Below are 55014 nucleotides of genomic sequence, written 5' to 3' on the forward strand. Positions count from 1 at the left end.
TTCCTGGCGTGGCCGACTCGCGCGTTCGCTGCGCGGTGAGCTCGCGTACATCCGCACCAGCTGGCACGGGCTGGCCACCAAGGACTCCCACCAACGGCTGCAGGCCCGCCAGATCGGCAAAGCCACCCTGGCGGCCGTGCTGGCCTGGTTCCTGGCCAGCCGGCTGCTGCCGCACGAGAGCATCTGGATCGCCCCCGCCACGGCCGTGATCATGGTGCACGCCACGGTGTACCAGACCCTGACCAACGGGTTACGCCGGGTCGTCGCCGTTGCCGCCGGCGTCATCCTGGCCGGCAGCATCGGCTCCCTGATCGGTCTGACCGCGCTCAGCCTCGTCCTGGTCATCCCACCCGCGCTGCTGGCCGCGCGCTGGCGCCGGATGGGCAAATACGGCTCCGACGTGGCCGCCACCGCCGTCCTCATGCTCTCCTTCGGAGCCGCCTCTCAGGAGCGCTACCTGCTGGCCTACATCATCGCCACCGCCATGGGCGCGGTGTGCGGGGCCGCCATCAACACCTTGCTGTGGCCGCCGCTGTACCACCGCCGCCCCGACGCGGCCTTCCGGCGCCTGGCCGAGCAGGGTGCCGCGCTGCTCGAAGACGTGGCCGACGGGCTGCGCCAAGGCTGGGACCTGTCCGGCCTGGCCGAGTGGCAGGCCCAGGCCACCCGGTTGACGGAGCGCCTGGCCGCCGCCGAGGCCGCCGTGGCGGCCGGCGCCGAGAGCCGTCGCTACAACCTGCGCCGCCTCACCGCGCCACCCGGCCGCGACCACGCACCGCACCTGCGGACCATGGCCGCGGTCAGCACCCACATCGGCGCCGTCATCCAGGCGCTGGCCCACCTCGACAACCGCCACACCCCGCCGTCCAGCTCGGCTGACGTCAGCGACGCGTTCGCCCGCGACTACGCCGACCTGCTGGACCGGCTCGCCGACATCCTGGCCCTTCAGGTCCGGCACGCCGACGACCCCGACTCCATCCGGGACCAGCTGGCCCGCGCGCAAGCCCGGGCCATCGGGATCCACGAGGAGATGAGCGCCGAGATCCAGGCCGGTCAGGTCGACCACCCTGAGGGCTGGGCCGTCAGCGGCAGCCTGCTCACCGACGCCCACCGCATCATGATCCTCCTGGCCGACGGACACGACCCCACCATGGTCGCGCCTGCCAAGGGTCCTCACTGACAACCACGGCCGCAAGGGTCAGTGGCGTTCCTGACGCGGCAGCACCACCTCGGCCGTGATCAGCTGGAGGGCGGCGGCGGCCGGGATGGCCAGCAGCGCGCCCACCACGCCGAGCAGCGCACCACCGATCAGCGCGGCGACGATGGTGGTGGCAGGGGGTACGTCGACGGAGGACTTCATCACTCGCGGCGCGATCAGGTAGTTCTCGATCTGCTGGTAGACGACGAAGAACACCAGCGTGGCGATGGCCACCGGAAACGACACGAACAGTGACACCAAGATGGCGATGGTCGCCCCGATCCCGGCGCCGATCAGCGGTATCAGGTCGGTGACCGCCACGATGATGGACAATGCCAGCGCGTAGGGCACGCCGGCGATCGACAGGAACATGAACGAGGTCACGCCGGCGATCAGGGAGATGAGCAGGTTCCCGGCCACGTACCCGCCGACGCTTTTGAAGATCTGGTCGCCCAGCATCTGTACACGCGGCCGCCGGCTCCTGGGGACCAGCCGGTACCCGACCCGGATCATGGAGGGCAGCGCGGCGAGAAAGTACAGCGTCAAGATCAGTCCCGTGATGGCGGAGAAGACCGCGCTGACCACGACGCTGGCCGCGCCGAGCAGCCCGCCGAACAACTGCTGTCCGACCTGGCCGCCGGTGAGGTAGGCCTGCGCCTGCTCCAGCAGGCCGAAGCGCTGATCGAGCTCGCGCACCTGCGGGTTGTTCTGCAGTTGGCTGATGTAGGTGGGTAACTGTTCGACGAACTGGCCGCTCTGCTGGGACACGGCGGGCACGACCGCGATGACGAAGACCGCGAAGAACGCGATCACCGCGACGAACACCAGGGTGATCGCCAGCCAGCGCGGCAGGCGCCGCTCTTCCAGCCATTCCACCATGGGGTTGAGCCCCACGGCGAGGAACAGCGACGTCACGATCAAGATCAGTATCGAGACGGCGGCGGTCAGCGCCTGGACCAGCAGCCAGGCGGCCAGTACGCCGAGCGCGGCGGTGAAGCCGAAGAGGAAGGGGTTGCTGCCGAAGGGGCGGCCGGGGCGGCCGAACGGTAACGGCGAGGGTTTCTCTCGAACGGCCCGGGCATCGCCCGGGGCCTGCGCGGTGGGGTGATCAGAGGGTTCCGGCACGGGGGCTCCTCTGCCCGGGAGGATCGCTTCGTACCGCGCCGGGGGTCACAGCTTGCCCACCGCTGAGCGTGCTGTGGCGAACGTGTGTGGCCGCTACGTCATCAGCGGTCGAACCAGCGGGTCGCCGAAGGCGTGAGCAGCATGATGACGAGCACCAGCGGTACGAGCGCGGCCGAAACCAGCGTGGGCCAGCCGAGACCGCCGTCGATCGCGTTCGCGAGGAGGGAACCACCGGCCGAGACCACTTCGACGGCGATGACACCCCAGCGCACGAGCTTACGTCGCGAGGACCAGCGGGAGAGCAGCCAGCACATGAGCGCTGTGATCACGGCGCTGTAGAGGAGCAGCAGGAGGAACGGCCAGCTGAAGCCGAAAGCGAGGGTGCCGATCACGATGGCGAGCCCCACGAGGCTGAAGGCCACATCGAGGGTCATGACGAACCTGGCGGCTCGCATGAACGCCGGCATAGGCTCGACCTGGACCGCATCTGTCACATGATCAGGGTAGCCCTCTCGACGCCGGGACGCGATCACTCCCAGGTCACGGAGGCCGGGTCCAGGCCATGGGCAGCCGCGCTCGCGAAGATCACGTCGCGCAGCCAGACGGCCAGCCCCGGCTCGAGGGTGTCGTAATACTCCGCGAAACGCGGATCCTCAGCGTGCATCCGCCCGATGCACACCTGCATCGCGCGCGTACAGTCGTAGTGCTGTGAGATCGACGCGCGGTGCCGCTCGGCGAGCGTGTTCGCCTCGTCGGTGCCGGGCGCGACCCCGGTGCGCTTCGCGGCGGCGAGGTCGGCCGTCAGCGCGTCCGCCTCTGCCGTCACCCGCTTCCAGTCCTGCGGTGTCTTGTCGGCGGCTCGCTCGAGGTACTGGGCCCATTGCGCGCTCTCGCCCCAGCGCTCCGCCGCCTCCTCGGTCCAGGCGGGCCGCCAGTGGCTGCCGAAGATCTCGACCTGCTCTTGCGGAGTCAGCCGCATCCCTGAGTCGGCGGCCTCCGTCACGCGATCGACCGCGCGGACCATCGCCTGGAGGCGGGCGATGCGCTCGACCAGAAGTGACCGCTGCCGGCGTAGGTGCTCGCGCGCGTCGGTGGCCGGGTCGTCGAGTACCCGGCCGATTTCGGCGAGAGAGCAGCCGAGCTCCTTGTAGACGAGCACCCGGTGGATCCTGGTGATGTCCTCGGTCGAGTACACCCGGTATCCGGCCCAGGTGCGGCCGCTCGGGCGTACGAGGCCGACGTCGTCCCAGTGGTGCAGCGTTCGTACGGAGATCCCGACGAGCGCGGCCGCGCGACCGACGGTGAGGCCGTCGGTCCCGGCGGAGTCAGCGTCCCCTCCGTCGATGGCGGGTCCGGGTTCGCGGATGTCCCTCGTCATGAGCCCAGTCTCTCTCACCTTGAGACTCGCTCTGGGATCGCGGGCTCGCCGCGGCTCGGTCACCACAGAAGTTGTCCTACCCCCGGCGTATATACCCTCGGGGTATAGTGACGCCTCATGAGCGTACCCCTTGCCTTGCTCGGCCTGCTGGAACGGGAGCCGAGTCATGGATACGACCTGAAACGCGACTACGACACCTTCTTCGGCCGCGGTAAGCCCCTGCCCTTCGGCCAGGTCTATTCCACGCTCGGCCGGCTGGCCAGAGACGGCAAGGTCACCGCCGGGCCGAGCGAGCCGGGCGACGGGCCCGACCGTAAGCGCTATGCCATCACCCCGGTGGGCACGGGCGAGGTCGCGGAGTGGCTGACCGAGCCGGTGGCGGCCGAGCCGTACCTGCAGACCGTGCTGTTCACCAAGGTCGTGCTGGCCCTGATGCTGGGACGCGACGCGGCGGGCTACCTCGACGCCCAGCGGGCGACGCATCTGCGGCGCATGCGGGAGCTGACCGAGATCAAGCGCGCCGGCAACCTGGTCGACGCGCTGCTGGCCGATCATGGGCTGTTCCGTCTCGAGGCCGACCTGCGGTGGATCGACGTCACCCAGGCCCGGCTGGACGCGCTGACGGCGGCGGTGCGCGAGCGATGATCGTCAACCCTGTGCTGCGGGCCGAGGGGATCAGCCGCTCCTTCGGCAACACGCCCGCGCTGCGCGAGGCCGGCCTGTCGGTGAGCGCGGGTGAGGTCCTGGCCGTCATGGGACCCAGCGGTTCCGGCAAGTCGACGCTGCTGCACTGCCTGGCCGGGATCTTCACCCCGGACAGCGGCGAGGTGTGGTTCGACGGGCGGCGGCTGGACACGCTGAGCGACGGCCGCCGCAGCGAGTTACGGCGCACCGCCTTCGGCTTCGTCTTCCAGTTCGGCCAGCTCGTGCCGGAGCTGACCGTGGCCGACAACGTGGCGCTGCCGCTGCTGCTCGGCCGTACCCGGCGCCGTCGGGCCTACGCGCGGGCCGCCTCCTGGCTGGAGCGGCTGGAGCTGGCAGAGCTGGGCGGCCGGCGCACGGGGGAGCTGTCCGGCGGGCAGACGCAGCGGGTGGCCATCGCCAGAGCACTGGTGACCGGGCCGCGGGTCGTCTTCGCCGACGAGCCGACCGGCGCGCTCGACTCTCTCACCGGCGAGCACGTGATGGAGCTGCTGGTGGGCCTGGCCCGCCAGGAGGGCACCACCGTGATCGTGGTGACCCACGACGCCCGGGTGGCCGCCTGCGCCGACCGGGAGGTCGTCGTCCGCGACGGCCGGGTCACCGACCCGTACGCCAGCGGGATCGTCCGATGATCAGGCTGGGCCTGCGGCTGTCGCTGAGCAGCGGCAGGGAGGCGGTGGCCAGGCTGGCGCTGATCGTCGCCGGGGTGGCGGCCGGCGTCGCGGTGCTACTGGGCACGCTGTCGCTCTTCAACGCCTTCCAGGCCACCAACGACCGCCTGTGCTGGGAGTGCACGCGCGGCGCGGCACCCAACGGCTGGGCCCTGGAGGCCACCGCCGACGGCGCGCTGTGGAACCTGCACGAGGACTACTACGCCGGCCAGATGATCACGAGGCTGGACGCCGCCGCGCTCGGCACCCGGGCGCCGGTCATCCCCGGCCTGTCCCGCATGCCCGCTCCCGGCCAGTACTACGCCTCGCCCGCGCTGGCCAGGCTGCTGGACTCGGCGCCGCGCGAGCAACTCGCCGATCGCTTCCCCGGCACCCGTGCCGGGCTGATCGGCCAGGCCGGACTGTCCGGGCCCGACGAGCTGGCCATCGTGGTGGGGCGGACACCGGGGCAGGTCGCCGCCATGCCCGGCGCCACGCAGGTCGACACAGTCGCCACCGAACCCGCGACCGACGGCAACGCCGACATCTACCGGTTCGGCTTCGGTGTCGGCGCCATCGCGCTGATCGTCCCGCTGCTGGCGCTCGTGGGCAGCGCCACTCGGCTGGCGGCCGCCCGCCGTGAGACCCGTCTGGCGGCGATCCGGCTGGTGGGCGCCACCTCCCGGCAGATCAACGTGCTGGCCGCGGTGGACGCCGCGCTGGGCGCGCTGCTCGGCGCGCTGGCCGGCCTGGCGCTCTTCCAGGTGGTGCGGCCCGCCCTGGCCGGGGTGCGGATCACCGGCGTCCGCTTCTTCCCCGAGCTGATCGCCCCACGTCCTTGGCAGTACGCGGCCGTGCTCGCCTGCGTGCCGGTCGCCGCGGCGGGCGCCGCCCTGTGGTCGCTGCGCCGGGTGCGGATCTCACCTCTCGGTGTGGCCAGGAAGGGCGCGGCGCCTGCGCCCAGGGCGTGGCGGGTGATCCCGATGCTGGCCGGGCTGGCGCTGTTCGCGGGCCCGGTGTTCCGCGGCGGCAACGACCCCGATGCCGTGCTGGCCGTGGCGGGGCTCGCCCTGATCATGGTCGGGCTGATCCTGGCCGGCCCCTGGCTGACGATGCGGGCCGCTCGCCTGGCCGCCCGGCGGACCCGGAGCGCGGCGACGCTGCTGGCCGCGCAGCGGATGGTCGCCGACCCCAAGGCCGCCTTCCGCGCGGTGAGCGGGCTCGTGCTGGCGGTGTTCGTCGGTACGGCGATCGCCGGCATCGTTCCCGCGGTGCTGTCCGGGCAGCAGGCCGTGGCCGGGGGAGCGCTGAACCACGTACTGCGCGCCCAGTTCGCCCGGCCCGGCACCGCGGGGCTGTCCCAGCAGACCCAGGAGGACCTGCTCGCCCGGCTGCGCGGCTTCCCGGGCGTGGACGTACTGCCGATCTACGCCATCGCGGAGCAGCCGACCGGCCCGCCGCCCGCGGACGGCCAACCGCCCGCGAGAACCGCCGTCGAATGCGCGAGCCTGGCCCGCTTCCCCGCGCTCGGGCGGTGCCCGGCGGCCACGCACGCCGTGGCGGGAGCCTTCTACCGCGTGGTCAACGTCGACAACCCGCTCACCGTCGACAAGATCCTGCCTCTCGCGGGAGCCGGCAGCCGATCCGTCTCCACCACCACCGGCCTCGACATGGAGTCGATCCTGATCGCCACGGCCGACCCGGTGGCGGTGGAGCGGATCCGCACGCTGCTGGCCGAGCACACCGCCGAGGCCCCGATGACCTTCGCCGAGGTCGCCCAGGTCAGAGCGACCCTGTACACCCAGGGCCAGAACATCGCGCTGGCCGTCGTCGCCCTGACCCTCATCGTCGGCGGCTGCAGCCTCGTGGTCGCGGTCGGCGGCGGGCTGGTCGAACGCAGGCAGCCGTTCACCCTGCTGCGGCTGGCCGGCACCCCCACCCGCACCCTGGCCGGAGTGGTGCTGCTGGAGTCCGCGCTGCCGCTCGTCCTGGCCGCCGTGCTCGCCGCCGGCGCCGGTTTCGGCGTGGCCGAGCCGCTCATCGACCAGCTCGCGATGAAGAAGGCCGCCCTGGCGCTGCCCGGCCCCGTCTACTTCGCGACCGTCGGCGGCGGCCTGACCGCCTCCCTGCTGGTGATCCTCGCCGGCCTGCCACTGCTCAGGCGCCTGACCGCGCCCGACAACGCCCGCTTCGAATAGGAGCCACATGAAGCTCATACCGCGACCGGCCGTGCTGGTCGCGCTGTTCGCGCTGGTCGTGCTCGCTTCCGCCGTGGTGGTGCGCGCGACCGCGCCGTCCGCCGCCGACGAGCGCTACTCCGCCACGATCCGGCGCACCGAGTACGGCATCCCGCACATCTCTGCCAAAGATTACGGCGGCCTCGGGTTTGGGTACGGCTACGCCTTCGCACAGGACAACCTGTGCGTGCTGGCCTCGTGGGTGGTGACCATGCGGGGCGAGCGGTCCCGCTACTTCGGCGCCACGGCCATGTCCGACGACCCGGTCCGCCCGGTCACCAACCTGTCCAGCGACGTCTACAACAAGAGCGTCACGGGCTCCGGCGTCGTGGGGCGGCTGCTGGCCCGGCCCGCGCCGGTGGGGCCGGGCGCCGAGGTGCGCCGCCTGGTCGACGGCTACGTCGCGGGATACAACCGCTATCTGGCCGACACCGGTGTGACGAACCTGCCCGATCCCACCTGCCGGGGCAAGGCCTGGGTCGGTCCCATCACCGCCACCGACATCTGGAACAACCTGCTCGACCTCAACCGCATGATGGGCAGCTCCGGGCTCAAGGACGCCATCACCGGGGTGCGCGGGCCCGAGGCCGACGGTCCGGACAGGAAACCGGCCGCGGGCAGCAACGGCTGGGCGCTGGGCCGTCAGGCGACGCGCGACGGTCACGGCATGCTGCTGGCCGACCCGCACTTCCCGTGGAACGGGATCCGCCGCTTCTACCAGGTGCAGCTCACCATCCCCGGCGTGCTCGACGTCTCCGGCGGCAGCCTGTACGGCACCCCGGTCGTCCAGATCGGACACAACGCGAGCGTGGCCTGGACCCACACCGTCTCCCACGCCCAGCGCCTCACCCTCTACCAGCTGAGGCTCGCGGGTGACCGGAGCAGTTACCTGGTGGACGGCCACGCGGAGCCGGTGGGCCGCCAGGAGGTGGAGGTCATCCTGCGGGACGGTACCACCAGCGGCCACACGATCTACACCTCGCGCTACGGCCCGGTGCTCGCCGTCGGCCAGACCGACAAGGTCGCGTACGCGCTGGCCGACGTCAGCGCCGCCAACCTGCGCGCGGCCGACGAGTGGCTGGCGATGGGCAGGGCGAGGAACCTCACCGAGCTACGCGCGGCCCAGACCACCTACCAGGGCATGGCGTTCGTCCACACGCTGGCCGCCGACGTCGGCGGGACCGCCTACTTCGCCGACGCCTCGGTGGTCCCGCACGTCACCGACGCCAAAGCGCGCCGCTGCGCCAAGCCCTCGCCCATCCCGGGCCTGGAGGCATACGTCCTGGACGGCTCGACCACCGCGTGCCTGTGGGGCAAGGACGGCGACGCCGTGGTGCCCGGCATCTTCGGACCGGGCGAGCAGCCCAGGCTGACCCGCGCCGACTACGTGGCCAACTCCAACAACACCTTCTGGATGACGAACCCGTCGGCGCCCCTGACCGGCTACGCGCAGGCCTGGGGTCAGGCGCGCACCGAGCTGGAGCCGCGTCCCCGGGTCAGCCTGGACATGATCGCCCAGCGGCGGTCCGGCGCCGACGGCCTCGGCGAGCCCGGCTTCACCCTGAAGACGCTGCAGGCCACCGCGTACGGCAAGCGCAACTACACCTTCGAGCTCATGCGTACGGACCTGCTCCGGCTGTGCCGTGCCAACCCCGAGCCGACCACCTCCGAGGGTAAGCGGGTGAACGTACGCGAGGCCTGCCGGACGCTGGCCGACTGGGACGGGCGCGCCACCCTGGACGGCAAGGGGGCCATCCTGTGGCGGGAGTTCTTCACCCGGCTCGGGCGTCCCACCAAGCCGGGAGAGCCCGTGTTCAGCCCCTGGCGGGTGCCGTTCGATCCCGCGCGGCCGCTGACCACCCCTCGGGGGCTCAAGGGCGACGATCCGACGGTTCGGCAGGCCCTGGCCGACGCCGTGTTCTTCTTCCAGGCCAACCGCCTCCCCCTGACGCTGACTCCGGGCCAGGCGCAGCGCTACGCCTCGATCCCGCTTCCCGGCTGCACCGAGGGGGAGGGCTGCTTCGACAGGGTGCGCATGCGCGGTCCGCTCGGCGCCGACGGGCGCTACCCGGAGGTGGACACCGGCTCCAGCTTCATGATGGCCGTCGAGCTCACCCCTGAGGGGCCGCGTACCCGTACCGTCCTGACCTACTCCCTGTCCGCCAACCCCGCCTCGCCCCACCACACCGACCAGACGGTCCTGTTCTCGCGCGGTCAGTGGGTCACCGAGCGCTTCACCGAAGCCGAGATCGCCACCGCACCGCAGCTGAGAACCGCTACGGTGCGCGGGTGACGGAACGCGTCAAGCGGGGCCGAGTCAGCCGTCGAGGCGCACGGTGACGGTGACGCGGCCCGCTTCGTCACGCCGGGCGACCGCGTGCCCGGTGCGGTCGGCGCCGTCCAGGTCCAGCGATATCGGGCCGCCCTCGTCCAGGAAGTTGCGCCACCACTTCTTGGCGTCCGGCATCTGCACGCCGATGGTGACGACGTCGTCCGCCCGCCGGTAGGCGACGGGCGTGCTGAAGACACGTCCTGAGCGGCGTCCCGTGTAGGTGACGATCGTGAGGTGTTTGCGCACCAGCCGGCCCCAGCGAGGAGAGGAGCGCAGCGCGCTCGCGCAGGCGTTGACTCGGGTGACCGCTCGCTTCGGCAGGGGTCCTGTGTAGGGCACGAATCCTCCATCCCGGTAACTGGAGGGGTATCTCCAGTTACCGGTCACCGTAGCACGGTAAGTGGAGTACCCCATCCGGTTGCCGCGAAAGGGACCTATCGTCCCCGACGCAGCCCGCGCAGGAAGTTCCACAGCGCGGAGCGGGGCGTTACTTGCCCGGTGGCGACCTCACCCGCCGCGGATGGCTGCGCGTCCACGGAAGCCGGGGTGGCCGGGCGGACGTGCGTGCTGGCGAGTTCGTACTGGACGGGCAGGGACCGCAGCGCTCGCATGAAGGGGGAGGGGCGCCAGGGCAGCTGGTCGGGCGGCAGCGCCAGCTTCATCTTGGAGAACCGGTTGAAGAGCCGGCGTACGGCGATCGTGGTGATCTGGGTCGCGAGCCGCTGGCCCAGGCAGCTGTGCGGTCCCGCGCCCCAGGCGAGGTGGGCGCGGGTGCTGCGGATGGCCTGCCGATCGATCGCCCCGGCGAATCGCGGGTCGGCGTGCGCGCCCGCGACGGAGAGCATGACCGGGTCCCCGGCGGCGATCGTGTAGTTGCCCAGCTTCACGTCCGTCATCGGGAACCGGAAGGTCAGGTTGGCCATCGGCGGATTGAGCAGGGCGACCCGATTGACCGTCTCGTCGATCGACCCCGCCGACAGGCTCTCCCGGACATCCGGATTGGAGATGACCTCGACGACCACGTTGCAGACGAGGCTGGCGGTGAAGTCCAGCAGGCCGGGCAGCATGAGGAGCTCGCGGGCCAGCTCGTCCAGCGTGAAGTCCGGCTTCGCCTCGATCATGTAGGAGGGCAGGTCGTCCCCGGGATGGTCGCGCTTGCTCGCCGCGAGCTCCGTCATGGCGGCGTACAGCCGCTCGAACGCCGCGGGCGCGTCCGGCCCGGCGTCGATCATCCGCCAGAGGTCCATCACGACGTCCTCGCCGCGTGAGGCGGTGAAGCCGAGCATGCGGTTGGCGACCATCAGAGGGAGTGGCCGCGCGTACTGCGCCGCCAGGTCCGCCCATCCCGTGGAGCCGCCTTCCGCCAGCGTGTCGAGGAGGTCGTCGGCGTAGCGCACGATCGAACGTTCCAACTGCTGCGCCTGGATGTGGCTGGGGTTCTGGAAGGGCGCGAGCGCGCTGGTCCACGCGCCCCGCAACTCGCGCTGCGCCGTGCCCTCCTGGAACGCCGAGCTGTTGACCTGGAAGACGGGCAGCAGCGGCCAGTCCGCCGGTAGCCGCCCCTCGATGTTGGCCTGCCACCTGTCGACGTGCTTGCTCCAGATGCCGCCCGTGTTCTGCAGGACGCGCAGCACTTCCTCATAGCCCAGGACGAACCAGACCGGCACCCCGAGGAGGTCGACCGGGGCGACCGGTCCGTACGTGGCGCGCAGGCGTTCGTGCACCAGGGCGGGATCGGCGTCGTATTCCCTGGTCAGCAGCGGTTCTATGGGCGTCGACGATGGTGTTTGGGCAGGCTGCTGGGGCCACGGGCCATGGGTCACGGGGACGAACTACCTCTCTGGTCGCTCCCGTCGCCACGTTGGTGCAGATGTAACAGCACGAGTGATGCGCTCTGGGAGCTTTCTGCCGATTCACACAAGAGGTCAGTAAGCATCACCTATCCCGCTGGTCATGGCAAGAGTCCATCCTGATGACCCGCTCCGGGGGCACCAGCTCCTTACTGCCTCCTTAGAGCTAGTAATCTAAAGTGCTAGGAGTCTAGATAAATGGAGTGATCGTGATCGAGTTCCATCTGGACGGCCGGTCCGGGGTCTCGCCCTACCTGCAGCTGGTGCAGCAGGTGCGGCACGCGCTGCGGCTGGGCCTGCTGCAAGAGGGGGACCAGCTGCCGACGGTCAAGGAGGTGGTGGCACGGCTGGCGATCAACCCCAACACGGTGCTCAAGGCCTACCGGGAGCTCGAGCACGAGGGCCTGGCGGCGGCCAGGCCGGGGGTCGGGACGTTCGTGACGAAGACGCTGACCGACGCCTCACTGGCCGCGCACGGCCGGCTGCGCCAGGACCTGCGGCGCTGGCTGGCCAAGGCCCGCCTGGCCGGCCTCGACGACGAAAGCATCGAGGCCCTGTTCATGACCACCTTTCGGACCGCCGCTCAGGAGGACATAGCGTGACCGAGCGAAGCGAGGGCACCAATATGCACAGCACTCAAGTCATGAGAGCTCCGAAGGAGCTCTCATGACTTCTGTCCTGCAGGCCCAGGGACTGGGCAAGAAGTACGGCAAGCGCTGGGCGCTGCGCGAGTGCACCATCGACATCCCGGCGGGCCAGGTCGTCGGACTGGTGGGCCCCAACGGAGCCGGCAAGACGACGCTGCTGAAGCTGGCAGGCGGCCAGCTCGAACCGACGGCGGGCGGCATCACCGTGCTTGGTGGCCGGCCCGCGGGCACGCCCGCGCAGCTGGCCAGGGTCGGGTTCGTCGCCCAGGACACCCCCGTCTACGCGGGACTGACCGTCGCCGATCACCTGCGGTTAGGGGCACGGCTCAACCCCCGCTGGAACGACGGCATGGCCCAGGAACGCATCGCACAACTCGGCCTCGCCCCCGCCCACCGGGCGGGCAAGCTGTCGGGCGGCCAGCGCGCCCAGCTCGCCCTCACCCTGGGCCTGGCCAAGCGGCCCGAGCTGCTGATCCTGGACGAGCCCGTGGCCTCGCTCGACCCGCTGGCCCGCCGCGAGTTCCTGCAGCACCTGATGGAGGCCATCGTCGAGCACGAGTTCAGCGTGGTGCTCTCCTCCCACCTGGTCTCCGACCTGGAACGGGTCTGCGACTTCCTGATCGTCCTGGTCGACTCCCGCGTGCAGGTGGCGGGAGAGGTGGACAAGCTGCTGGCCACCCATTATCGGCTCTCCGGCCCTCGCCGCGATCCCGATCGGCTGCCCGCCGACCAGCAGGTGGTCTCCGCGCGCCACACCGACCGGCAGAGCACGTTCATCATCCGTACCGACGCCCCGATCCACGACCCCGCCTGGACGGTCACCCAGCTCAGCCTTGAGGACCTCGTCCTCGCCTACATGGACAAGCGCACCGCCGAGAACCGAGTCGCCCTGGAGGTGCGGCGATGATCTGGCTGACCTGGCGCCAGCTGCGCGGCTCGGCCGCGATGATGGCCGCCCTGCTCGTCATCCTCGCCACCGCCCTGGCTCTGACCGGCCCAGACCTGGCCGACGACTACTCCACCGGTATCGCCGCTTGCACTCAGGACGGCACCTGCGGTCGCTTCTACGACCGGTTCTTCGGCGAGTACGACACGCCCTTCATGGCCGTCAGCCTCATCGTGCTGCTCCTTCCCGCTGTGGTCGGGCTCTTCTGGGGAGCACCGTTGATCGCCCGCGAGCTGGAGACCGGCACGCACCTGCTGGTGTGGAACCAGAGCATCACCCGCGGCCGCTGGCTGGCGATCAAGCTCGGGTTCACCGGCCTGGTCGCCATGGCCGCCGCCTGTCTGTGCGGCCTCGCGGTGACCTGGTGGTCCGATCCCCTGGACAAGTCGGCCCCGGGCGACTTGGCCTTGATGGCTCCTCTGGTGTTCGGCGCGCGCGGTATCGCCCCGATGGGGTACGCGGCGTTCGCCTTCGTCCTGGGCGTGACCATGGGCACGCTGGTGCGTCGCACCCTGCCCGCCATGGCCCTCACCCTGACCGTCTTCGCCGCGATCCAGCTCGCCATGCCGCTGCTGGTCCGGCCCCACCTGATGACCCCGGTCACCTCGACCTTCGAGCTCAGCGAGACGAACGTGGACGGCATCGGCATAAGCCGTGACCAAGGCGGACGTGTGGAGATTCGGCTGAATGCGGCTGTTCCCGGCCACGCGGGCGCCTGGGTCCTGTCCAGCGGTCTCGTCGATCCGTCCGGACGTCCGACTGCCGGCCCCGAGCCCGGAATCGGGATCGTCAAGATCTCGACGACGTCGGGACCCTGCGCACCGTCGTCGTCGGCAGGGATGGGCGCGTGCCCGACGGAGATCAACCGGCTCGGCTACCGGCAGAAGGCGACCTACCAGCCCCTTGAGCGCTTCTGGCCCTTCCAATGGATCGAGACCGGCATCTACGCCCTGCTCACCCTGGGCCTCACCTGGCTGTCCTTCTGGTGGATCCGCAGGCGCCTGTCATGACCGCCGTCAAGATCGCGGTCGCCGGGCTCGCCCTCCTGCTGGCGGCGGCCTGCACCGCACCGACACCACCGCGCAGCCAGGCGAGCACGGCAGCCAGTACGGTCTGCGCGAAGCCCCAAGAACCCCCCGGGGCGGAGACGGCCACCACGATCGACGTCATCGAGCAGGCCTACTACTGCATCCTCGGAAACTATTACAGCGGCGCCACCCTCGACGCCCGTGCGCTGCTGACCGCCGGATTCCTCGCCCTGATCCAGGAGCTCAACCGCAACGGCCGCGACCTGCCCGAGGCCACCATGCCCGCGCTGACCGGCGACCGCAAAGCCGACTGGACCGCCTTCGAGACCGCCTACCGCAAGATCACCGACCAGGCCCCCGACCTCCGCGACAAGCTGGCGATCGTCACCCTGGAGGCCGTCGTGGCCGCCCTCGGCGACAACCACGCCCGCTGGACGCACGACGTCAAGCGGCCGCCCGACTACTACGACGGCGACGGCTACGGCCTGGGTCTGCAGGCGAACGTCGAACGCTCGCAGGTGGACGGCAACCCCGGCAGCGCCCTTCCCCCGCTGTTCGTCACCACCGTGCTCGGCGGCGCGGCACAGGCCGCCGGACTGCGGCCTGGCGACATCATCGAATCGATCAACGGGTCGGCGCCCTTCATCGACGGGACGGCCAGCCCAGCGATCGCCGCGCTCTACGCGCAATACCCCGAAGCGCGCCCGGTCCGGCTGCGGCTCCTGCGCCAGAGCACCGGCCGTCGCTGGAGCGTGACGCTCAAGCCCGGCCTCTACCAACGGGACCTGGCCGCCCTGCAAGTGGTGCAGTCCAAACTGCTGGACGACAGCATCGCCTACGTACGGTTGCGCGGGTTCGCCCCCGACTCCGCCGACCGGGTCCTCAGAGCGATCTCCAGGCTGCGCACCGGCCGCACTCTCACCGGCGTCGTACTGGACCTGCGCGGCAACGGCGGCGGCAGCCCCACCGAGGCGACCCGGCTGGTGAGCGCGTTCGGCCACGGCAAGGTCACCGCCTACCAGTGCACCGCGGACGGCAAGTGCGAGACCGCGCGGACCGACGACACCGTCGAGCTGGTCAACCTGCCGCTGATGGTGCTCACCGACCGCGGCTGCGCCTCGGCTTGCGAGCACTTCAGCTCCGCGATCAAGGACCAGCGCCTCGGCCGGCTGGTCGGCACCAGAACCGCCGGGATCATCTCCGGTCCGGCGCAAGCGTACCTGCTCAGCGACAACACCACGCTGGGCTTCCCCAACCGGCACCATCTGGGGCCCGATCGCGAGGTGATCGACCGGGTCGGCGTGCCGCCCGACCACCACGTGCCCCTGACCCCGAAGGACGCTGCCGCCGGGCGCGACCCCGCCCTGGCCGAGGCCCTGACCTTGCTGCACAAGTGAAGGGACCCTCGATGAGACATCTCCTGGCCGTCGCCGCAGGACTGGTCGTCCTCGCCGCGTCTGCCTGCTCCGCACCCATCCCGCCCCGGTCCGCCGCCCCGTCGGCCACGCCGACCGGGCCCGCGACCCTGCCCGCCCCCACCGGCGCCCATCCGGTCGGTACCACCGCCCTGTATCTGAAGGACACCTCTCGCCCCGATCCGTGGAACCTCGACGCCGACGCCAGGGAACTCAAGGTCACCCTGTGGTATCCGGCCGAGCAGCGGGACGGACAGCGGGCGCCGTACATGACACCGAAGGAATCGGAGCTCGCCATGGGGCGCTATGGGATCGCGGGCATCCCAGACGACACGCTGAGTAAGACGCGTACGAACGCCGTCAAAGACGCCGGACCCACGGGGCGGAAGCTTCCGCTGGTGGTGCTCTCCCCCGGCTTCACCAATCCGATGAGCACACTCACGTCCCTGGCCGAGGAGCTGGCCAGCCGCGGGTACGTGGTGGCCGGGGTCGACCACACCTACGAGAGCTACGCCACGACCTTCCCCGGCGGGCGGGTCGCCGAATGCCTCGCCTGCGACAGCGACACCGACCCGGGCTTCGGCGCCGGGGTGGTCGCGGGCCGGGCGGCCGACGTCTCCTTCGTCCTCGACCAGCTGCCCTCGAGATGGGACGGCTCCGGCCGGATCGACCGCTCCAGAATCGCCATGGTCGGCCAGTCGATCGGCGGGGCCAGCGCCATGGCGACCATGGTGAAGGACTCCCGGGTACGGGCCGGAATCGACATGGACGGCACCACCTATGCCCGGATCCCCAAGAGCGGGTTCTCCCGGCCGTTCCTGTTCCTGGGCTCGGCGCAGCACGTCCCCGGCGGCCGCGACACTTCGTGGGATCGCGACTGGAAGCTGCTGACCGGATGGAAGCGCTGGCTCGTGGTGACCGGCGCGGAACACTCGACCTTCACCGACGCCTCGCTACTGGCGGGCGCCCTCGGCATCAAGCCTGCCTACGGCGTTCCGCCTGCGGCGCGCGCCGCCGAACTCACCCGCACCTACATGGCGGCCTTCCTCGACCAGCACCTGCGGGGTGAGCGGCAACCCCTGCTGGACAAACCATCGCCCCGCTACCCCGAAGTCAAGCTCTGCGCGCCGGACAAGAAGACCTGCGCCTAGCAGGCCCACATCAGGGGCGGATGAGGAGGCCCAAGATGCGCGGTTCGCCGAGGCGGGCATGCGGCTCCTGGCCGTCAGCGGGCCGGGCCGGCGATGCGGTCGAGCCACTCTTCCAGGAGGCGCTGCTCCGGGTCGGTCAGGACGGTGGTCCGGGGCAGGACGGCGCGCAGGGTGACCGCGGCGGTGACCGGTCCGGGGGACGCGGCCGCCGGAGCGTCGGTGGTGATCGCGGCGATGACCGCCTCACGGGCGAGGGTGGACAGCTCCGGATCGCGGAGGTCCGCGGGCATGGTGATCAGGGTGACCGTCGTGCCGAGACCGGCGGCCTGGACGAGGTGGGCGGCGCGTTCCTCGCTGACGCGCAGCCGGCCCGCCTCGGCGATCCGGCGGATGTGCCTGGCGAGGACCTCTTCGCCGGCGACGGCGGCGGGCGGGGCGGCGGCATCGCCGAGGCGCGGCTCGTTCATGAGCAGGTACAGGGCCGGGTTGGCCAGGCCGAACCCGATGTGCAGGTCCCAGCCGGCGCGGAGATCCTCGACCGGGTCAGCGGTGGGCTCCCGGTCGGTCTTCCTGCTCAGGTAGGCGGCGAAGCCCTCGGCTGCGACCGCGTCGAGCAGGCCCCGCATGTCGCCGAAGAGCCGGTAGATGGTCGGGGCCTGCACTCCTGCCGCGGCGCCCACCGCGCGCGTCGACGCGGCCTCCCGCCCACCCTCGGCGAGCAGCTTGGCCGTGGCGGCGAGGATGCGTTCGCGGGGGCCGCCCCCGGCATCGACGTCATCGGCATCCATGGTGGCAACGATAACAGATTCCCGTTAGCGTCACTATTTATCAGTGATAGCGTCAATGTCGTTAGCGGCGATTGCATCGCTGTGTGGACGACAAGGGAGGCCATAATGATCATTGTCACCGGGGCCGGCGGCCGGCTCGGCCGGGCGATCGTGGAGGAGTTGCTCGAACGCGTCCCCGCCGAGAAGGTCGCGGTGAGCGTCCGCGACCCCGAGAAGGCACAGTGGCTGCGGGAACGGGGCGTCCGCGTCCGCCGGGGTGACTACGCCGAGCCCGCGAGCCTCGCCCACGCCTTCGAGGACGCCACCCAGGTCCTGATCGTGTCCGCCGCCGCCACCGGCGACACGGCGGTCAGCCTGCACCGCGCCGCGATCGCGGCGGCCAAGGAGGCCGGCGCGCGCCGGATCCTCTACACCAGCCACATGGGTGCGAACCCGTCCTCGCTCTTCGCGCCCATGCCCGACCACGCCGCCACCGAGGCGGCGCTGGGGGAGTCCGGCGTCGCCTACACCTCACTGCGCAACGGCTTCTACGCCGCCACGCCGCTGATGCTGTTGCGCGATGCCCTGCGGACCGGCGAACTGGCCGTGCCGCAGGACGGGCCGGTCTCCTGGACGGCCCACGCCGACCTGGCCGAGGCCGCCGCGATCATCCTGGCCGACGAGGGCCGCTTCGACGGCCCGACCCCGCCGCTCACCGGCTCCGAAGCCCTCGACCTCGCCGACGTCGCCGCGATCGCCGCCGAACTCACCGGACGGCCGATCAGGCGCGTCATCATCACCGACGAGCAGCACATGGCGGGCCTGCTCTCCCATGGCGTGCCGGAATCGCAGGCGCGGATGCTCGGGGGCATGTTCGCCGCGAGCAGGCAGGGCGAGTTCGCCCAGGTCGGCCCAGCGCTGGCCGACCTGATCGGCCACCCGACGACGCCCCTGCGGGACGTCATGAAGGCGGCGCTCACAGAGAACTGACGCGGGCCGACGCTGAGCTGACGCGGCTACGGAGGACTGACGCGGGCCGACGCTGGGCTGACGCGGCTACGGAGGACTGACGCGGGCCGACGCTGGGCTGACGCGGCTACGGAGGACTGACGCGGGCCAACCTGGGCTATCGCGGGCTAACCCAGACGCGACTCGATGGCCTCGATGATGCGCGGGCGGAGTTCGGCGGCGCGGATGACGGCGTCCACAGAGCCGACCTCCACCGCGCGCTGGATGTTGTGCACCCGGTCGAACTCCGTGGCCACCTCGCCGAGCTTCTCCGCGCGGACCGACGAGCGGAGCTCGTCGAGCTCCGCGGTCAACGCGGCGCGCTCGGTGCCGGCCGCGGCCGCGATTCGAGCCTCCAGGTCACGCACGCGCGGGTCGGCCGCGGTGCGGACGTTGACGTCGCCGGAGAACACCACCGCGGCGGCGGGGGCGCCGCCGAGCACCGAGGCGAACGAGCCCTCCAGCGCGAGCACGGTCATGTTCGGGTTCAGCGCCTTGGAGAACACCACGAACGCGCCGCCGTGGTAGCGCGAGATCACGCAGAACACGATGGGCCCGCGGAAGTTCACGATCGCGCGGCCGATCTCGGCGCCGTACTCCAGCTGCAGCTTCCGCATCGACTCCGGCGAGCCGTCGAAGCCCGACAGGTTCGCCAGCACCACCAGCGGCCGGTTGCCGCTGGCCGCGTTGATCGCCCGCGCGGCCTTCTTCGATGACCGCGGGAACAGCGTGCCCGCGGTGTAGGTGTCCGGGCCGTCGGTGGGCGGGAACCCGCGTCGCGGCACCGCCCGTGACTCGATGCCGAGCAGGCACACCGGGATGCCGCCGAGATGTACGTCCTGCACCGCCGCGGTCTCCGCGTCGGCCATGCCCGCCCAGCGTTCCAGCACCGGGTGGTCCTGGTCGGAGAGCGCCCGCATCACGGTCCGGATGTCGAACGGCTTCTTGCGGTCCGGGTTGGCCTCGGCGGAGAAGATCTCGCCGACGGTGGTGAAGTCGCTGTCCGGCAAGGAGTGCGGGAAGTCCGAGATGTCGCGCTCGACGGGGTCGGTGGTCTTCGCCCGCCGTGGCCCCTGCTCGCCGGGCGCGACGTAGGTGTGGTCGTAGTACGACATCAGCACGTCCCGCGCGGCGGCCAGGTTGGGCGCCCAGTACTGGGCCTGGCCGTTCGGGCCCATCACACGGTCGTAGCCGCCGATGCCGAAGTTGTCCTCGGCCGACACGCCGCCGGAGAAGTCGAGCGACTGCTTGCCGGTCAGCACCATCGCCGAGTCCGGCGTCATCACCAGGACGCCCTTGGTGTGCATGAGCATCGTCGCCTCGGCGTTCCAGTAGGGCTGCGCGCCGACGTTGATGCCCGCGACCACGATGTTGATCTCGCCGCCGTCCTGGGTGAACTCGACGATCCGCTTGAGCGCCGCGGCCACCCAGTCCATGTTCTCCGTGCCGGACTTCATGGAGATCCGGGCACCGGCGGACAGCGCGTACCACTCCAGTGGCACCCGCATCCGCTCGGCCAGGTCCAGCGCGGCGATCACGCGGCGGCACTCGGCCTCCGACAGCGCGCCGAGCGACTTGGTCGGGTCGCCGAGCAGCAGGACCCTGGTGACGCCCTGCGGGTGCCGGCGGGTCGGCGTGGTGACCACGCCCGCGACGATCGCCGCGGTGTTGCGCCCCTTGGGCCGCTCGACCGGCACCAGCGCGTGGTCGTCGTCGAGGTCGTACTCGGCGAAGTCGCCGAGCCGGCCGGTCAGCTCGTACGGGTAGACCGTGTTGCGGCTGCTGGCCCGCAGCACCTTCTGCCGGTAGTCGTCCAGCGGCTCGACCGGCTCGTCCGACGGCTCGCCGATGGTCAGGTCGGTGCCACCGGTGGCGTCGAAGGTGATGCGCACGGCCATCTTCGTCAGCTCGCCGGTCGTCCGGTCGCGCTGCCGCGCGATGAACAGGATCTCCTCCAGGCCGGCGCCCGCGGTCGTCGGCCGCACGCGCGCGGCGATCATCTCGATCTCGGCGCGGGTGATGCCACTCGGCGGCCAGACGTAGACCACGATCCGGTTGGTGTTGAAGCGCTTGTCCGACGGCCGCCGCGACTGCGCTCGGCGGATCGAGTCGAGGCAGGTGGCGATGGTGTCCTCGGCCGTCGGCAGCGCGACCAGCCGGCCGTCGTGCTCGCGCAGCTCGGTCAGGTCGCGTACCTGCGCGAACGCGACGAGGCGGTCATCGGACGGGTTCTCCCGCGCCACGCACTGGAAGAGGTAGACCTCCTCGTCCGACGACGGCAACCGGGTGAGGTCGAACTTGCTCAGCCGTTCCAGCTGCATCCGCTGCGCGATGTAGGGGTGCAGGCCGCGGATCAGCCGCTGCTCGGTCATCCCGGTGGCCGACGGGCGGAAGGTGAAGTGGTGGTGCATCACCGTGCCGCCGCTGCCGGCGACGGTGGCGGTGACCCTGCGGACCTGGTTCGGCAGGGGGTGCGCGCTGATGACCTTGTGCAGCGCGGCCGCCATCGCCTCGGAGTCCTCCGGCTGCTTCTCCCAGGCGAGATAGATGTCGGCGTCGATGGCGTCCTCGCCGCTGACCAGCTCCGCGAGCCCGCGCAGCGCGCTGCCCAGGTCTTCGAAGCCGACCGCGGAGGAGACCACGCGGGAGCCCGCGCGCTCGGCGACCACGAACGTGCAGCCCGCGGCCTGGCTGGTGCGGACGCCGGTGAGACCCTTGTTGCCGTAGTAGCGCCGGGTCAGCACCTCCAGCATGATCGCGTTGTCCAGGTCGTCGCGGGTGAGCCGCTGGCCGAGCAGGCGTACGAGCGGCTCGGTGGTGCGGACCATCTCGGCGATGCGCTCGGCGCGGTCCGGCGCGTCCGGGTGCGCGTCCAGGTGGCGCAGGTGCTTGCGGACGTCGGCGTAGACGCGGGCGCGGTTGCGGCGCAGCAGCGGCTGGCCGAACCAGGCGAACACCACGCCGCGCGCGAGGTCGGAGATCACGGGGAAGCGGACCTGGGTCGCGGCCAGCAGCCGCTCCAGCGCGAGACCGGCGGGCTCGCGCAGCGTCTCGTCCGGCGGCGACTCCCGCAGCCAGGAGCGCAGCAACGTGGTGACGACCGCGGCGTCGGTGGCCGCGCGCTGCTGGGCGAGGAAGATGCGGAACACCGCGGCTTCGAGCTCGGGAGAGCGCTCCAGCTCGGTGACACCGTAGTGGCCGAGCGCCTTGGCGAGCTTGGCCTGGAAGGCGGCCGGCAGCCCGGCCCGCTCGACGTCGAGGCTCTGCAGGTAGGTGTGGAAGTACTCGCGAGCGCTGTAGACATGGCCGGCGCCGCCGTCCTCGCCCGCGGGCCGGTTGCGGCTCAGCTCTGCCAGGTCGGCGAACACCTCGACGAGGGCGAGCTCCTCGGCCAGCGGCCGATGGCCGTCCTCGGTGGCCGCCCGGCGAGCGGCGAGGTAGTCCTCGAGCACCCCGCCTTCGTCGTGCGGGTCGACATCGAAGCCCAGCAGCAGGCCGCGCAGGTCCTCCTGGCCGCGCGTGGCGCGCGCCCGCGCCGGGATCTTCCCGGGCGCGACGGGCAGGTCCAGCTCGACGGACACGGCGGCCGAGGTGCTCGCGGCTTCGGCGTCGTCGGCGAGCGGCTCCAGCCGCAGCAGCGGCGCACCGGTCTCGACCTGGCTGCCCACGGAGACGACGCATTCCTTCAGCCGCGCCTTGAACGGCGCCCGCAGGACCGTCTCCATCTTCATGCTCTCCAGCACCAGCACCGGAGCGCCCGCCTCGACCTCGGCGCCGACCTTCAGCGGCGTGGCGACGACCAGCGCGGGCGCGGGCGAGCGGACGACGCCGCCCTCGTCGCGGCTGACCCGGTGCGTCACGCCGTCGACCTCGACCAGGTGGATCGGCCCGTGCGTACCGGTGAGCAGGCGGTAGGGGGTGCCGTTGACGATGATGCGCCCGCTGTGCCGGTCGAAGCGCTCGAGTTCGACGTCGGCGGTGCGGACGTCGTCACCCGCTTGGACACCGACGCGGAACCGGTGCGCGCCGACCCGCGCGACGCGCACGCGGTAGCCGGCGCCACGCAGCTTGAGGTCCAGCGGTCGGCCGCTCTCGTGCTGCACCTGCGGGCGCCCGCCGAACGCCGTGGACAGCAGCCGCTGCCGCTCGGCGCGCTCCTCCTCCTCGTACGCCTCGATGGTGGCGGCCGCCAGCGCGACGGCGGAGTGCCGGTGGGAGACCAGCCTGCCCTGGCCGCGGACGCGGTCGATCCAGCCGGTGTCCGCGCTGGCGTCGATCACCTCGGGCTGGTCGAGCAGGTCGAGCACGAAGCTCTTGTTCGTCGCGCCACCCTCGATGATCACCGTGGTCTGCGCCATGGCCCGGCGCAGCCGGCCGAGCGCCTCGTCGCGGTCGCCGCCGTACGCGATGATCTTCGCGATCATCGAGTCGAAGTCGGCCGGGATGGTGTCGCCCTCGCTGACGCCGGTGTCCACGCGGATGCCCGGCCCGGCGGGCAGGTCCAGCCGCGCGATGCGGCCGGGGGAGGGCGCGAAGTCGCGGTCGGGGTCTTCGGCGTTGAGCCTGGCCTCGACGGCATGGCCGCGCTCCACCGGCGGCGCGCCTTCGAGCCGGCCGCCGGATGCCACCCGCAGCTGCGCCTTGACCAGGTCGAACCCGGTGGTGGACTCGGTGATCGGGTGCTCGACCTGGAGCCGGGTGTTGACCTCGAGGAAGGCGAACAGCTGGTCGCCGGGGTGGTAGAGGAACTCGACGGTCGCCGCGCCACAGTAGTCGACCGCGAGGGCCAGCCGTTCGGCCGACGCCTTGAGCTCGGCCGTCTGCGCGGGGCTGAGCACCGGCGACGCCGACTCCTCGATGACCTTCTGGTTGCGCCGCTGCACCGAGCAGTCGCGGACGCCGAGCGCCCACGCGGTGCCCTGGCCGTCGGCGATCACCTGGACCTCGACGTGCCGGGCGCCGGTGACCAGGCGCTCCAGGAACACCACGCCGCTGCCGAACGCCCGAGCGGCCTCCTGGCTGGTGCGCTCGTAGGCGTCGGCGAGCTCGGCCTCGTTCGTGACCACGCGGATGCCGCGCCCGCCGCCGCCCGCGGTCGCCTTCAGCATCAGCGGGTAGCCGATCTCGGCCGCCGCCGCGAGGGCGGCGTCCAAGGTCTCGACCGCGCCGCGGCTCCACGGCGCGACCGGCACGCCGACCTCCTCGGCGAGCAGCTTCGCGCCGATCTTGTCGCCGAGCCGGCGCATGGCCTCCGCGCTCGGCCCGACGAAGGTGACACCGATCTTCTCGCACAGCTCCGCGAACGCCGGGTCCTCGGCGACGAACCCCCAGCCGACCCACGCGGCGTCGGCCCCGGTCTCCACCAGCGCGCGCTCCAGCGCCTTCAGATCGAGGTACGGGCGCGCGGAGGCCGGACCGAGATCGTAGGCGAGGTCGGCCTCGCGCACGAACGTGGCGGTGCGGTCGACGTCGGTGTGCAGCGCGACGGTTTGGATCGGTGTCGCGCTCTCCGCGGCCAGCTCCCGGACTGCGTGGATGAGCCGCATCGCGGCCTCACCACGGTTGACGATGGCGACACGACTGAACACCCGACCGAGCCCTCCTGTTGACTGTGCGCGCCTTCCCTGTGGCACCCCCTCGCACCTGTACAGCCTTGCCTCTGCCGGCTCGTAGGGGAATGTCGCAGAGGGAGCACGCCAAGGCGCCACAGTTGTAGGGAACGACCAAAAGCACGCGTGCGCGGGCGTGCCAGGTGGCCCTAGGTTACCGTGCGGCCACCACAGCGTGACGCCGTACGGCCTCGGCGAGGCCCGCTGCGGCGAACGCCGCCGCCACGAGCAGAGCGCTGACCCACAGAGGCGAGGTGTAGCCGAGTCCGGCGGCGATGGTGGCGCCGCCGATGGCGGGACCGGCCGCCGCGCCCACGTTGAGGGCCGCGGTCGCGAAGGAGCCGCCCAGCGAGGGCGCCTGGGTGGCCGCGTACAGAACCTGGGCGATCAGGGTCGAGCCGACGGCGAACGACAGGCTCCCCTGGACGAAGACGAGCAGGAGCGTGGCGACCGGGCTGCCGGCTGTGGCGGCGAAGAGCGCCCACCCGGCGAGCAGGGCGATCCCGCCCGCGATCAGGACCCGCATCGGCCGCGTGTCGGACAGACGCCCGCCGATGGTCACTCCGGCGAACGACCCGAGACCGAACAGCGCCAGCACCGCCGGCACCCAGCCCTGCGCGAAGCCGCTCACGTTGGTGACCAGCGGGGTCAGATACGTGAAGGTACAGAAGGTGGCGGCGTTCACCAGCGCGGCCAGCACCAGCGCGACGAGCAGGCGCGGGCCGCGCAGGGCGCGAAGTTCGCGCCCCGCGCGGGGACGTGCGGCGTGGGGGTCGCCGGTCGCCGGCGCGAGGTCCGGCACCGAGCGCACCACGGCGAAGACGGCCGGCAGGGAGATCAGGGCCACGGCCCAGAACGCCGACCGCCAGCCGAACGTCTGACCGAGCGCGGCACCGGCGGGCACCCCGGCGACGCAGGCGAGCGTGATGCCGCCCAGCAGGATGGAGGTGGCCCGGCCCTTGGCGTTCGGCGCGACCATGCTGGTCGCCGTCGCGAGCCCGACGGCGAGGAAGCCGGCGTTGGCCAGCGCTCCGAGCACCCGGGTCACCAGGAGCACCGAGAAGCTGGTGGTGAGCGCGCCGGCGACGTGCACGAGCATGAACGCGACCAGGAAGACGAGCAGCGCCCGCCTACGTGGCCAGCGCAGACTGAGCACCGCCATCAGCGGCGCTCCCACGATCATTCCCGCGGCGAAGGCGGACGTCAGCGCGCCGGCGGCCGGGATGGACACGTTCAGTTCACCGGCGATGTCCGGAACCAGTCCGGAGAGCATGAACTCGGACGTTCCTTGGGCGAAGACCGCCAGTCCGAGGATGTAGATGGCGAAAGGCATGAGCGAAAGACTCCAGGCCGCTTTGAGAGGGCATCACAGGACGACGCGGCGCGCGCCCGCGTCATCAAGGGCGCGCGCTACCGCGTGAAAAGGAGGGGACCAGGTCCGGCACCACGACAGGGGCGGAATTCCTGGAACGAATCTGTCCGTATGACGGTTGTCCGGCGGCGAGAGTGACGAAAGGGCGCGCTGGCCTCAGGGGGCGGCGCTGCCGCGTGACATCACGAGAAGCCACCGGAGGAACCGGTGGCTAGCGTCTTGACGCCTCAGGACTGGACATAGGCCACACGATAGTCAAAAGTCACAGAACTCGTCCATCGCATAAGCGCTTTTGCCCAGATACGGGTTTTTTGCACCTGCGAAGCGAGCATGATGCGCACGACCCCTCGGCGGCCGTCCTGAACGGGGGGAGAAGCGATGAAGGGGTACGACTTCGAGGGAGCGGCGCTGGAGCTCGGCGCCCTGGTGCGCGAGGACGGCACCGCCGACCCCTCCGAGCGGATCCGCATCCCCCTGAGCATGCTGAACCGGCACGGACTGGTCGCCGGCGCCACCGGAACCGGAAAGACCAAGACCCTGCAGCTCATGGCGGAGCAGCTCGCCGCGCAGGGAGTCCCGGTCTTCCTCGCCGACATCAAGGGCGACCTGTCGGGACTCGCCTCGCCGGGTACGGCCTCCGAGCGCGTCACCCGGCGCGCCGCCGAGGTAGGCGAGACCTGGCAGCCCGCGGCCTGTCCGGTGGAGTTCTTCTCCCTAGGGGGCATGGGAGACGGCATCCCGATCCGCGGCACCATGACCGCCTTCGGGCCGACCCTCCTCGCCAAGGTCCTCGGGCTCAACGAGACGCAGGAGTCGACGCTCGGACTGATCTTCCACTTCGCCGACAAGCAAGGGCTGCCGCTGCTCGATCTCAAAGACCTGATCGCGGTCATCCGGTATCTGACCACCACGCCGGAGGCGCTGAGCGGGATCGGCGGACTGTCGGCGGCGACGGCCGGGGTCATCCTGCGCGCCCTGACCAACTTCGAGGCGCAGGGCGCGGAGGCGTTCTTCGGCGAGCCGGAGTTCGACGTGCGCGACCTGCTCCGGGTGACGCCGGACGGCCACGGGATGATCTCCGTTCTCGAACTGCCCGCCGTACAGGACCGGCCGCAGCTCTTCTCCACCTTCCTGATGTGGCTGCTCGCCGATCTGTTCCACGTGCTCCCCGAGGTGGGCGATGTCGACAAGCCGAAGCTCGTGTTCTTCTTCGACGAGGCGCATCTGCTGTTCGACGACGCGTCCAAGGCGTTCCTGCAGTCGATCGCCCAGACCGTACGGCTGATCCGGTCGAAGGGCGTGGGCGTCTTCTTCGTCACCCAGACGCCGAACGACGTGCCGACGGACGTGCTGGCCCAGCTCGGCGCGCGTGTGCAGCACGCCCTGCGCGCCTTCACCCCCCAGGACGCCAAGGCGCTCAAGGCCACCGTCTCGACCTTCCCCGAGTCCTCCTACGACCTGGAGCGGCTGCTCACCGAAGTCGGCATCGGCGAGGCCGTCGTGACGGTCCTGTCCGAGACGGGCGCGCCGACGCCGGTGGCCTGGACGCGCCTGCGCGCCCCTCAAACGCTCATGGGACCGTCGAGCCCGGACGCGGTCCAGGGCATGATCGCCGCCTCGCCGCTTCAGCCGAAGTACGGTACGGCGGTCGACCGCCAGTCGGCCTACGAGATCCTGTCGGCGAAGCTGGCCGAGCCTCCCAAGAGCCCCGCTTCGGAAGCCCCACGCGAGCCGGAACGGGCCAGGGAGCCGGAACCGAAGCAGTCCATGCTGGAAAGGGTGCTGGAGTCGAAGGAGTTCCAGTCCCTGGCGCGGTCGGCGGCGTCCAGCCTCGGCCGGGAGATCACCAGATCCATCTTCGGCACCGCCCGTCGCGGGCGACGCTGAATCAGCGCGTAGACCGTAAACGCGCCGGCGCGTGGACGGCGGGCCCGCGCCGGCGCGTGTAGACCCGGCCTGCGCCTGGGAGGGCGCCGGCCCGAGGTCTCAGGCCAGCGCGGCGGCGACCCGCTGCCGGAGCGGGGCCTCGTGGCCGGGGTCGGTGCGCAGGGTCACGGTCAGCCCCATCCGGGCCGCGTCGGCGAGGACGGCCAGCAGGATCGCGAGCTGCCCGGGTGGCTCGGCGCTGAGCAGTTCCTCGGCGTGCCCGACGGTCAGGGTGACGGCGCCGACATCGCGCAAGGAGTCGGTGAGCGCGTCCCAGTTGCGGCCGAAGTGGCCGGGGAGGCGCAGGGCGCGTGCCACCTCCTCGAAGAAGGCGGCACGCGTCCGGCAGGCCCGCCCATCCACCAGCGCCGGCGCAGGGTCGGTGGACACTGTCAGCCAGTGCGGCGGCGGAGGTGCGGCGGCGGTCATGGCGGTCCTAGAGCCGGTAGAAGTCGGTGTAGTGGTTGGGGGAGAACCACGTCACACCACTGCTGCGGTTGACGACGATCCGGTAGGCGTCACGCGCGGCACCCCGCGCCCGGGAGTACACGTCGTACTCATAGTAGGTGGCGCCGCTGGGGAGTTGGCCCTCCCGGTTGTAGAAACGCCCGCCGGTGTAGTTGTACCTGCCGTCCGTCCAGGCGTACCAGCCGCTGCTGGTGGGGTAGCTCTTGGAAGCCCAGATCGAGTCGGCCGAGCGTGCGTCGGCGCAGCGGGAGATGGTGCAGGAGTTGTAGACCGTGGCGTTGGCTGGGGTGATGCCGACCAGGCCGACCAGGGAGGTGATGGCGGCGAGGACGACGGTCAGTCGTACCGGCCAGGAAGGGCGGGGGCGCGGCTGAGTGTGCACGAGGCCTCCTTCGGGGGGTGACAGACATGGTCATGTTCGCCGCTCAGCTCAGGTCAAATCAAGGCAAAGAATGCCAAGGGGAAGGTGAACACTTCGCGGACGGCACCTGTTCGATCACTCCGCACCTCGCGGGGCGGGTACGCCGGCCGCCGCGGTGGCGTAGCGGCGGGCCAGGCGCGCGAAGGCGTCCTTGAGCTCGGCCGGGCCGACGACCTCGATGTCGGCGTCGAACCTGCCGAGGGTGGCGGCCAGGTCGGTCCAGGACCACGAGCCCACGGCGAGCCGGCAGCGGTTCGGGCCGAGCTCCTCGACGACTCCGTTGTGGGTGAAGCGGGAGACGGCGGCGGCGGGCAGATCGAGTATCACCTCGCCGCGACAGGGCCAGTTTCCGGCGCCGTCGACGCCCCGGAACTTGCTGGTCACGAAGGCCACCAAGTCGCCTCCGGGCAGCTCGCGCGGGGTGAAGCGGGGTCCTGTAGGGGTGCGCGGGGTGATCCGATCGGCACGGAAGGTGCGCCAGTCCTCGCGGTCGAGGTCCCAGGCGACGAGGTACCAGCGCCCGCCCCACGTGACGAGGTGATGGGGCTGCGCCCGGCGCGGCGGGACCGGCACACCGTCGTCGTCCACCCCAGGTGGGTAGTCGAAGCGCAGCACCTCCCGGGCGTGGACGGCGGCGCTGAGTGCCATGAGGACTCCGCTGTCGACCTGTGGGGCCGGTCGGCTCGCGGGCCGCCCGACGGCGGTGACCTGGAGGGTGTCGATCCGGTGGCGCAGCCGTGCGGGCATGACCTGCCTGACGGTGTTCAGCGCGCGCGCCGCGGCTTCCTCGATGCCCGCCCCGCTGGAGGTGGCGGCGATCTGGAGCGCGATGGCCAGAGCGACGGCCTGCTCGTCGTCGAACAGCAACGGGGGCAGCTCCGCACCGGCGTCGAGCCGGTAGCCGCCCTCGGGCCCCTTGAAGGCCAGGATGGGATAGCCGAGCTCACGCAGGCGGTCGACGTCGCGGCGTACGGTGCGCGGGCTGATGTCCAGCCGCTCGGCCAGCAGCGCTCCCGGCCAGTCCCGGCGCGTCTGGAGCAGCGAGAGCAACGACAGCAGTCGCGCGGAAGTCTTCGGCATGACCTCATTTTGCCCGGAGAAGAGGCCACTTCCTGTCCGCTTCGTCTGCGACTGTTGTCGTGTGCCAGACAACGACAACGACTCGAAGGGCCCGAACGCCGTGACCACCACCACGCCCCCCGTGACCCTCGACGCCGAGCGGGACGCCCTGCTCGCCGTGCTCGCGAGCGCGCGATCCGCCCTGACCAAATCCGTCCGCGGGCTCAGCGACGAGCAGCTCGGCGAGCGCCCGACGGTCAGCGCGCTGTGCCTGGGCGGGCTGATCAAGCACGTCGCGTCCATGGAGGAAACGTGGCTGCGCTTCGTGGTCGACGGCCCGTCGGCGATGACGTACGCCTTGCCCGAGGGTGTCACCTGGGCCGACATCGCGTCCGGTACCGCACGCCAGTTCCCGCAGTGGATGATCGACCACCAGAACGACTTCCAGATGCTGCCCGGTGACACGCTGGCCGGGATCCTGGAGCGTTACGAGCAGGTCGCCGCCCGCAGCGCGGAGATCGTCGCCGCCGTCCCCGACCTGTCGGTGACGCACCCGTTGCCGGCGGCGCCCTGGCACGAGCCGGGAGCGGTACGCAGCGCGCGCGGGGTGCTGATGCATGTCATCGCCGAGACCTCCCAGCACGCCGGGCACGCCGACATCCTGCGCGAAACGCTCGATGGTCAGAAGTCGACCTGAGCGTTGATGACCGTTCTCGACAGCCGGGCGCTCAACCGCGCGACGCTCGCCCGGCAACTGCTGCTCGATCGCGCCGACATGCCGGTCCTCGGCGCCGTCGCGCACCTGTGCGGCCTGCAGGCGCAGGAGCCGCAGGAACCGTTCGTCGGGCTCTGGTCGCGGCTGCGCGCGTTCGACCCGGCGGCGCTCTCGGACCTGCTCATCCGGCGCGGCGTGGTGCGGACCCACCTCATGCGCCGCACCGTCCACCTCCTCACCGCCGACGACGTCCTGGCCTGGCGGGCCCGCCACGACGCCATGCTGCGCCAACGCGTACTGGGGACCTACCGTCGCGAGCTCGCCGGGGTCGATCTCGACGAGCTCGCGGCGGCGGGGCTGGCGGTGATGGCCGACGACGAGCCGCGCTCGATGAGCGAGCTCGCGCGGGCGCTGGCCGATCGCTGGCCGGCGCCGGGGCCGCGGGCGCTGGGCGAGATGCTCATCGCCGCGCTCCTCCCGATGGCGCAGCTGCCGCCGCGCGGGCTGTGGCGTACGAGGGCGGGAGTACGCAACGTCCTGCTCTCCTCGTGGCTGGGGCGCGAGATCGACCCACCAGTCCCGAACGGCTCGGCTACGAGCGGCTCGGATCTGGTCGGCTCGGTTACGAACGGCTCGGATCCGGTCGGCTCGGATCCGGTCGGTGAAGCGCTGGTACGGCGATATCTGGCCGCGTTCGGCCCCGCCGCCTCGGCGGACCTGCGCGCCTGGTGCGGCCTGGCCGGACTGCCGGCCGCGGTGGCCGCGATACGAGAGGAGCTGGTCACCTTCCGCGACGAGCGTGGCCGGGTCCTGCTGGACCTCCCCGACGCGCCGCGCCCCGACCCCGGCACACCCGCCCCGGTACGGTTCCTGCCGGCGTTCGACAACGCGCTCCTCGGCTACCACGACCGCGGCCGGATCATCGACGACGCCCACCGCGGCCTGTCGGTCGCCGGCGCGCGCGTGGTCCTGGTCGACGGCCGGGTCGCCGCGACCTGGAGCGTCCAGGCGGGCACCGTGATCGTCACCCCGCTGCACGGCTTCTCCCGGGCCGACCGCACCGAGGTCGCCGAGCAGGGGCAGGCGCTGGCGGCGTTCCTCTCCGACGGCGAGAGCGACCGCGTACAGCTCGACGCGTCCCCCCGCTGACCGGCACGGCCGCCCCGCACGCCCTCTTAGGCGCCAGAGGGCGTGCTCCGATACCGTTAAAAGACGATGCCGTTGAAAGACGTGCGATGACCACGCCGAATCCCCCCGTACCACTGAAAGCACCTTCCATGCTGATACGCCGCCATGCGCGATGGCTCCGTGCTCCGAAGCTGATCGGGGTCGTGGTGCTCGTCGCGGCGTTCGTGACGATCGCGCTGTTCGTCCCCTATCCGGGTGCCGGACAGATTCGCGACTGGGCACGGGCGGCCGGTCCGTGGTTCCCCCTCATGTTCTTCGTCACGCATGCTCTGGTAACCGTCGCCTTCCCGCGGTCCCCGTTCACCTTCGGCGCCGGGCTCCTGTTCGAGCCGGTGACCGGCGTCGCCATCGCGATCTCCGCGACCACGGTGAGCGCGGCGCTGGCCTTCCTGCTCGTCCGCGCCATCGGTCGCGAGGCGGTCGCCGCGCGGTTGACCCACCCCTCGGTCGCGGTGGTCAACCGCCGCCTCGCCCGTCGTGGCTGGCTCGCCGTCGGCTCGCTGCGGCTGATCGGTCCGGTTCCCTTCCCGCTGGTCAACTACTGTGCGGGGGTGTCGTCGGTCCGGCTCGTGCCCTTCCTGATCGCCACGGCCGTCGGTGTGGCTCCCGGTACGATCGCGGTCGTCTTTCTCGGCGACGCGCTCACCGGACGTACCGATCCCGCGCTGGTCGTTGTCACCGTGATCTGTGGTGCGATCGGATTGGCCGGCCTGCTGATCGACGGCCGTCTCGGCATCGGCCAACCGGGCGCGGAAGATCCGGCCGGGTCCACGTGAGCCAGGACGAGCCCGAAGCGCACGACGGCGCGAACGAGCAGGACCCGGTGGCGGCCCGGCGCCGTCTGCGTGAGGTGACGCTGCTGTTCCTCAAGCTGGGCATCATCGCCTTCGGCGGCCCGGCCGCGCACACCGCGATGATGCGCGATGAGCTGGTACGCCGCCGCGGTTGGGTCAGCGACCAGCGGTTCGTGGACCTGATGGGCGCCACCAACCTCATCCCCGGCCCCAACTCCACCGAACTGGCCATCCATCTCGGTTACGACCGGGCCCGGTGGCGCGGCCTGGTCGCCGCCGGGGTGTGCTTCATCCTCCCGGCCGCGCTGATGGTCACGGCCCTGGCCTGGGCGTACGTCACCTACGGCAGAACACCGGCGGCCGAGGGCCTGTTGTACGGCATCGTCCCCACGGTGATCGCGATCATCGCGCACGCGCTGTTCGGCCTGCTGCGCACCGTCGTCAAGACCATCTGGCTGGGCGTGCTGGCGGTCGCCGCGCTGGCCGCGTACCTGCTGGGCGTCAACGAACTGCTGGTGCTGGCGGCCGGGGCGGTGCTGGCCGCCGCGGCCCGGGCCCTGCGCCGCCCGCCTGGCCGGGGCGCGGCACATGGGGTGCTCGCCGCGCCACTGCTGACGTTCGGCGGGTCCCTGAAGGTCGGCGGGCTCCCGGTGTTCGGCGACCCGACCGGCGGTCAACTGCTTCAGCTGTTCACCACCATGCTGAAGATCGGTTCGGTGTTGTACGGCAGCGGCTATGTGCTGCTGGCCTTCCTGCGCGGCGACTTCGTCGACCGGCTCGGCTGGATCACCAACCAGCAGCTCATCGACGCCGTGTCGATCGGCCAGGTCACCCCCGGCCCGGTGTTCACCACCGCCACCTTCGTCGGCTACATGATCGCCGGGCCGCTGGGCGCGTTCCTGGCCACTGTGGCCATCTTCCTGCCCTCGTTCGTCTTCGTCGGCCTGCTCACCAAACTCACCGACAAGCTCCGCTCCAGCGAGTGGACCTCCGCCCTGCTCGACGGCCTCAACGCCGCCGCCTTCGCCCTCATGGCCGGGGTGTCCTACGAGCTGGGCCGGACCGCGATCATCGACCCGCTCACCGCGGGCATCGCCGTGGTCACGCTCGTGCTGTTGTGGAAGACCCGGCTCAACAATGCCTGGTTCATCGCCGGCGGCGCCGCCATCGGCATCGTGCGCGTCCTGCTGTTCTGACGCCCGGCCCCGCTCCGCCGAGTGCGCGGGGCGGGACCGACGCCGACTGGGTCAGGGATTGTGGAAGGCGACCTCGGGGTTGGCCGGTGACGGCCCGTTGAGCAGCGGTTGCTTCTTGCCCTTCAGGTGCAGGTCGAAGAAGGCGCCGACGTAGCCACGGGTGAGCTCGAGGGAGCGTTGCGGCGACAGATCGTCAGGCGCTGACGTGCCGACCGCCTTCTGCAGGATGGTCAGGTCGGTGAAGCTGGTGTGGTTGGTATGGGCCACGGTGAGCCAGCGCTTCCAGCCGCTCATCTTGGGCCAGCTCGCATCCCAGGTGTCGTCCTTGCCGGGGATGTGGTCGGCCTGGCTGCCCAGCAGCAGGAAGGGCCGGTCGAGCGTGACGGCGGGGTGGAAGGTGCCGTCCAGGTTCACTCCCGCCCGTACGCGCTTGTCGACGGCCATGGTGGCGGCGGCGGCGTCGCCGCCGAGGGAGTGGCCGGCCATGCCTATCCGCTTGGGAGCGATCATGCGGGCGTTCTTCCAGACGGGGTGCCGGCCGGCCAGCTCGTCGATGACGAAGGAGACGTCCTTGGTCCGGTTCTTGGTGATGGTCGCCTGCCCGCCTTCTGGAGGCTTGGGCTGGTCGCACAGAGGGGCGCAGGTGATGGTCTGCCCGTCGGGCAGGGTGGTGCCGGACGACTCGTAGGCGTGATCGACCAGCGCGATGACGTAGCCGCGGCTGGCCAGGTCTTCGGCCAGGAAGGTGAGGCTGGCGCGCGGGAGGCCGAGTCCGGGAGAGAGGACGACGAGCGGATACCGGCCGTGCTTGGCGGGAGCGCCGGTGCGGGCGTAGGTGCGGGTGGCGCTGACGGTCTCGGGAGGGAGTTCGACGCCGGGGGCCTTGCGCCGCAGCAGCGAGGCGGCCTCCGCGGTGGTCATGTAGGGGGCGGGGTCACCGGTGGCGGAGCGGGCGGGATAGTACATCGACACCATGAGTTGGCGCGGGCCCGAGTCGGGCACCCAGGGGTCCTTACGGTCGCTGTCGACCAGGTGCAGGATGTCGCGGCCGACCGCGTTGGGGCCGGTTGGGCGGGGGAGTTCCAGCCGGATGGCGGTGGGGATCGGTTTTCCGGTCGCGGTCGCGGTCGCGGTCGTCGTGGTGGAGGCCACCGCGGTCACAGTAAGGCAGGCCGTCAACGGAACGGCCAGCAAGCGGGCCCGAATCGACTGCACTGTCATGCTATTTCTCCTCATTAGGGCGCTCATACGTCACGGCGACGTACGACGATCAAGGTCACGACGGCGGCGGCCAGCGGCCAAAGCGCGAAGGCGGCCCACGAGCCGGCCACCGTCGGCAGGGCGGGGTCGTCACGGAGCTGGGGCAGGCCCAGGCAGGTCCGCCAGACATAGAAGGGGGCCAGGGCGTACAGGTCGTTGAGCCACTGGTGGACGTTGGGCTGGAAGAAGGTGGGCACGATGACCAGCGCGGCGCAGACGGTGACGACGGCGGCGGCGGTGTGCCGCAGCAGCGCGCCGATCCCCAAGCCGGTCAGCGCCGACACCGGTGCCAGCAGGGCGTTGGCGGCCAGGACGCGCAGGACGGCGGGGTCGCCGAGCGAGACGGCGACGCCGTGGCCGGACAGGATGGCCTGGCTGACGCCGAACGTGCCCAGCGAGACGAGCGTGCCGGTCGCGAGCGAGACCATGGCGACGACGGTGAGCTTGGCGGCCACGACGCGGTGGCGGGCGGGGACGGCGACCAGGGTGGTGCGGATCAGGCCGGTGGCGTACTCGCCGACGATCGTCAAGGCGCCCATGCTGCCCCCGCCGATCATGAGCATGGAGGCGGAGAGGCCGCTGAACGCCTCGGCCAGGGAGTTGAACCTGGCCTTCTCCATCGCGGTGTATCCGGGCCAGCCGTTGTAGGCATCCAGGCTGTTCTGGAGAGCGAACGCGATGATGGCCAGCGTGCCCAGGCCGACCAGCCAGGAGGTCGAGCGCAGGGACCAGAGTTTGATCCACTCGGCGGTCAGGAGGTCGCGGAATCGGCCACCGATCATCGCGGGTCACCGGCTCGGTAGTCGGCGCGGCCGGCGGTCAACTCCATGAACGCCTGCTCCAGCGAGGCGGTACGCGGGGCGAGCTCGTACAGCATGATCCGCCGCTGATGGGCCAGCTCGCCGACGTGGGCGGCGCTCAGCCCGGTCACGGTCAGGGCTTCGCCGCCGTCCGGCCGGACGGCGGCGCCCTCCAGGGTGAGGACCGCCGCCAGCTCGGCAGGATCGGGAGTACGCACGGCGATGGACGCGCCGGTGCCGCGGGCGGCGAAGTCGGCCAGGCTCTCCTCGGCGATCAACTCGCCTCGCCCGATGACGACCAGGCGGTCGGCGGTGTTCTCCATCTCGCTCATCAGGTGGCTGGAGACCAGCACGGTGCGCTTCTCGGCGGCCAGGCGCCGGAACAGGCCGCGTACCCAGCGCACGCCTTCGGGGTCCAGGCCGTTGATCGGCTCGTCGAACAGCAGCACGGGCGGGTCGCCCAGCAGGGCGGCGGCGATGCCGAGCCGCTGGCGCATGCCGAGCGAGAACCCGCCGATCCGGCGGCGCGCCGCCCCGGCCAGGCCCACTTCCTCCAGCACCTCGGCCACCCGGCGGCGGGGCAGGCCGTTGCCGACCGCCAGCGCGCGCAGGTGAGCGGCGGCGGTGCGGCCGCCATGGACGTCGCCCGCGTCCAACAGCGCGCCGACATGACGCAGCCCGGCGTGATGGCGGGCGAAGGGGCGGCCGTCGATGGTGGCGGTGCCCGCGGTGGGGCGGTTCAGGCCGAGGATCATGCGCAAGGTGGTGCTCTTGCCGGCGCCGTTCGGGCCGAGGAACCCGGTGACGTGCCCCGGTCGTACGGCGAAGGTGAGGTCCCGCACCGCCGTCACCGTGCCGTAGCGCTTGGTCAGTCCGTTGACTTCGATCACCTGGTCAACGCTGTCGCAGCTCCCAGAGGCGCCGCATCTGGCCGTGGGCCGGTTTCCGCGCCGCGCGGTTGGCCTGCGGGCGTATGCCCACAGGCCGATGCCCGACCGGAAGCGGGTGACTACGATCGACCGGGTGCGCGACAAAACGCCCAGACCACCCCTTTGGTCACGGTTGCCCCCAGGCGTGCGGGCGCTGTTCATCTGGGGCGGCCTGGCGACCCTGGTGCCACTGCTGTACGCCATGACGCTGACCGACGGCGAAGACCTGTTCCCGGTGAGCGCGGTGCATGCGGGGTTCGCCGTCGCCATGGCCGTCCCCTTGGCCTGGGCGCGGCAGCGGCCGGCCATGGTGCTCGCGGTGCTGCTGGCCGAGATCGCCGTGGCGACCTCCCTGGGTTCCCCGGCCCAGGCGTCCTGGCCGCTCTTCCTGGCGGCCGACGTGCTGGTCTGTCTCCTCGCCGCCACCTGGTCGCACCGCGCGGGCCTGGTGGCGGCGGTCGCCGCGTTGATCGTGCAGCAGACGACCTGGCAGCTCGACCTGCTGCGCGACGGCCTGCGGGTCTGGGCGGTGGGCTTTCTCGCGCTGTCGCTCCTGCTCGGCTTGGCCGTCTTGATCGCCTGGCTGGCCGGGATGTTCATCCGGCAGCGGCGCGAGTACGACCGGGCACTGCGCGCGCACGCCGAGGCTCGGGCGGTCACCGACGAGCGCCTGCGCATCGCGCGAGAGCTGCACGACATGGTCGCGCACAGCATCGGCATCATCGCCATCCAGGCCGGCGCGGGCGCCCGCGTGATCGACAGCCGGCCGGAGCAGGCGCGCCAGGCGCTGGGCGCGATCGAGGACACCAGCAGGCAGACGTTGAAGGGGCTGCGGCACCTGCTCGGCGTGCTCCGCACGGCTGAGCGCGGGCATCCCGGCTCGGCTGAGGGTGGGCATCCCGGCTCGGTTGAGCCGGCTGCTCCCGCGAGGCTGGCCGACGTCGACCGCCTGGCCCAGACGACCGCGGCCGCCGGCGTCCGCGTTGACGTGCGCCGCCACGGAGAGCCACGGCCGCTGCCCGCCGCCGTCGATCGGTCCGCCTTCCGCATCATCCAGGAATCGGTCACCAACGTGCTCCGCCATGCGGGCACGGACCACTGCCGGGTCGTGATCGGCTACGGGAACGAGGAACTACGTATCGACGTCATCGACGACGGACACGCCGCCGCCTGCGAGAGCGACGGACGCGCCGCCGCCTGCGAGAGCGACGGACGCGCCGCTGCGTGGGAGAGCGACGGGCATGCCGCCGCCTGCGAGAGCGACGGGCGCGCCGCCGCCTGCGAGGGGGACGGGCATGGGATCGTCGGTATGCGCGAACGGGTCGCCCTGTTGAACGGTGACTTCAGCGCGGGCCCCCGCCCCGATGGCGGCTTCCACGTCACCGCACGTCTGCCCCTCGCGCCGAGCGGCCTCGGTCAGGAGACAGACATCGACCTGGTGGAGGCCCGGTGACGATCCGGGTCCTCCTCGCCGACGACCAGCCGCTGATCCGCGCGGGCCTGCGCATGGTCATCGACGCCGCCCCCGACGTCGAGGTCGCCGGAGAGGCCGGGACCGGAGCCCAGGCCGTCCAGCTGGTCCGCCGGCTGCGCCCCGACGTCGTGGTCATGGACATCCGCATGCCGGGCATGGACGGCATCGAAGCCACCCAGACCATCCTCGCCGAGTCCCCGGCCACCCGCGTGATCATGCTTACCACGTTCGACGACGACGACAACGTCTACGCCTCCCTGCGCGCCGGCGCGAGCGGATTCCTGGTCAAGGACATGGCGCTGGAAGACATCCTGTCCGCCGTCCACGTCGTCGCCGCCGGAGACGCCCTGATCGCCCCCGGCGTCACCCGCCGCCTCATCGAGGAGTTCACCCGCGGTCCGGCCCGCGCCCCGTCTCCCCAGGCGCGGCGGCTCGTGGGCGTCACCGAACGGGAACACGAGGTGCTGGCCCTGGTCGGGGGCGGTTTGTCCAACGCCGAGATCGCCACCCGGCTGCACATCAGCCCGGGCACCGCCAAGGCGCACGTGGCCAGCCTGCTGGCCAAGCTGGACGCCCGTGACCGAATACAGCTGGTCATCTTGGCCTACGACGCGGGCCTGGTGTTCCCGTCCCGTTGACAGGCGGGCCTCCTGCCGGCCGGCGAGCTCGCGACGGACGTCATCCGGGGCAGCGCCACCTCCAGGGGCAGACGGCTCAGGAGTCGGATCGCAGGAGCTCGGCGGCCTCCTGGTAGGCATGCGCGGCGCGGTCGAAGTAGTCGAAGAGGACATCGAGCTGCTCGGTGGAGTAGCCGGCGAGGATCGCGCCGACCTTCTGCCGGGCGGGGGCCATGACCTGGTCGAGCTCGGCCGGTTTGCCGATGGGCTCGACGATCACCTTGCGGCGGTCGTCGGGCGCCGGAACGCGGCGTACATAGCCGGCCTGCTCCAGCCGATCGATGAGCCGGGTGGTCGGCCCGGTGGTCAACCCGGTGCGCGCGCCCAGCTCGCCGGGGGTCATCGGGCCGGCCAGCTCCAGGATGTTCAGCGCGTACAGATCCGTGGCGCCCAGGTCGCACGCTTTGGCGCTGGCGTGGCCGTGCAGCATCACCGCGCTGAGGTAGCGGCGGTAGAGCCGACTGGCGTCCGATGGTCCCGGTGTGGTTGACACGCGATCCTCCACTTCGTACTCTCTTCTTTAGAGAAGATACTTCTTCAAGGAAGTAACTGCTTTTTAGAAGCTATCACGAGAGGGTATCGCCATGACCACCACGATCGACCTCGCCGCCATCCGTACCGTCCTCCAGCGCAGCCAGGACGCCTGGAACCGCGGAGACGGCGCGGCCTACGGCGCCTGCTTCAGCGACGACGCCACCGACGTCACCTTCGTCGGCACCGTCTACCACGGCGGCGCCGAGATCGGCCGGGCCCACCAGGCCCTGTTCGACAGCTTCCTCAAGGGCACCCACCTGGTCATGGAGATCCTCGAGATCCGCCGCTACGGCGCCGACGCCGCCGTCGTGGTCACCCGTGGCGAGGTCGCCAAGGGCACGCCCAAGAAGCTCGGCAAGCTCGCCACCTACACCCTCGTCCGCGAGGCCGACGGCCAGTGGCGCATCGCCGCTGTCCAGAAGACCAAGCACAAGGGGCTCATGGAGGCCGTCTCCTTCAAGTTCCAGCCCGCCACCAAGCCCGCCGCCCACTGACCCGCCGGCACTCGGGGAGGAACACCGCCATGAGCTCCATCGCCGTCATCGGTGCGGCCGGTCGTACCGGACGGCTCATCGTCGAGCGGTCCCTGGCCGCCGGACACCGAGTCACCGCGATCGCCCGCCGGCCTCAGGCGCTCCGCGTCGCCGCGATCGCCCGCCGGTCCCAGGACCTCCACATGACCGGGCCAGGGCTCACCATCCGTACCGCCGACATCCTGGCCCCCGGCTCGCTCCAGGGTCTGCTGGACGACCACGACGCGGTGATCTCCGCGCTCGGCGCCACCGGCCGCGGACCCACCGCCGTCTACTCCACCGGCACCGCCGAGATCGTTTCCGCGCTCAAGCCCGGTGCCCGGCTGATCGTGATCTCCTCCGCCGGCCTCGGCGTTCCCACCGGCGCCGGACCCGGCACCCGCCTGGCCGCCCGCCTCCTGCACCACCTCATGCGGCACACCTACACCGACATGGCCCGCATGGAGGACCTGCTCTCCAACAGTAGCCTGACCTGGACCGCCGTACGCCCCACCCGGCTCACCGACCGGCCGGCCACCGGCCACCCCCGCGTCTCCATCGGCGCCACCGCCAAGGTCGGCAACCAGACCTCCCGCGCCGATCTGGCTGCCTTCGCCCTGGACGCGATCGACGACCCTCGTACCTATCGAAGCGCGGTCGCCGTCTCCTCCTGAGCACGGACGAAGCCTGGCGATCATCAGTTCGAGGTCGCCGCGATCCGGCGGTCTTGACCGGGGGCCGGTGGTGCGCGTGCTGGGACGGCGACACGGCGCACCTCAGAAGGCGTTGACGAGGACGACGTAGACGGCGGTGCCGATGCCGACGCTCAGGATGGTGCGGCGGCCTGAGGCGAGGTGGACGCCCGCGGTGACGGCGACCGCGAGCAACGCGTACAGCCTCGCGTGCGGGTCGGCGGTGATGGTGCCGTGCAGGGCGGTCAGGGCGAGGATGGCGAGGATGCCGACCGGCATCCAGACCGCCAGCTGCGCCACGGCGGCCGAGCCACGCAACGTGCGCAGCAGCGCGAAGGGGATGGCGCGCAGGGCGAGGGTGATGGTGAAGACGATCGCGAGGACGGCGAGGATGTAGGCGACGTCAGGCATCGCCGGCCTCCGGGGCGGGTCGGCGGGTGGTGAGCGCGTGGCGGACCAGCAGCAGGACGACGAACAGCAGCAGCGCGGTGAACATGGCGATGCCCGGGGTGACGATGAGGGCGGCGGTCACGCTGGCGGCCGCGAGCAGCGCGGCGGGGATCTCGCGGCGGGAGCGGAACGCGTCCAGGGTCAGCACGGTGAACATGGCGCACAGGGCGAATTCCAGGCCCTTGATCGGCGCGGGCAGGGCCGAGCCGATGGCGAGGCCGACCAGGCCGCCGCCGACCCAGTAGGTCTGGCAGGAGAGCTGCATCGCCAGCAGCCGGGGCGCCGAGCGTTCGGCCTCGGGGAGGGAGGCGTTGACGGCGTACGCCTCGTCGATCATCGCGTAGACGGAGTACGCCTTCGCCCACCGGTTCTTGACCAGGTGAAGCGGGAAGGAGAAGGCGTAGAAGACGTGCCGGAAGTTGACCACCAGGACGGTCAGCGCGACCGCGGCGAGCGGTGTGACGGTGGCCAGCATGCCCACCAGCAGGAGTTCCAGGGAGCCGGCGAAGGCGGCCATGGACAGGGCGGGGGCGAGCCACCCGGGCAGACCGGCCTGGAGGACCAGCAGGCCGAGGGCGATCCCCAGCGGGAAGATCCCCAACCCGGCGGAGAAGGAGTCGCGCACGCCTGCGGTGATCTGCCGGCGCCGGGTGGTGTGGGCGGGGGCCGCCGCGGTCAACTGGGTGGGGGCTATTACGTCGTGCACCCTCCAAGGATGCCGGAAAACAGCTGTTATGTGGTTGCGGATATTGCTCAGTCAGAGGCCTGTGGTGCAATATTCTTTCGTGGACTCCATTGACAGAGCAATCATCGCCGCGTTGGAGCGTAACGGGCGGCTGACGAACGTGGAGCTGGCCCAGCGGGTCGGGCTCACCACCGGGCCGTGCCTGCGGCGCGTTCAGCGACTGGAGGCCGAGGGTGTGATTCGCGGCTACCGGGCGGTCATCGACGCTGCTGCCGTGGGCCGGTCCTTCGAGGTCCTGGTCGATCTGACGCTCGACGCTCAGGACGCGGAGACGGTCGAGCACTTCGAACAGACCCTGGCGCGGGCCGAGGAGGTCGTCGAGCTGCGGCGGTTGTTCGGCAGCCCCGACTACTTCGTCCGGGTGGCCGTGGCCGATCTGGCCGCCTACGAGGCGTTCCTCAGCCAGTACGTCATGACCATCCCGCGTGTCCGGGGCATCACCTCGCACTTCACGCTCAAGAACCTCAAGCCGGCTCCGTAAGGCGCACGACCCGCACGACCTGCACGGCCCGCAGGCCGACCTTCCTGCGTACGGCGCGGACCTGCTTCCTGGGGTCCGGACCGTCCACGCTGGTGCTGTCTCAGACCCCTTCCGAAGCCCTGGCGGTCGCGGCGGCGTGCTCGTCGGCGGTCATGCCGAGGCCGGGGTCCTGCCGGTTGAGGTCGTACTGGTCGTCGGCCCATTGCCGGTAGTCCCGCCGTACGGTGAACTCGTCGGAGTCGACGATGTGGGCGATGTCGGCCCAGGTGACTCCGGCCAGCAGCGCGTGGTGGAGGTTGGCGGGATGGCGCACGGTACGCGCGATGCACTCCGCCAGCGCCAGCAACTCGATGTGCTCGGCCACGGTAAGGGGAGGACGGTCATCGGCTCCGTGCCGGACGGGGTCATAGATCCCTCGGGTCACCAGCTCGGTCCGGGCGCGAGCCGACGCGTGCTTGGCGGCCAGCTCGTCGTAGCGTGCCAGCTGCTGACTGACAGGCATGTCGTAGCGAGCGTCGCGCCAGGTCGGGATCTGGTCGGGCATGGTCATGGCGACTTCTCCAGGATGACTTGGGGGACGTGACGACGAGCACCGCAGGAAGCCAGAGTAGAGACATCGGGAAACCGGACACCGGCTGACAGTCCGGCGCCGCTCATCCGGGTTGTGTGATGCGTTCGAGCCATCGCAGGAGAAGGGCGGCCTCGGCCGGTTCGAGGGCGTCGGTGCCCCCGAGGTTCATTTGCGCGTGAAGGCGCAGCGCGGCGGCACACAACGGGTCGGCGTCCTTTTGGGCGGTTGATTCGGTGAGCACGTGCGAGAACACGGCGTCACGCATGCGATGGGACAGCGCGGGGTCGTCGAACAAGGCCGGGTCGGCGAGGTGGTTGAGGGCGTTGCCGATGCTCGCCGACAGGATCAGCTGGGCGGCGATCCGCGGCTCGACCTGCAACGCGCCCGCCGCCGCGCACCGTACGAGCGTCGCCACCAGCAAGTCGAACACGCGATCCCGAGCAGTGGAGTGAGACCACGGCCGGGGAGTGAACATCAGCTGGTAGAGGGCCGGGTTCTCCCTCGCGAACGCCAGGTGGCCCTCCCAGCCGGCGCGCAGATCGGCTACCGGATCGGCCGTCTGCTCTTGCGCGGCCTTGAGCGTGGCGTACCTCTCATATCCGTGGTCGGCGATGGCGTCGAGGAGACCTCGTTTGTCGCCGAAGAGCCGGTAGAGCACGGGCTGGCTCACACCGACCGCTTCACAGACCGCCCGCGTGGCGATCTCGTTGTCCGAGGAGGTCGCCAGCTGACGCTCCGCGGCTTCGATCATCGCCGTGCGAAGGGAGTCTGTTCCTGTCATGCGACCAATGATACGCCCCAGCGCTAGCGACGATACGAAGACCGTGCTACCGTCATGCCCTAGCGGCGATATCGCTGATGCATATCGACGATACGACGAAGAGGAGTTTCCATGAACGAGCAGCGCATAGCCGTGGTCAGTGGCGGCTCCCGCGGGATCGGCCGGGCGATCGCGACGACTCTGGCGGCACAGGGGTCCGCGGTCGTCGTGGGCTACCAAGGGTCGGCCGCGGCCGCGGCCGAGGTGGTCCAGGAGATCACCGCGGCCGGTGGCCGAGCGATCCCGGCGCAGGCCGACGTGGCGGACGAGATCGCGGTCGCGGCGATGTTCGACGAGGCGGAGAAGGTCTTCGGCGGGGTCGACGTCGTCGTGAACTCCGCGGGACGGCTGTCACTGTCCCCGATCGCCGATCTCGACCTCGCCGACCTGGACGCCCTGCACCGCACCAACATTCGCGGCACCTTCGTCATGGCGCGGGAGGCCGCGCGCCGCGTGCGCGCCGGCGGGGCGATCGTCACCTTGTCCACCTCCGTGGTGGGCCTGCAGTTGCCGAACTACGGGGCGTACGTCGCCAGCAAGGGTGCCGTCGAGGCGATGACGCTCGTCCTGGCCCGCGAGCTGCGGGGACGCGACATCACGGTCAACGCGGTCGCGCCCGGGCCGACCGCCACCGACCTGTTCCTCCAGGGCAAGGACGAGGCCACGATCGAGCGGCTCGCCAACCAGGCCCCGCTCGAACGGCTCGGCGCCCCGGAGGACATCGCCCGCGTCGTCGCCTTCCTGGCGAGCCCCGCGGGGCACTGGGTCAACGGGCAGGTCGTGCGCGCGAACGGCGGCATCATCTGACGTTCGCCGCGCCGCGGGCCGACATCGCGTTCTGAATCACCCACACGAAAGGGAAACACCATGCCGTTCGCCAACCTCAAGGTGCCCGCCGACACCCTGACCCCCGAATCCAAGAAGAAGCTCATCGACGCCGTCACCGACGCCTACGCGGCCGTGTACGGTGAGCGGGCCCGGGCGAACACCCTGGTCCTCATCGACGAAGTTCCCGACGGCGGCTGGGGCCTCGGCGGCGACATCCTCACCGCTGAAATGCTCGGCCGAAGCTGAGCTCTGTCGGGACCGGGGGGCGTGGCCGACCAGGTTGCCGGAATACCGCGACCCGCCCGCGGTGACCGACACGCCACCGGTCGTCTCACGCCCTGTTCGTGCAGGTAGACGGCCATTTGCGTGTGGTAGCTTCGCCTCATGAGCCCGGAAGACCTCGCCAATCTCGCGCACTTGCGCCGAGCGCGCGATCTGATCGACCGGGAGTACGCACAGCCGCTCGATGTGCCGACGATGGCCCGCCGCGCGCTCATGTCTCCGGGCCACTTCTCGCGCCGGTTCCGGGCGGCCTATGGCGAGACGCCGTACAGCTATCTCATGACCCGCCGGATCGAGCGGGCGATGGCGCTGCTGCGCGAGGGCATGAGCGTGACCGACGCGTGCATGGCGGTCGGCTGTACCTCGCTCGGTTCGTTCAGCTCGCGGTTCACCGAAGTGGTGGGGGAGACGCCGAGCGCGTACCGCGGCCGGGAGCACCGCGCCGAGGTGGCGATGCCCGCGTGCGTGGCGAAGGTGCGTACGCGGCCGACACGAAACCTGCCGAGCAGGATCGGAGAAGCGGATCGCGCCACCGCGGCCTAACGTTGGCGACATGACCATCGCACTCCGCTACTGCCACATCACCGTCAATGACGTGGACGAGTCGCTCACGTTCTACCGTGACGCGCTCGGCCTCGAGGTGCGTAACGACGTCGCTTCCGGCGGATTCCGCTGGGTCACGCTCGGCAGCGCGACTCAGCCGGACCTTGAAATCGTGCTCTCCGAACCACACGCCGGCCGTTCCCAGGCCGACGGCGACGCCCTGCAGGAACTGCTCACCAAGGGCGTCCTGTCGATGATCATCTTCAGCACCGACGATCTCGACGCGACCTTCGAGCGGGTACGGGCAAGCGGCGCCGAGGTGCTGCAGGAGCCCATCGAACAGCCCTGGGGGCCGCGCGACAGCGCGTTCCGCGACCCCTCGGGCAACCTGGTGCGGATCCAGCAGGCGGCCAAGGCGTAATACTCGCGTTCAGCTTCTGGAGCCGGCCGGGGTCGCGGGGAGCGCGCTTGCCCGATCCGCGCCGCGAAAGGAGCGCCGGTAGCTGTCAGGTGGGACCCCGACGATCCGTTTGAACTGGCGCCGAAGCGTCGTGGCGGTGCCCATGCCGGTAGCGAGGGCGATCGCCTCGATGCTCTCGCCGGTGGTCTCCAGCAACTCCTGGGCACGGCGTACGCGCTGGGTCAAGAGCCATTGAAGCGGCGTCTGCCCGGCCACCGACCGGAACTGCCGCCCGAGATGGCGCGGACTCGTGTTCGCCTTCCGCGCCATGTCCGTCACCGTCAGCGGCTGATCCAGCCGTTGCCGGACCCAGGCGAACAGGTCGGCGAGCAGATGTTCCCCCCTGACCTGCATCGGCGTGGCCACGAACTGGGCCTGCCCGCCCGGCCGATGCGGCGGCATGACGAGGCGGCGGGCGACGGAGTTGGCGATGGCGGCGCCGTGGTCGAGGTGGATGAGGTGCAGGCAGAGGTCCACGGCGGCGGCCTTGCCCGCGGCGGTGAGCACGCTGCCGTTGTCGGTGTACAGCACGTCAGGATCGACCACGGCCCGCGGATGGCGTGCGCTCAGCTCCGCGGCATGAGCCCAATGGGTGGTGGCCCGCCGGCCGTCCAGCAGGCCCGCGGCGCCGAGCACGAACGCTCCGGTACAGAGGGAGGCGATCCGGGCGCCCGACTCGTGGGCCGCGCGTACGGCTTCGATCAGCTCCGCCGGCGGCGGATCGTCGATGTCGGCGCACGCGGGCACGATCACGGTGTCGGCGCCGGCCAAGCGCTCCAGCCCGCAGTCGGGCTCGACCATGAACGGGCCGACCCGTACCGGACCGGGCCCGCAGAGCAGTACGTCGTACCAGTCCTCCGTGGCCTCGCTCGGGGGATTGCCGAAGATCTCATAGGCCACCCCCAGCTCGAAGTGCAGCAGGTGACCGGCGGTCAGCAGCGCGACGGTGGGCATGTCCGAAAGTGTACGCATGATGGCGTTCCGGACCCTCACCATCGGGTCCCGCCCGCCGAGAGACTGAGGCCCATCAGAACATCGAGATGGGGGAAACATGAGCACGACGGCCGCAGTGGTGGTCTACGGGGCCACAGGGCACACCGGTCGCTTCATCGTCGCCGAGCTACGAAGGCGTGGCATCGCCACGGTCGTCTCCGGCCGTGATGCGGCCCGGCTGGAGACGCTGGCGGCCGAATGGACCGACGTCGTCGTGCGGCCGGCCACCGTGGACGACGCGAGCTCACTGGACAGAGCCCTCGCCGGCGCGGCGGCCGTCATCAACTGCGCGGGACCGTTCGCGGTGACGGGCGGCCCGGTCGTCGCGGCGGCCTTGCGCGCGGGGATCCCGTACGTCGACGTCGCGGCCGAGATCGAGGCGAACGCCGCGATGTTCGCCGACCATGCGGCAGCAGCCGGAACAACGGGCACACCCGTGGTGCCGGCGATGGCCTTCTACGGTGGGCTGGGCGACCTGCTGGTGACCGCGGCGATGGCAGAGTGGACTTCGGCGGACGAGGCGCACGTCGCGTACGGACTGAGCAGCTGGCATCCCACCGCGGGCACGCGGGCGGCCGGTCAGGTGTCCCATGAGCGCCGCGCGGGCCGTCGGGTGCGGTTCACGGACGGCGCGCTGCGCTACCACGACGACAAGGTGGCGGAGCAGGACTGGCTCTTTCCAGAGCCGCTGGGCCGGCGGGCGGTGATCGCGGAGTTCACGATGGCCGATGTCGTCACCGTGCCCAGTCACCTGGCCGTGCCTGAAGTCCGCACCTACATGACCGTCGAAGCCGCGAGGGACCTGGCCAAGGCGGACACGCCGGCGCCGGAGCCGGTCGACGCCCTGGGACGGTCGGACCAGACTTTCGTCGTCGACGTCCTGGTACGCGCGGGCGGTGTCGAGCGCCGCGCCACGGCCCGTGGCCAGGACATCTACGCGGTCACCGCGCCTCTGGCGGTGGAGGCGGTCCAGCGGATCCTCGCCGGGCACACGCGGACAACGGGCCTGGCCTCGGCGGGCGCGATGTTCGAGGCGGCGGACTTCCTCCGGGCACTGACCCCGTACGTGTCGGTCGAGCTCCCGCACTGACCGGCTCCATCGCGCCGCGCCGGGTCTGGGGGACGGCGGGAGCGTCACGCCGCCCTCGGTGCCGGCGAGGCTTTCCTCGCCGACACTGCTTACTCGGGTGGAGTGACGCTTCCTCGGGTGGAGTGACGCTTACTCGCGTGGAGCGATGCCTATTTGGCGGGCGCGTCGAAGGTCCACACGGCGCGCGCGCCGGGGCCGACGGAGAGGGTGGACCGGCCGATCCGCTCCTCGGTCATGGACAGCAGGGGCTTGTTGAGCGACATCTGGATCTGCTTCAGGCCGGCCTGCTCGCGCGGAACGGAGTCCAGCTGGATCCGGGTGCCACCGCCCGTGGCGACGACGCCACCGCCGGCCAGTGTCTGGAGGGTGAAGCCACCGGCGCGCAGCAGCGGCACCGTGTTGGCGAGGTCGCGGGCGGGCACCCCGATGCGGATGGAGGTCACGTCACGCATCAGGTGGTCGCGGTAGTCGTCGGGCAGGTAGCGCTCACGGCCGACGTCGCCGGGGAAGCTAGCGGGCTCGGTGTTGCTGCGCGGGTCGGCGAAGTACTCCGGCAGGTATTCCATCCCCCACGGGTCGAAGGCGTCGTACTGGTCGCCGGTGGCACGGATGGTGTCGAACCACGGCACCTTGACGCCGTCGCCGAAGTCACGGGTCTGGCGGTACGGGAACGGGTTGGCGATCCCCGCGGCCTTCAGGCGCTCGGTCACCGTGCCGAGGTCCCCGGCGCGCTCGACCGAGGTCCCGAGCCCGGCGGAGCCGAACTCGGCGTCCTGGCCGGGCAGGTCGCCCACCGAGAAGAGCTCCAGGTAGGTCTCGCGGCCCTTCAGGTAGCGGCCTTTCCAGGTAATCCCGCCACCGGTCGTGGTGCGGACCTCGAAGTTGGCGAACTTCCGCAGGTAGCCGGAGTTCTCGACCGCGTCGGCGGTCTCCTTGTCGACGACGCTGTAGGCGTGATTGTAGAAGAGCAGCTGACGGTCGGACTTGGGCTGGGCCTCGTCGGCCGTAGCCGCGCTCGCGCCCCCTGTGACCGCCCCGGACAGCGCGACGGTGAACGTCGCGGCGAGGATGGTGATCGTCCGTAAGGTTCGGTGAATCAGCATGGGAGTGATCTTAGGTTGGGGAAGATCCATCCACTGAAGATTTGACAATCCTCTAACAATGCGCGGAACCCTGCCCGCCGCCCTCGCGAATCCGCAGGTCAACCGCCATGCGGCCCGATGAGAGGGGGAGAGGCTCGGGTCCGTCGGCGCGTACCTGATGCCAAGAAGGCCGTGCCATACGATGATCGCTACATGTCCTCCCGTATGTCCGCCGCCCTGACGGGCTTAGCCCTGGCCGTCCTGGCCGCCGGATGCGCCGATCCGGCCGCCGACCGGGTGTCACTCGCCGGCGCGCCCCAGCCCCTGGCGTCTTCGCTCACGGTGGTCCCGTCGTCGCCCTCGCCCATGGTGTCCTCGGGTCCGGTACGGCACCCGCTCCCGATGGCGACCTCCTTGGCCGAGCCCATGGCGACCGGAGCACCCCTGGCCGCCACGGGCCCGCCGCGGTTCTTCGTCTCCGCGCGCACTCCGCTCACCTACTTCCCCGGCAGGTCCAAGACCGCTGTCTTCACCCCGGTGCCGCCCGCCGTGCACAACGCCGAGACCGGGGCGTTCATCGCGAACATCCCGCTGCCGCCCGGCGTCGAGAGCTCTTGGCACCTCGTGGCCGCCGCCCGGGACAACCGCACGTTCGCCGTCGCCGGCTGGACCGAGCCGAAGAATCCGGAGATCCGGTTCTTCCTGGTACGCCTCGGTGAGGACGGGCGGCCCGGGAAGCCGGTGGCCATCACGCAGACCGACCCCGACGACCTCATGATGGTCTACGACCTAGCCATCAGCGCCGACGGCACCCGGCTGGCCTACTCCACGCCGCTCATCGGAGGTGGCGCCAAGATCTCCGTGCTCGACGTCGCCACCGGCCGGCGCCGGGACTGGAAGACGTCGGCGTACTCGATGGTGACCGGCCTGTCCTGGGCCCCGGACGGCCGCTCGCTCGCGTGTGTGCTGGGTGGCCGGGCCCTCGCCTCGCTCGACCTCGCCCGCCTGGGCGCCGACCCGGAAGGTGCCGCGCCCCGGATCATCAAGAACGTCTCGGGCGTCATGCTGATCGAGTCGGTGGCCCACACCCCCGACGGCAGCGCGCTGATCTATGCGTCCGGGCATATCGTCGAGCGCGTCCCCGTGGCCGGCGGGCCGGCGCAGGTCCTGGCCCGGCCGGAGCTGCCGCCCGGCGCCTCGCTGAGCCTGCGCTTCAGCGTCGACGGGACCGGCGAACACCTCCTGTACGTGCACAACTGGCGCGCCTACCGGGTCGGCCTCGCCGATGGCGCGGTCACCTCGGTGCCGATCACCGTCGACCAGCGTCCGGGCGAGGGCGACCCGCCGCGCGCCGCCTGGTGACCACCGGCCAAAGCGGTCGCCAGGCTTCGCGGGCTCGGCGCCGTGTTGTATCGACCGTCGGCTTCGGCTCGGGCTCGGCGGGCCAGGTGGTCGTCCATGGCCGCGTAGACGCGCTGCGCCAACCCCGCCTTGGTCTCGGCCCCCTCCACGCCCTCGTCGTGTTCCAACCGCTCCCCGGCCACCGGCGGCAGGCAGACCAGCCCCGCGACCACCGTGATAGCCGACGACCCTCAGCCCGCACCGGTCAGCGACAGGCCGAACTCCAGCGGCCTATGGGGGGCTGATGGCGGTGAGCATGCGGGCGAGCTTCCATGGCCGAGGGCCCCAAGCGGCGAGTTTTCCGCCTAGAAGGGGTTTCCCGAGGCCTTGTCGGCCGATGAACACCAGCATGAGAGCGGCGGGGTCAGCAGACAGGTACGCGTCGACGTCGCGTGCGGACCCCGAGTCGAGGGTCAATGAACCGCGGTCGAAGACCATCAACGTGCGTCCGCCTCCACGCAGGCGCAGGTCGACGCGAGCTCGGAAGGATCCGGCCTTGTCCTGGTTCACCAAGGCCGTGGGCGGCAGCGCCGCGACGAGTGGCAGCACGCCGCCCTCGACCGCGAGCAGAGCGTGGTGGCGCTGGATCGGCCACGAGCGCCCGGTGGCCGCGGCGATGTCGTGGCCGTGGATCAGGCATTCCTCGAGCAGATGACACGCCACCACCGAAGGCGGCAGGCAGACGCCTTGCAGCCAATCAACGGTGGCCGCTCCCGAGCGCGACGCGATGTCGTCGAACTCGCCGGCAAGCGCGGCGATACGAGCTGCGAGAACCGATGGGGCCCGTTCGCCGTCCTCGGCAAGCATCTTCGCGTTGACCTCGGCCATTCCCGCCGTCGTCACCGCGGCGTCCGGGACCGGTCGTGCGGCGACGGCGTCGGCGTCGAAGCGGAGGACATGAGTCAGGTGAGCCGCGACATCGCCCACCGTCCACGTACCGACCGCAACGGCGTGGGGGTCGGGGACGCTCCGTACAAGTGCGACGAGGCGGGGAACAACCTCCCGCAATGCCGCACGAGCCTGGGCCATGGCGTCGGCCGCACCGCCGTGCGCCGCGGCCGGGATCATGTCAGCGCCTTTCTGGGGGTCAGAGCCGGGATCGCGCCAGTGGGCCTTCGCACGTCACTCGTGACCACGCACCCTACCGGCGATGTACTGGATGTTGTCAGGCATACTTGAGAATGTAAAGTGGCTGCCATGAGTCGGAGCTACGGCCAGTACTGCGGTCTCGCCCAGGCGCTCGATGTCGTGGGCGACCGGTGGAATCTGCTCATCGTCCGCCAGCTCCTCATCGCTCCCGCCCGCTACCGCGAACTGCTCGATGGGCTGCCCGGCGTGGCCACCAACCTGCTCACCGACCGTCTGCGCGACCTTGAAACCGCCGGAGTGGTCGAGCGGCGGCTGGCCGAAGAGGGCAACGCCATCGTGTACGCGCTCACCCCGTGGGGCGCCGAACTGCGGGAGCCGATTGAGGGCCTCATCCGCTGGTCCACGCCACTCATGGCGCGTGGGCCGGGCGGCGACCGCTTCCAGGCCGACTGGCTCATCGTCGGCCTGCGCGCCTTGCTCACCGGCAGGATGGCCGCACGCCAGGCGTCGAGGGTGGGGATCGCGGTCGACGGCCGGCTGCTCCAGGTGCGGGCGACGGGCTCGGGCATCGAGGTGGCCCTGCACGATGGCGGCGATCTCGATGCCGTCGTACGCGCTGAGGCCTCGATCGTTCTCGGGCTGGCCGCGGGTGCGCTCACCCTCGACGATGCCCTTGGGCTCATCGAGGTCGAAGGCGATGAAGTCGCCGTACGAGGCCTTTTCCAGGAAGGCGGCCGGAATACGGCGGTAAGGGATCGCGGGCCGGCGTTGTAGCTGTTCAGGGCCGTGAACTGGGCCGCCAACGGGTGCCGCCCGCCGCTCTGGACGGCACCCGGGCCAATCAGCCACCGGGTCAGGCTGTCGCCTGCTCCCGCCTCCATTGCTGATCGGTCCAGGCCGGATCCAGCGGCGTGTGGGCGATGTGGTTGGTGTAGTTCGACAGCGTCTTCATGCCGACGCCGAGCACGACGTCCAGCACGTGCCGGCGGGTGTGGCCGACGGCCAGGAACGCCTCGATCTCGGCCTCGGCCACCCAGCCCCGCTGCGCCACGACCGCTTGGGTGAGGCGGCGCACCGCCTCCAGCGCCTGGTCAGCGATCGGCCGACCCGTGCGCAGAGCCTCAACCACCTCGGTCGGCACCCGTGCGCGCAGCGCGAGCGTGGAGTGCGCGGCCACGCAGTATTCGCAGCCGTTCTCCACGCTGGCGGTGATCAGCACCACCTGCTTGGCCGCCAAGGGTAGTGACGACTTGCCGAACTGCTCGGCCAGCGCGTTGTAGCCGGCCAGCAGTTCCGGCGACTCGGCCATCACCCCGTTCAGCGTGGTCACGAAGCCCATGCGCTTCTTGGCCGCCTCCAGCATGGGGCGGGCGGCCTCGGGGGCGTCGGTTTCGTTGTAGGTGCGAAAACCGCTCATCATCTCTCCTCGGTAGTGGTGAATCCGTCAAGTACGGCGCGCACGCCCGCCAGCAGCACGGCCGCCTCGGCGCCGGCTCGTGAGCGCAGGTTGACCGCGTAGGCCTGCAGGGTCAGCGCTTCAGCGGCCGCCTCGACATCCAGACCGGCCCGGAGTTGGCCGTCGGCGCGTGCGGTCTCGAGCGCTGTGCGCATCGCCGCCCGGAGCGCGTCGTGGTGGCGGTCCAGAATCTCGCGGATCTCCGGCAGGCCACCGCTCGCCGTGGCGTGCGTGTTGGTGACCAGGCAGCCCCAGCGGGCGTGCTCGCCCGTACAACGTGCCGCCACCAGCCGTTCGAAGAACGCGGCAATGGCCGGCACGCCCCGGATGTCGGCGGCCAGGGCCTCGAACACCGGCCGCGACCGCAGCTCCAGGTAGCGGCCCAGCGCGGCGGCCTGCAACTGCGCCTTGCCGCCGAAGGACGCATACAGGCTGGAGCGGCTGAGCCCGGTCGCCTGGACGACGTCGGCGATGCCGGTGGTGTCGGTCCCGCGTTGCCAGAACAGGTTCACCACCTGGTCCAGAACCGTGTCGGGATCGAAGTGTTTGATGTCGGGCATCTCTCCACCTCTTATCTTGGAACGACTATTCCAAGATAAGAGGTGGAGGCGTCCCGGCGCAACTCGGTGCAGGATCTTTCAGTTATCGAGCCGGGCCGTCCCGGTCCGGCGTCATCAGCGTGACGAGCTGACCTGCGGGCTGGCACGGCAATCGATCCCGAGGGCTTCGGCAACCTAGAGCTGCACACCCAGCACGCAGCCGGATGGGCCAGGTCCGACGCGATGAACAAGCTGATCTGGATCGTGATCCGCAAGGGCGGCCTCGCCGCCGACATCACCGTCGGAGACTGCATCGAGTTGACCAGAGCGTTGCAGGAGCACCACTTCCGGGGTAGCGCTGGTAGGCCGCTGTGCCGTCCGGTCCGCGACGTCCGAAGGTCTCCAGGTCAGCCTGGCCGGCGCCGAGGAGAGGCTCCGCCGGCTCGATCGGGGCCGCGGGCAGCATACGGCCGTGGACCTTGACATCTCCACCACGAGTGACCCACGAAGGTCGGCTGCCGCATGGCCCTCAACCAAGATCGAGAACAAGTTCAAAGGAGGGTGTATCAAACGCCCTTCAGAACACGATCAAGTGCCGCCCGGCCCGCAGGTCCCCAGTTCGGCTTGCCGCCGGGAAGGCCCCGATCTCCGTTCTGCCCCATGAGCATCAGGAAGAGGCTCTTCAAAGCGGCCAGCCCGCGGGCGCGCCGGATCGCCGCCTCGTCCGCGTGCGCGTACGCGTCGAAGAACCGTGAGGCCGTGCCCGCGGGTAGCAGCACCCATGCGGCGGCGAGGTCCCACGCCGGATCGCCGGCGAACAAGGCATCGAAATCGATCACGCCCGAGAGCGTCCCGTCCGAGACGACGACATTCGCGGGATGGAGGTCGCCGTGCACCCACATCGGCGGGCCCTCCCACTCGGGGGCCGCGACGGCATCGGCCCAGACGGCCCGGACGGCGCGGACATCGCCGACGGCGTCGGGGTCAATGGCCTGCAAGAAGTTCTCGAAGCCGTGCGTGCAGTTCCTGGGATGGGCACCGCGGTCCGTAGCGATCGGGGCGTCGGCGGGCGCCTTCACATGGAGCGCCTGGAGGAAGCCCGCCAGCGTGTCGGCCGCGTGGGCGCTGCGGCTGATCGAGCCGTGGTCCAGCGGCTCGCCGGGAACCCACGTCATCACGGTCCAGTGCTTGGGGAAGCGCTCGGACGGTTCGCCGAACCGCACCGGGGTCGGCACCGGGAGCGGCAGGCCCGGGGCCAGCACGGGTAGCCACCGCCGCTCCTTGAGCTGGAGCTCCGGGGTGGGGGCCATGCGCTGCATGCGCACGGCCAACTCGTCCCCGAGGCGCCACATCTGGTTGCCCCAACCGCCCACCACCTCTCGGATGGCCAGCCCTGCAAGGTCTGGATGCTGCTCCTGCAGTAGGTCGCGGACCAGGTCTGGGGTGATCTCGATCTCGGTGTCGGTCATGCGAAGTCACGGTACTGAAGCGGCAGGCGGAGCGGCTCTCGCTCTCCGGAACATCTCGCGTTGACATTGTCGCCGCGCGGGACGATGGCAATGACGCGTTCCCAGGTGCGCAAGTCCTCGTGCCGCAGGCCCAACGCCTGCCCGATGCGCATCCCGCTCTCATAAAGCAGGGCCGGCACGAAGCGGTCCCGGAGCCGACCGCAGGAGTCCCGGAGCTGTTGGACTTCATAAGTTCACCGGGGTAGACCTCGTCACCGAAGTTCGGCGGACGTGTGACGGCCAAGCCTGCGCACAACTTCTCCTGCGGACCAGTCGTCCGCAGGAGGCTCGCGCGTCAGTCGTGCTCGCGTCCGAAGGCGCGGATCTTGGCGAACATGTCCTCCAGCAGGAACCGCACATCGACCTCCTCGCAGACCCGGATCGGATGGTTCGAACCGGGGAGGTAGGAGCCGTCCGCGCCGAAGCGGGGAGCGGGTCTGACACGCAGGTTTCCGCTCGCGGGGAAGAGCATCAACGCGATGGCCGGTGAATCGCCCAGAGAGCGGGACTCGATCGGCCCGGGGTGGTAGGTCGCGTTCCATTCGTGCAGTTGCTTGATCAGGTAGCGACCCAGGGGGCCGGCGTCGCCGATCTTCTCCGCCAGTTCGGCGTAGCT

Annotated in this window: 54 protein-coding genes (2 of these 54 running past the window's edge); 28 read left to right on the plus strand and 26 right to left on the minus strand. The window is 70.9% G+C overall.

Going from position 1 to position 55014, the window contains the following annotated elements:
* Positions 1 to 1180 carry the 3' portion of an FUSC family protein gene (locus AB0H88_RS30400; protein WP_357650403.1) on the plus strand. Its footprint begins 8 nt before the window's first position, so 1180 of the gene's 1188 nt are visible here — the last part of the coding sequence; the start codon falls outside the window, past its left edge; the stop codon is at positions 1178 to 1180.
* A gap of 18 nt (positions 1181 to 1198) precedes the next feature.
* Here the strand turns inward: AB0H88_RS30400 and AB0H88_RS30405 are convergent, their stop codons facing one another.
* From AB0H88_RS30405 to AB0H88_RS30415, 3 genes are all read right to left on the minus strand, one after another.
* Positions 1199 to 2323 carry an AI-2E family transporter gene (locus AB0H88_RS30405; protein ID WP_357650406.1) on the minus strand — a complete coding sequence of 375 codons (1125 nt, stop codon included), beginning with the start codon at positions 2321 to 2323 and terminating at the stop codon, positions 1199 to 1201.
* 101 nt (positions 2324 to 2424) lie between these two features.
* Positions 2425 to 2817 carry a hypothetical protein gene (locus tag AB0H88_RS30410; RefSeq protein ID WP_357650408.1) on the minus strand — a complete coding sequence of 131 codons (393 nt, stop codon included), beginning with the start codon at positions 2815 to 2817 and terminating at the stop codon, positions 2425 to 2427.
* A gap of 35 nt (positions 2818 to 2852) precedes the next feature.
* Positions 2853 to 3701: a MerR family transcriptional regulator gene (locus AB0H88_RS30415; protein ID WP_357650410.1), complete on the minus strand. Its 849-nt coding sequence runs from the start codon at positions 3699 to 3701 to the stop codon at positions 2853 to 2855.
* A 117-nt stretch (positions 3702 to 3818) separates the two neighbouring features.
* Between AB0H88_RS30415 and AB0H88_RS30420 the strand changes: the two genes are divergently transcribed.
* The 4 genes from AB0H88_RS30420 to AB0H88_RS30435 are packed head-to-tail and all read left to right on the plus strand — an operon-like array spanning position 3819 to position 9583.
* Positions 3819 to 4346 carry a PadR family transcriptional regulator gene (locus tag AB0H88_RS30420; protein WP_357650412.1) on the plus strand — a complete coding sequence of 176 codons (528 nt, stop codon included), beginning with the start codon at positions 3819 to 3821 and terminating at the stop codon, positions 4344 to 4346.
* Positions 4343 to 5035, plus strand: coding sequence for an ABC transporter ATP-binding protein (locus tag AB0H88_RS30425; RefSeq protein WP_357650414.1), 693 nt, complete (start codon positions 4343 to 4345; stop codon positions 5033 to 5035). The genes AB0H88_RS30420 and AB0H88_RS30425 overlap by 4 nt, the downstream gene beginning before the upstream one ends.
* On the plus strand, positions 5032 to 7251 hold the full coding sequence (locus tag AB0H88_RS30430; RefSeq protein ID WP_357650417.1) for an FtsX-like permease family protein: 2220 nt from the start codon (positions 5032 to 5034) through the stop codon (positions 7249 to 7251). Before AB0H88_RS30425 ends, AB0H88_RS30430 begins: the two co-directional genes overlap by 4 nt.
* A 7-nt stretch (positions 7252 to 7258) precedes the next feature.
* Positions 7259 to 9583 carry a penicillin acylase family protein gene (locus AB0H88_RS30435; RefSeq protein WP_357650419.1) on the plus strand — a complete coding sequence of 775 codons (2325 nt, stop codon included), beginning with the start codon at positions 7259 to 7261 and terminating at the stop codon, positions 9581 to 9583.
* Between the two features lie 24 nt (positions 9584 to 9607).
* Here the strand turns inward: AB0H88_RS30435 and AB0H88_RS30440 are convergent, their stop codons facing one another.
* Both AB0H88_RS30440 and AB0H88_RS30445 read right to left on the minus strand, forming a co-directional pair.
* Positions 9608 to 9961 carry a hypothetical protein gene (locus AB0H88_RS30440; protein ID WP_357650421.1) on the minus strand — a complete coding sequence of 118 codons (354 nt, stop codon included), beginning with the start codon at positions 9959 to 9961 and terminating at the stop codon, positions 9608 to 9610.
* A 95-nt stretch (positions 9962 to 10056) separates the two neighbouring features.
* The gene (locus AB0H88_RS30445) at positions 10057 to 11445 is read right to left on the minus strand and encodes a cytochrome P450 (protein WP_357650424.1); all 1389 of its coding nucleotides are present in this window, start codon (positions 11443 to 11445) and stop codon (positions 10057 to 10059) included.
* 236 nt (positions 11446 to 11681) lie between these two features.
* Between AB0H88_RS30445 and AB0H88_RS30450 the strand changes: the two genes are divergently transcribed.
* From AB0H88_RS30450 to AB0H88_RS30470, 5 genes are all read left to right on the plus strand, one after another.
* Positions 11682 to 12074, plus strand: a complete 393-nt coding sequence (locus tag AB0H88_RS30450; protein WP_357650426.1) for a GntR family transcriptional regulator — start codon at positions 11682 to 11684, stop codon at positions 12072 to 12074.
* Between the two features lie 64 nt (positions 12075 to 12138).
* Entirely contained in the window at positions 12139 to 13026 is an 888-nt protein-coding gene (locus AB0H88_RS30455; RefSeq protein WP_357650428.1) for an ABC transporter ATP-binding protein, read from the plus strand.
* The gene (locus AB0H88_RS30460; protein ID WP_357650431.1) at positions 13023 to 14075 is read left to right on the plus strand and encodes an ABC transporter permease; all 1053 of its coding nucleotides are present in this window, start codon (positions 13023 to 13025) and stop codon (positions 14073 to 14075) included. Before AB0H88_RS30455 ends, AB0H88_RS30460 begins: the two co-directional genes overlap by 4 nt.
* Positions 14072 to 15490 carry a S41 family peptidase gene (locus AB0H88_RS30465; RefSeq protein WP_357650434.1) on the plus strand — a complete coding sequence of 473 codons (1419 nt, stop codon included), beginning with the start codon at positions 14072 to 14074 and terminating at the stop codon, positions 15488 to 15490. Before AB0H88_RS30460 ends, AB0H88_RS30465 begins: the two co-directional genes overlap by 4 nt.
* 11 nt (positions 15491 to 15501) lie before the next feature.
* Positions 15502 to 16659 carry an alpha/beta hydrolase gene (locus AB0H88_RS30470; protein WP_357650436.1) on the plus strand — a complete coding sequence of 386 codons (1158 nt, stop codon included), beginning with the start codon at positions 15502 to 15504 and terminating at the stop codon, positions 16657 to 16659.
* Positions 16660 to 16733: 74 nt separating this feature from the next.
* Here the strand turns inward: AB0H88_RS30470 and AB0H88_RS30475 are convergent, their stop codons facing one another.
* Positions 16734 to 17447, minus strand: a complete 714-nt coding sequence (locus AB0H88_RS30475; RefSeq protein ID WP_357650438.1) for a TetR/AcrR family transcriptional regulator — start codon at positions 17445 to 17447, stop codon at positions 16734 to 16736.
* Positions 17448 to 17552: 105 nt separating this feature from the next.
* Between AB0H88_RS30475 and AB0H88_RS30480 the strand changes: the two genes are divergently transcribed.
* Positions 17553 to 18416: an NAD(P)H-binding protein gene (locus AB0H88_RS30480; protein WP_357650440.1), complete on the plus strand. Its 864-nt coding sequence runs from the start codon at positions 17553 to 17555 to the stop codon at positions 18414 to 18416.
* 146 nt (positions 18417 to 18562) lie between these two features.
* On the opposite strand, the gene AB0H88_RS30485 is transcribed toward AB0H88_RS30480, so the two are convergent.
* Together AB0H88_RS30485 and AB0H88_RS30490 are read right to left on the minus strand one after the other, a co-directional pair.
* The gene (locus AB0H88_RS30485) at positions 18563 to 24022 is read right to left on the minus strand and encodes a carboxyl transferase domain-containing protein (RefSeq protein ID WP_357650442.1); all 5460 of its coding nucleotides are present in this window, start codon (positions 24020 to 24022) and stop codon (positions 18563 to 18565) included.
* A 175-nt stretch (positions 24023 to 24197) separates the two neighbouring features.
* Positions 24198 to 25376: a Cmx/CmrA family chloramphenicol efflux MFS transporter gene (locus tag AB0H88_RS30490; protein ID WP_357650444.1), complete on the minus strand. Its 1179-nt coding sequence runs from the start codon at positions 25374 to 25376 to the stop codon at positions 24198 to 24200.
* A 417-nt stretch (positions 25377 to 25793) separates the two neighbouring features.
* Between AB0H88_RS30490 and AB0H88_RS30495 the strand changes: the two genes are divergently transcribed.
* Positions 25794 to 27302 carry a helicase HerA-like domain-containing protein gene (locus tag AB0H88_RS30495; protein ID WP_357650446.1) on the plus strand — a complete coding sequence of 503 codons (1509 nt, stop codon included), beginning with the start codon at positions 25794 to 25796 and terminating at the stop codon, positions 27300 to 27302.
* Between the two features lie 99 nt (positions 27303 to 27401).
* Here AB0H88_RS30495 and AB0H88_RS30500 read toward each other — a convergent pair whose 3' ends face one another.
* From AB0H88_RS30500 to AB0H88_RS30510, 3 genes are all read right to left on the minus strand, one after another.
* On the minus strand, positions 27402 to 27770 hold the full coding sequence (locus tag AB0H88_RS30500) for a barstar family protein (RefSeq protein WP_357650449.1): 369 nt from the start codon (positions 27768 to 27770) through the stop codon (positions 27402 to 27404).
* Positions 27771 to 27777: 7 nt separating this feature from the next.
* The gene (locus AB0H88_RS30505; protein ID WP_357650452.1) at positions 27778 to 28191 is read right to left on the minus strand and encodes a ribonuclease domain-containing protein; all 414 of its coding nucleotides are present in this window, start codon (positions 28189 to 28191) and stop codon (positions 27778 to 27780) included.
* A 114-nt stretch (positions 28192 to 28305) separates the two neighbouring features.
* Entirely contained in the window at positions 28306 to 29310 is a 1005-nt protein-coding gene (locus tag AB0H88_RS30510; RefSeq protein WP_357650454.1) for a WYL domain-containing protein, read from the minus strand.
* 61 nt (positions 29311 to 29371) lie between these two features.
* On the opposite strand from AB0H88_RS30510, the gene AB0H88_RS30515 reads away from it, so the two are divergent.
* From AB0H88_RS30515 to chrA, 4 genes are all read left to right on the plus strand, one after another.
* Entirely contained in the window at positions 29372 to 29986 is a 615-nt protein-coding gene (locus AB0H88_RS30515; RefSeq protein WP_357650456.1) for a DinB family protein, read from the plus strand.
* 6 nt (positions 29987 to 29992) lie between these two features.
* Positions 29993 to 31153: a winged helix DNA-binding domain-containing protein gene (locus tag AB0H88_RS30520; protein WP_357650458.1), complete on the plus strand. Its 1161-nt coding sequence runs from the start codon at positions 29993 to 29995 to the stop codon at positions 31151 to 31153.
* Between the two features lie 128 nt (positions 31154 to 31281).
* A complete protein-coding gene (locus AB0H88_RS30525) occupies positions 31282 to 31968 on the plus strand; it encodes a TVP38/TMEM64 family protein (protein WP_357650461.1) in 687 nt (228 codons plus the stop codon).
* Complete coding sequence (chrA, locus tag AB0H88_RS30530) at positions 31965 to 33182, plus strand: chromate efflux transporter (RefSeq protein ID WP_357650463.1); 1218 nt, start codon at positions 31965 to 31967, stop codon at positions 33180 to 33182. Before AB0H88_RS30525 ends, chrA begins: the two co-directional genes overlap by 4 nt.
* 51 nt (positions 33183 to 33233) lie before the next feature.
* Here the strand turns inward: chrA and AB0H88_RS30535 are convergent, their stop codons facing one another.
* Genes AB0H88_RS30535 through AB0H88_RS30545 form a run of 3 tightly spaced genes read right to left on the minus strand, consistent with a single transcriptional unit; the run spans position 33234 to position 36132 of the window.
* On the minus strand, positions 33234 to 34403 hold the full coding sequence (locus tag AB0H88_RS30535; protein ID WP_357650465.1) for an alpha/beta hydrolase: 1170 nt from the start codon (positions 34401 to 34403) through the stop codon (positions 33234 to 33236).
* A gap of 23 nt (positions 34404 to 34426) precedes the next feature.
* Entirely contained in the window at positions 34427 to 35224 is a 798-nt protein-coding gene (locus tag AB0H88_RS30540) for a hypothetical protein (protein ID WP_357650467.1), read from the minus strand.
* Positions 35221 to 36132, minus strand: coding sequence for an ABC transporter ATP-binding protein (locus AB0H88_RS30545; RefSeq protein WP_357650469.1), 912 nt, complete (start codon positions 36130 to 36132; stop codon positions 35221 to 35223). Before AB0H88_RS30545 ends, AB0H88_RS30540 begins: the two co-directional genes overlap by 4 nt.
* Positions 36133 to 36265: 133 nt before the next feature.
* Here AB0H88_RS30545 and AB0H88_RS30550 point away from each other — a divergent pair, with 133 nt between their 5' ends.
* A complete protein-coding gene (locus AB0H88_RS30550; protein ID WP_357650471.1) occupies positions 36266 to 37624 on the plus strand; it encodes a histidine kinase in 1359 nt (452 codons plus the stop codon).
* On the plus strand, positions 37621 to 38283 hold the full coding sequence (locus AB0H88_RS30555; protein ID WP_357650473.1) for a response regulator transcription factor: 663 nt from the start codon (positions 37621 to 37623) through the stop codon (positions 38281 to 38283). The genes AB0H88_RS30550 and AB0H88_RS30555 overlap by 4 nt, the downstream gene beginning before the upstream one ends.
* Positions 38284 to 38359: 76 nt before the next feature.
* Here the strand turns inward: AB0H88_RS30555 and AB0H88_RS30560 are convergent, their stop codons facing one another.
* Complete coding sequence (locus tag AB0H88_RS30560; protein WP_357650475.1) at positions 38360 to 38815, minus strand: MarR family transcriptional regulator; 456 nt, start codon at positions 38813 to 38815, stop codon at positions 38360 to 38362.
* A 91-nt stretch (positions 38816 to 38906) separates the two neighbouring features.
* Between AB0H88_RS30560 and AB0H88_RS30565 the strand changes: the two genes are divergently transcribed.
* Positions 38907 to 39350, plus strand: coding sequence for an SgcJ/EcaC family oxidoreductase (locus tag AB0H88_RS30565; protein ID WP_357650477.1), 444 nt, complete (start codon positions 38907 to 38909; stop codon positions 39348 to 39350).
* A gap of 29 nt (positions 39351 to 39379) precedes the next feature.
* The gene (locus AB0H88_RS30570; RefSeq protein ID WP_357650479.1) at positions 39380 to 40042 is read left to right on the plus strand and encodes an NAD(P)H-binding protein; all 663 of its coding nucleotides are present in this window, start codon (positions 39380 to 39382) and stop codon (positions 40040 to 40042) included.
* Positions 40043 to 40144: 102 nt separating this feature from the next.
* Here the strand turns inward: AB0H88_RS30570 and AB0H88_RS30575 are convergent, their stop codons facing one another.
* A complete protein-coding gene (locus tag AB0H88_RS30575; RefSeq protein ID WP_357650481.1) occupies positions 40145 to 40471 on the minus strand; it encodes an AzlD domain-containing protein in 327 nt (108 codons plus the stop codon).
* Complete coding sequence (locus tag AB0H88_RS30580) at positions 40464 to 41216, minus strand: AzlC family ABC transporter permease (protein ID WP_357650483.1); 753 nt, start codon at positions 41214 to 41216, stop codon at positions 40464 to 40466. The genes AB0H88_RS30575 and AB0H88_RS30580 overlap by 8 nt, the downstream gene beginning before the upstream one ends.
* Positions 41217 to 41295: 79 nt before the next feature.
* Here AB0H88_RS30580 and AB0H88_RS30585 point away from each other — a divergent pair, with 79 nt between their 5' ends.
* Entirely contained in the window at positions 41296 to 41736 is a 441-nt protein-coding gene (locus AB0H88_RS30585) for an Lrp/AsnC family transcriptional regulator (RefSeq protein WP_357650485.1), read from the plus strand.
* Between the two features lie 100 nt (positions 41737 to 41836).
* On the opposite strand, the gene AB0H88_RS30590 is transcribed toward AB0H88_RS30585, so the two are convergent.
* Both AB0H88_RS30590 and AB0H88_RS30595 read right to left on the minus strand, forming a co-directional pair.
* Positions 41837 to 42286, minus strand: coding sequence for a hypothetical protein (locus AB0H88_RS30590; RefSeq protein WP_357650488.1), 450 nt, complete (start codon positions 42284 to 42286; stop codon positions 41837 to 41839).
* A 103-nt stretch (positions 42287 to 42389) separates the two neighbouring features.
* Positions 42390 to 43088: a TetR/AcrR family transcriptional regulator gene (locus AB0H88_RS30595; RefSeq protein WP_357650490.1), complete on the minus strand. Its 699-nt coding sequence runs from the start codon at positions 43086 to 43088 to the stop codon at positions 42390 to 42392.
* A gap of 111 nt (positions 43089 to 43199) precedes the next feature.
* Between AB0H88_RS30595 and AB0H88_RS30600 the strand changes: the two genes are divergently transcribed.
* The 4 genes from AB0H88_RS30600 (at position 43200) to AB0H88_RS30615 (ending at position 45201) form a co-directional block, all read left to right on the plus strand.
* A complete protein-coding gene (locus AB0H88_RS30600; protein WP_357650492.1) occupies positions 43200 to 43934 on the plus strand; it encodes an SDR family oxidoreductase in 735 nt (244 codons plus the stop codon).
* 60 nt (positions 43935 to 43994) lie between these two features.
* Complete coding sequence (locus tag AB0H88_RS30605; protein WP_357650494.1) at positions 43995 to 44201, plus strand: tautomerase family protein; 207 nt, start codon at positions 43995 to 43997, stop codon at positions 44199 to 44201.
* Between the two features lie 138 nt (positions 44202 to 44339).
* A complete protein-coding gene (locus AB0H88_RS30610; protein ID WP_357650496.1) occupies positions 44340 to 44780 on the plus strand; it encodes a helix-turn-helix transcriptional regulator in 441 nt (146 codons plus the stop codon).
* Between the two features lie 10 nt (positions 44781 to 44790).
* Positions 44791 to 45201: a VOC family protein gene (locus tag AB0H88_RS30615; RefSeq protein ID WP_357650498.1), complete on the plus strand. Its 411-nt coding sequence runs from the start codon at positions 44791 to 44793 to the stop codon at positions 45199 to 45201.
* A gap of 9 nt (positions 45202 to 45210) precedes the next feature.
* On the opposite strand, the gene AB0H88_RS30620 is transcribed toward AB0H88_RS30615, so the two are convergent.
* Positions 45211 to 46194 (minus strand): helix-turn-helix domain-containing protein, encoded by a 984-nt coding sequence (locus AB0H88_RS30620; RefSeq protein ID WP_357650500.1) that lies wholly within the window; start codon positions 46192 to 46194, stop codon positions 45211 to 45213.
* Between the two features lie 97 nt (positions 46195 to 46291).
* Between AB0H88_RS30620 and AB0H88_RS30625 the strand changes: the two genes are divergently transcribed.
* The gene (locus AB0H88_RS30625; protein ID WP_357650503.1) at positions 46292 to 47323 is read left to right on the plus strand and encodes a saccharopine dehydrogenase NADP-binding domain-containing protein; all 1032 of its coding nucleotides are present in this window, start codon (positions 46292 to 46294) and stop codon (positions 47321 to 47323) included.
* A gap of 149 nt (positions 47324 to 47472) precedes the next feature.
* Here the strand turns inward: AB0H88_RS30625 and AB0H88_RS30630 are convergent, their stop codons facing one another.
* Positions 47473 to 48426 (minus strand): DUF5829 family protein, encoded by a 954-nt coding sequence (locus tag AB0H88_RS30630; RefSeq protein ID WP_357650505.1) that lies wholly within the window; start codon positions 48424 to 48426, stop codon positions 47473 to 47475.
* 192 nt (positions 48427 to 48618) lie between these two features.
* Between AB0H88_RS30630 and AB0H88_RS30635 the strand changes: the two genes are divergently transcribed.
* Positions 48619 to 49767, plus strand: coding sequence for a hypothetical protein (locus AB0H88_RS30635; protein ID WP_357650507.1), 1149 nt, complete (start codon positions 48619 to 48621; stop codon positions 49765 to 49767).
* Positions 49768 to 50037: 270 nt separating this feature from the next.
* On the opposite strand, the gene AB0H88_RS30640 is transcribed toward AB0H88_RS30635, so the two are convergent.
* Positions 50038 to 50874, minus strand: coding sequence for a maleylpyruvate isomerase N-terminal domain-containing protein (locus tag AB0H88_RS30640; protein ID WP_357650509.1), 837 nt, complete (start codon positions 50872 to 50874; stop codon positions 50038 to 50040).
* A gap of 129 nt (positions 50875 to 51003) precedes the next feature.
* Between AB0H88_RS30640 and AB0H88_RS30645 the strand changes: the two genes are divergently transcribed.
* Positions 51004 to 51669 (plus strand): helix-turn-helix domain-containing protein, encoded by a 666-nt coding sequence (locus AB0H88_RS30645; RefSeq protein ID WP_357650510.1) that lies wholly within the window; start codon positions 51004 to 51006, stop codon positions 51667 to 51669.
* 79 nt (positions 51670 to 51748) lie between these two features.
* Here the strand turns inward: AB0H88_RS30645 and AB0H88_RS30650 are convergent, their stop codons facing one another.
* The 4 genes from AB0H88_RS30650 to AB0H88_RS30665 form a co-directional block, all read right to left on the minus strand.
* Positions 51749 to 52315 (minus strand): carboxymuconolactone decarboxylase family protein, encoded by a 567-nt coding sequence (locus AB0H88_RS30650; RefSeq protein WP_357650512.1) that lies wholly within the window; start codon positions 52313 to 52315, stop codon positions 51749 to 51751.
* On the minus strand, positions 52312 to 52911 hold the full coding sequence (locus AB0H88_RS30655; protein WP_357650514.1) for a helix-turn-helix domain-containing protein: 600 nt from the start codon (positions 52909 to 52911) through the stop codon (positions 52312 to 52314). The genes AB0H88_RS30650 and AB0H88_RS30655 overlap by 4 nt, the downstream gene beginning before the upstream one ends.
* 545 nt (positions 52912 to 53456) lie before the next feature.
* Positions 53457 to 54359, minus strand: coding sequence for an aminoglycoside phosphotransferase family protein (locus AB0H88_RS30660; protein WP_357650516.1), 903 nt, complete (start codon positions 54357 to 54359; stop codon positions 53457 to 53459).
* Between the two features lie 334 nt (positions 54360 to 54693).
* Positions 54694 to 55014 carry the end of a nucleoside hydrolase gene (locus AB0H88_RS30665; RefSeq protein WP_357650518.1) on the minus strand. Its footprint extends 561 nt past the window's final position, so the window shows 321 of its 882 coding nt (coding positions 562-882); the start codon falls outside the window, past its right edge; the stop codon is at positions 54694 to 54696.

The sequence above is a fragment of the Nonomuraea sp. NPDC050680 genome, from assembly GCF_040654555.1.
Taxonomy (GTDB): Bacteria; Actinomycetota; Actinomycetes; order Streptosporangiales; family Streptosporangiaceae; genus Nonomuraea.

What these genes read in the sequence shown, in the direction of transcription:
- AB0H88_RS30415 (WP_357650410.1), bottom strand. Translation starts at nt 3,701, where the DNA reads ATGACGAGGGACATCCGCGAACCCGGACCCGCCATCGACGGAGGGGAC.
- AB0H88_RS30420 (WP_357650412.1), top strand. Translation starts at nt 3,819, where the DNA reads ATGAGCGTACCCCTTGCCTTGCTCGGCCTGCTGGAACGGGAGCCGAGT.
- AB0H88_RS30425 (WP_357650414.1), top strand. Translation starts at nt 4,343, where the DNA reads ATGATCGTCAACCCTGTGCTGCGGGCCGAGGGGATCAGCCGCTCCTTC.
- AB0H88_RS30430 (WP_357650417.1), top strand. Translation starts at nt 5,032, where the DNA reads ATGATCAGGCTGGGCCTGCGGCTGTCGCTGAGCAGCGGCAGGGAGGCG.
- AB0H88_RS30435 (WP_357650419.1), top strand. Translation starts at nt 7,259, where the DNA reads ATGAAGCTCATACCGCGACCGGCCGTGCTGGTCGCGCTGTTCGCGCTG.
- AB0H88_RS30455 (WP_357650428.1), top strand. Translation starts at nt 12,139, where the DNA reads ATGACTTCTGTCCTGCAGGCCCAGGGACTGGGCAAGAAGTACGGCAAG.
- AB0H88_RS30460 (WP_357650431.1), top strand. Translation starts at nt 13,023, where the DNA reads ATGATCTGGCTGACCTGGCGCCAGCTGCGCGGCTCGGCCGCGATGATG.
- AB0H88_RS30465 (WP_357650434.1), top strand. Translation starts at nt 14,072, where the DNA reads ATGACCGCCGTCAAGATCGCGGTCGCCGGGCTCGCCCTCCTGCTGGCG.
- AB0H88_RS30470 (WP_357650436.1), top strand. Translation starts at nt 15,502, where the DNA reads ATGAGACATCTCCTGGCCGTCGCCGCAGGACTGGTCGTCCTCGCCGCG.
- AB0H88_RS30475 (WP_357650438.1), bottom strand. Translation starts at nt 17,447, where the DNA reads ATGGATGCCGATGACGTCGATGCCGGGGGCGGCCCCCGCGAACGCATC.
- AB0H88_RS30480 (WP_357650440.1), top strand. Translation starts at nt 17,553, where the DNA reads ATGATCATTGTCACCGGGGCCGGCGGCCGGCTCGGCCGGGCGATCGTG.
- AB0H88_RS30490 (WP_357650444.1), bottom strand. Translation starts at nt 25,376, where the DNA reads ATGCCTTTCGCCATCTACATCCTCGGACTGGCGGTCTTCGCCCAAGGA.
- AB0H88_RS30495 (WP_357650446.1), top strand. Translation starts at nt 25,794, where the DNA reads ATGAAGGGGTACGACTTCGAGGGAGCGGCGCTGGAGCTCGGCGCCCTG.
- AB0H88_RS30500 (WP_357650449.1), bottom strand. Translation starts at nt 27,770, where the DNA reads ATGACCGCCGCCGCACCTCCGCCGCCGCACTGGCTGACAGTGTCCACC.
- AB0H88_RS30510 (WP_357650454.1), bottom strand. Translation starts at nt 29,310, where the DNA reads ATGCCGAAGACTTCCGCGCGACTGCTGTCGTTGCTCTCGCTGCTCCAG.
- AB0H88_RS30520 (WP_357650458.1), top strand. Translation starts at nt 29,993, where the DNA reads ATGACCGTTCTCGACAGCCGGGCGCTCAACCGCGCGACGCTCGCCCGG.
- AB0H88_RS30525 (WP_357650461.1), top strand. Translation starts at nt 31,282, where the DNA reads ATGCTGATACGCCGCCATGCGCGATGGCTCCGTGCTCCGAAGCTGATC.
- AB0H88_RS30535 (WP_357650465.1), bottom strand. Translation starts at nt 34,403, where the DNA reads ATGACAGTGCAGTCGATTCGGGCCCGCTTGCTGGCCGTTCCGTTGACG.
- AB0H88_RS30540 (WP_357650467.1), bottom strand. Translation starts at nt 35,224, where the DNA reads ATGATCGGTGGCCGATTCCGCGACCTCCTGACCGCCGAGTGGATCAAA.
- AB0H88_RS30565 (WP_357650477.1), top strand. Translation starts at nt 38,907, where the DNA reads ATGACCACCACGATCGACCTCGCCGCCATCCGTACCGTCCTCCAGCGC.
- AB0H88_RS30570 (WP_357650479.1), top strand. Translation starts at nt 39,380, where the DNA reads ATGAGCTCCATCGCCGTCATCGGTGCGGCCGGTCGTACCGGACGGCTC.
- AB0H88_RS30575 (WP_357650481.1), bottom strand. Translation starts at nt 40,471, where the DNA reads ATGCCTGACGTCGCCTACATCCTCGCCGTCCTCGCGATCGTCTTCACC.
- AB0H88_RS30590 (WP_357650488.1), bottom strand. Translation starts at nt 42,286, where the DNA reads ATGACCATGCCCGACCAGATCCCGACCTGGCGCGACGCTCGCTACGAC.
- AB0H88_RS30595 (WP_357650490.1), bottom strand. Translation starts at nt 43,088, where the DNA reads ATGACAGGAACAGACTCCCTTCGCACGGCGATGATCGAAGCCGCGGAG.
- AB0H88_RS30600 (WP_357650492.1), top strand. Translation starts at nt 43,200, where the DNA reads ATGAACGAGCAGCGCATAGCCGTGGTCAGTGGCGGCTCCCGCGGGATC.
- AB0H88_RS30605 (WP_357650494.1), top strand. Translation starts at nt 43,995, where the DNA reads ATGCCGTTCGCCAACCTCAAGGTGCCCGCCGACACCCTGACCCCCGAA.
- AB0H88_RS30610 (WP_357650496.1), top strand. Translation starts at nt 44,340, where the DNA reads ATGAGCCCGGAAGACCTCGCCAATCTCGCGCACTTGCGCCGAGCGCGC.
- AB0H88_RS30615 (WP_357650498.1), top strand. Translation starts at nt 44,791, where the DNA reads ATGACCATCGCACTCCGCTACTGCCACATCACCGTCAATGACGTGGAC.
- AB0H88_RS30620 (WP_357650500.1), bottom strand. Translation starts at nt 46,194, where the DNA reads ATGCCCACCGTCGCGCTGCTGACCGCCGGTCACCTGCTGCACTTCGAG.
- AB0H88_RS30625 (WP_357650503.1), top strand. Translation starts at nt 46,292, where the DNA reads ATGAGCACGACGGCCGCAGTGGTGGTCTACGGGGCCACAGGGCACACC.
- AB0H88_RS30630 (WP_357650505.1), bottom strand. Translation starts at nt 48,426, where the DNA reads ATGCTGATTCACCGAACCTTACGGACGATCACCATCCTCGCCGCGACG.
- AB0H88_RS30635 (WP_357650507.1), top strand. Translation starts at nt 48,619, where the DNA reads ATGTCCTCCCGTATGTCCGCCGCCCTGACGGGCTTAGCCCTGGCCGTC.
- AB0H88_RS30640 (WP_357650509.1), bottom strand. Translation starts at nt 50,874, where the DNA reads ATGATCCCGGCCGCGGCGCACGGCGGTGCGGCCGACGCCATGGCCCAG.
- AB0H88_RS30645 (WP_357650510.1), top strand. Translation starts at nt 51,004, where the DNA reads ATGAGTCGGAGCTACGGCCAGTACTGCGGTCTCGCCCAGGCGCTCGAT.
- AB0H88_RS30650 (WP_357650512.1), bottom strand. Translation starts at nt 52,315, where the DNA reads ATGATGAGCGGTTTTCGCACCTACAACGAAACCGACGCCCCCGAGGCC.
- AB0H88_RS30655 (WP_357650514.1), bottom strand. Translation starts at nt 52,911, where the DNA reads ATGCCCGACATCAAACACTTCGATCCCGACACGGTTCTGGACCAGGTG.
- AB0H88_RS30660 (WP_357650516.1), bottom strand. Translation starts at nt 54,359, where the DNA reads ATGACCGACACCGAGATCGAGATCACCCCAGACCTGGTCCGCGACCTA.